This window comes from Bradyrhizobium neotropicale, from assembly GCF_001641695.1.
GTDB classification, from domain to species: domain Bacteria; phylum Pseudomonadota; class Alphaproteobacteria; order Rhizobiales; family Xanthobacteraceae; genus Bradyrhizobium; species Bradyrhizobium neotropicale.
On record NZ_LSEF01000081.1, the window covers coordinates 1 to 56776 of the forward strand.

Here is a 56776-nt window from a genome sequence, read left to right on the forward strand (position 1 = left end):
CTAGTGGTTCATCACAGTGGTTTTGACTCTTTGGCGGCAACTGGATAGGCGCGACCGAGTTTGGCGCGGGCTTTGTCGGTTGTGAACATCCATTTGATGCGGTCTCGCGCCTTGTTTCGCTGCCGTTGCCATGCTGCGATTTCTTTTCGAAGCCTTTTGGGATCGTCGATGCGACGGCCGAGACACTGGCGCTGCAGCACGCTGATCTCGCACTCGACCATATTGAGCCAGCTGGCGTGTTTCGGGGTGTAGTGGAACTCGAGGCGGCGCAGGATGCGACGGGCCTCGGCAGGCGCAAATGCCTGATATAGCGCGCCGGCCGTATGAATCGACAGATTGTCCTGCACCACACGGATGCAGGCGGCATTGGGATAGTGGACGTCGACGAGTTCGCGCATGCAGTGCGCGTAGTCGACCGCGGCGCGGTGGTCTGTAACCTTGACATTGCGCCAGCCGCGATGCGGATCGAAGGTGACGAAGAGATTGACGGTACCGTTGCGGCGATATTCGTAATCGTAGCGCTCGCGCTGTCCCGGTTGGGCAGGGATCGGCTGGCGTACCTCGCCGATCAGCTGGACTGGGGTCTCGTCGAAGCAAACCAGGGGCCGCTCGGGATCCGGCGCCTCGGCGTAGAGATCGAGCACATCCTCCATCCGGGCGACGTATTCGCCGTCGACATGAGGAATGCACCACATATCCCGGCGCCACGGCTTGAGGTCGTTGTCGGCCAGCCGGCGGCGCACGGTCTCGCCCGACAGGCTGGCGTGATCGGTGAGCTTGACCATCGCGTCGGCCAGCAATGTCAGCGTCCAGCGTTTGCGGCCGGCGGGCGGCTTGGCGCATGCCGTCGCCACCAGCAGGGCCTCTTCCTTGCCTGTCAGCTTGCGTTCCGCGCCCGGACGCGGCTCCTCACTCAAGGCCCGCTCCAGATTGCCTTCTACGAAACGGCGTTTGGTCCGGCCGACGGTGGAAAGGCTGACCCGGACGGTTCGGGCAATCTCCGCGTCGCAGCTGCCTGAATCGGCCGCCAGCACAATCTGAGCCCGTTTGAGTTTGCGGGCGGAATGCGTGCCGCCGCCGAGCATTGCCGTCAGTTCGTCCCGCTCGGCTTGGCTCAATTCGACCCGATAACGTACATTCATGCTTCGCCTCCTTGTCGGAGGCCGGGACGAATCCAGCTATGAGTCAAAAATCAGGCGCGCACTTCACCGAGAAGCAGGGACACTATCTCGCTTTCATCCATACCTACTCGTACATGTTCGGACAGCCGCCCGCCGAGGCCGACATCCAGCGGCATTTCCGCGTCAGCCCGCCGTCAGTCCACCAGATGATCCTCACCCTCGAACGCAACGGGTTCATTCGTCGCCAGCCCGGCGTCGCTCGAAGCATCGAGATCCTCTTGCCACCCGAAAAGTTGCCTATCCTCGGATGGCTCGGTATCAAAACGTCAAAATCACTGTGATGAACCACTAGTGGCTCTGCACAGTGATTTTGACCGGTTGGATCTGGGGCGGTCAGACTAGCTCCGGCAGGTTTATGGGATCGACGAGAACCTCAATGCTGCGAGGCGTCCTTGGCTGTCTTCTGATGAGGCCGGCGCGTTCCAGCGTCAGCACCATTTGGTGAACCGAGGGCGGGCTGACGCGAAAATATTCCTGCATGTCGGTTTCCGCCGGGGGCCTGCGGTGCAGCCGCGTATAGAGGTGGATGAAGGCAAGGTACTGCCCCTGTTTGGGCGTGAAGGTTTTTGCCGAAGGATTCACGCCGGCCATCCGATTCAGTTGTTCGTGCTCGCCTCGATCAAGGAGGCCGGCATGAATGTACGCTATCGGGTCGAACTGAGCCAAGTCGAGCGCACCGAGCTCAAGACGCTGCTGGGCGGCGGCAAGCATGCGTCCCGCAAGCTCAAGCGGGCCCAGGTTTTGCTGGCTGCCGATGCCGGGGCCAGCGACGAGGAGTTCGCCAGGAGCGTTGGTGTGGGCGGCTCGACCGTGTACCGGACCAAGCGACGCTTCATGGAGGGCAATCTGGAGCGGGCGCTGAGCGAAGAGCCGCGTCCCGGCGCGGAGCGCAAACTCACGGGCAAGGAAGAAGCTCTACTGGTGGCGACCGCCTGTGCCGGTCCGCCCAAGGGCCGCGCCCGCTGGACGCTCAAGCTGCTGGCAGGTGCGATGGTCAAGCTCACCGAGCACAAGAGCCTGTCTCGCGAGACGGTTCGGCGGCGTCTGGCCGAAAATGGTCTCAAACCCTGGCGCAAAGACATGTGGTGTATTCCGCTGGTCGACGGCGAATACGTCGCCCGCATGGAAGACGTGCTCGACCTTTACGCCGAGGCGCCCGACCCCGAGCACCCGGTGGTGTGCTTCGATGAAAGCCCGGTGCAGCTCATCGGCGAGGCGCGTCAGCCAATCCCCGCCGAGCCCGGCCGGCTCGAACGCTACGATTACGAGTATCGTCGCAATGGCACCGTCAACCTCTTCGTCCTGCTCGATGTGCATCGCCCCTGGCGCAAGGTCAAAGTCACCGAGCGGCGTGCGGCAGAAGACTACGCCCAATGCATGCGCGAACTCGTCGACGTCCATTATCCCGACGCCGAGACCATCCGGGTCGTCCAGGACAATCTATCGACCCATTCTGCCGGCGCCCTCTATCAGGCGTTCCCGCCTGCCGAAGCCAGACGGATTTTGCGCCGGCTTGAGTTCCACTACACCCCCAAGCACGCAAGCTGGCTCAACATGGTCGAGATCGAGATCGGCGTCTTACAGGGACAGTGCCTCGATCGCAGGATCGACGACCCCAAGCGACTGCGCCGCGAAATCGCCGCCTGGGAGACCGTTTCCAAAGAGTTCAACTCGCCCAGCCGGTCAACCATTCCCTTGCTCTTGCTCGTGAAGCATGGGCAGGAAACCCTTCGCGACATCTTGGAGGAGTGCCATGTCGCGAGCCCGACGAATTGGCATTTTGAATTTACCGTCAGACCTCCGATCGGTAGAGGCAAGCCTTCTCACACCGACATCATGGTCTTCTCTGCCTCACATTGCCTTGCGGTCGAAGCAAAATGGACCGAGCCATCCTACGAGACCGTTGCTGCCTGGCTCAAGAGGTCCACTCCTAAAAAACAATCAGCTGAGGAAAGCAATCGAGGGAAGGTACTGTCTGGCTGGATCGGACTACTGACGCCAATGGCACAATCGCTCCCGAGAATGTTGTCGATTGCGAGTATCAAATGCTGCATCGGGCTGCGTCGGCCTACGAGGCCGCGCGCACCTGCGGAAAGCGTCCTCAACTCGCCCATTTCAAGTTCACACCGTCAATCGGTTCCACCTCGGCAACGCTCGACTACTATCGGCGAGGCTTAGAGCTACTTTGCGCGCGTCTAGGCAATCTGGTCGAATTTCCGTTCTTCTTGGTAGAAATTCAAATCACTCCGACTGAAAAGTTCTGCGAAATCCAAGCAGTTGCGTAAGGGCGACACCGCAACGGGCCCCTTGGCTCGGCATGCTTTGCAGGATTCTAGGCTGTTTGAATTTGACAGCTATCACGTAGCTCAGATTGGTAGGACGATCTAACCAGCCTCCCAGTCGCATAGTGAGCAGCAGACGAGAAATGATGGAGACTCCAACCTTCGATACGATCTGCTGCGTTAGGAGAGTCGCCTTGGCAACGAAAGAGCAGTTTCAGTTTCGCAAGGAACTCCAGAGGCTCTTGCGCGAGGCCGAACTGCGGGGAGCGCCCTCAATCGAATTGAATTCAGGCACACTCCATCGACAGCTAGGTGGTTATCCAGGGCTCAACCATCAGATGCCCTCCTGCTGCCAAGCTATGTACGACGAGCAAGTTGAGGCTGAAAATCGATCGTTGATCGGCTGAAGAGAACATTAGGCCATATCGATGCCAACGAAACGCAACCTGAGCGTTCTTGCGCCACCAGCTGGAAACGTCGAACTCATCTGCGCTCGGTGCATCGAAATCATGCTCCGTCGAGCCATCGAGAATCTACCGCAAGAGAATTGATGCCCTTGACCTGCCACTGAGTTTTCATCCAGCGGCGGTTAGAGTCTCGGGGGGCGATGCAGCGAGATGGATATTGCGTTGGTGAGATGAGAGAGATTGGTCAGTTAGTGATCGAACGCTGAGAGCCGAATATTTGTGGGCGCGTCGTAGTGAGGATTTCAGAATTCGATTCCGGTACGACTTTGCCGCTTTAGCCGCCTCGGGCGGAGCCTCGCAGTCCGACTCCCAGGAGAAATGATTGAAGTCTGGTATTTTGGAGAACATGCTTGCCTCTTGCTTGATAATAGTGTCGTGGCGAGGACGCATCCTCGCCTTCGCAAAAGGCGCTAATCACGGCGACTGCAGTGCCGACTCACTGCATCTTTTGAGTGGTGATTCTCGACAAATGCTGCCCGTTGGGGTTCCTATAACGATTGGAGAGGCTTTCAAACAAGCCGGACATCTGCTCTGATCGAACAGTAAATTCTCCATAGTTGGGCTCGAAGAGCGTGGTCCTTCCATCCAACGCCGACGTTGCAATTGTGTGTGAGGTACGTTCGGCGAAATACAAACTGAGCAAATACTTCGATCCGTCGTCGGTTATTTTCTTCAGCATGCGCGACATGCTCGAAGGCTCACCGAAGCTGTATGCCTTCTCTTTTCCGGTTGGCGCCAAACCTGCTTCGCGCAATACGGTGTTTTGTGCCTCGAAATCGGCCTGAGATGCTTCTACTCCCTCGCTTAGCAACTGACGTTTGAGGCTCTGATACCGCTGCTGCCGCACAGCCGCTGAGTCGTGCATGTCCGATCCAGGTGTTAGCGCATTCATTCGGGTTGAGGGACTGCTCGTGAGATTTCCGAGCCACTCGGCAGTTAGCCCAACGCAGATTCCGCCTACGTTCGCCTCAGTCAATTCGGCCGTCCTGTATTCGAAAAGGGAGGTACTCGGCCGCGCTGGAGAGGATGTACTGGGGTTGTTTGGATCGTAGGCCTGTGGCGTGCTGACGCAGCACCCCATTTTGTCGGGCAGTTCACCTGGTGGTGGGCTCGTCTGTAGCGCGAGAGCCGCAAGTGTTTCCGTAAAGCTGCCGCTGTCCACGGACTGACTCGGTTCGTGAGCCTGGCTAACGCGTGCGGATGAGTCACTGATTCGATTATACATGGCGATTCGCATCTTCCTTCGGCGCATCTCTTCGCCGAGAGTTCGAGCTGCTTAGGTCCGGTTGCGAATCATAGTCAGACAAGCTGACGAAGAGCTGACGGGCAGCTGTTACCTAGCTTAAGAAAAGGAAGGTCATCGTCATGCTCGGGCCATCCGACAAGCTGGGCGGAGGAAGAGCATCGCTTTTCAGGCTCCGAGGCCAAAGAGAAGCGTGATGAGCGGTGCGGATGAAGCAAGATGGCCGTCGATCGGAGACCACTGAGCCAGTCTCGACGAATTCGTCTGCGAATCCGGGAGAATCATGGCCGCTATACTCAAAATGCTGCACGAGCTGTTCCTCAGTCGGTGCGATACGACTCTTCAGCGAGTGAATAATAATGTGAAGCAAGTGCTCTACCACGACGTTGTCAGCCCGACCCAACATCTACTTCCTTCTTCAGGCGGCAGCTCAGTCGCAATCCGAACAAGCGTAGACCTGGGCAAAACAAGTGGGTCCCGACATGGTCCGGTCCACTTGACGAGCGCGAATACGTGTCAGCGCTTGCAGCCACGAACCATTCTGTGCGTCAGCTGGTTGTCAGCTCTCTCACCTAATTACCGGCAAGCGTTGAGTCTACCGAAATGAACCAGACGCAAACTTTGACGATAGGAGAGAAAAGCGCGTGTATAGCAGAATCACTGGATCGTTCAGCCCATCTACAAGCGGGGGCCAAGCCGAAGAATCAGGGCAGGCACCAGATACCCAGATGTTCAGGGAATCGCTTGCAGGCGCCGCGTCGGGTTCATCGTCGGCGAGGCGGCCGTATTCCCTCACCTCCGAGCCTCCTATCTACGAGATTGACAGCGATACGTTCAGGCAAGAGCTGAGGAACTTCTATGGTGTCGATGTCAAGCACATAGCCGATAATCCACAAGAGTACTCGGATTTCGTGTCCTCAAAAGCCGACAGCACCGCAATGGTCGCTAGAGTCGGCGCGACGGAAAATGACAAGTCGGGTTCGCAGTATTTCAGCTACCAGTTGGGCGATAGGAGTGTCGGGCTTCTGAGGACGGATCCAGGATTCCGCATCAAAGGCGAAGAGTGGCAGCAGGAACACTTTCCGGACCGAAAAAACATCTCATCTGTCGTGGCTCTCCGAGTTACTCATCCGCTGGTTGAGAACGCGGGCGATATTCTGCTCGAACATCAGCTTCGGCTCGACGGCGAGCGGCCTTTGCTGATGTCGCGTCCTTCTAACGATGAAGCGAAGCCCCGTCTGCAGCAGATGGGCTTTGTTGACGTAGGTGAAAACCAGTTCGTGCTTGACCCTAGACGGCATCCGGATAAGTGGACGAAAAACGACCAGGATGAATGGCAGCGGGCAGACAAGCCTCGACTGTATCTCCAAGCGGAGAGCGAGGATCCGATTGAAGGTACCGACGAAGGTTCGTGCGAAGAATATATCGGGTCAGATTCGTCCGGGGACGATCCTTCTTGGTATTTCAATCGGCTCAATTTAGGCCCTCGGATCAACTAGTGCCTCGATACAGAGGTTTTGTCTCGTTGAACCTGGCGTGACTTGGCTGCGGGCGTTGGATAGACGCTCGCCATTTTTGGCGGCCTTCCGGGCCCGTCGCCACCGGCCGGAGTGTCCAATCCAAAGCGGCCGGTGGTCTGCTTCGACGAGAGCCCGATCCAACTCATCGGCGAAGTGCCCCAGCCGATCCCCCGGCCGCGGCTGTGGACAGATTGAGCGCTACAGATCGAGCGCTACAGAGTTCAGCTGTTTACGACCCGCTTCTAAACGACGGCCGGACTAACGCGATCGCACCAACGCACGTGGCTTGCGCGACAACCATATTGGTGTTCGCTGTGTCGACAATTCCCATTGGGCGCGGCAACACATAGGCACGAAAGGCCGAATGCGTTACGGAGTTGGCATGCTTACGCGAGGCGCGTCATCACGGCGGATCAGATACAGTGTTAGAGGGGGGCCGCGCCAGGGTTCTCGACCGGAACGCAACGAGCTTTCCTGCCGACTTAGTCGACGATAACCTTTAAAAGGCTGCTCGGAGCCTGAGCTGTGGACGCTCTGCGCGGCAACATCGTCGATGCGCCGCTTTCGTTGTCTGGTACCCAGGTCGGACACTGATTGCCCGTGCGGTGGAATCGCTTGCCAGCCTCTGGCAGCCTGATCGTCGGGCCCGGCTTCGCCAGCAGAACGCGCCGAGCTTTCTTCTCGGCTTGATGTTCCACGCTCCGGCTGAGCGGGAAAACCACCCCGCCCCCCACTACTTCCGCGCAGGCAGCGTAAGCGGCAAAGAGACCCCGTCTGGCGGAGTGGGTGAGCGATCGGCTATCGGCTGCTGAGTTTGTGAGCCGATGTGAGCTTCTATGTCTGCGCCTAGTTCTGGAACTAGAACCTTCCATATGATCGAAGCGGTCGCCGACCGTCTTGAGGGAGCGCCGCGGCAGCTTCGTCGACGCTGGTCTGAGGAGTTCAAGGCGCAAGTTGTGACGGAGGTGCTGGAGCCTGGCGCGAGCGTATCGGCGATCGCCCGCCGTATCGGCATTCACCCGTCGCAGCTGTTCGCCTGGCGCCGTGACGCTCGGGCCGAGCGGCGTTATCGCTCGCGGCACTCGAGTTGCGAGGGTGTGGTGGCGTCTGCGGCAGGCGCAGTGATCGAGATTGCCATTGGCGAGGTCGTCGTGCGCGCCGGCATAGATGTCGACGAGGCGCACTTGCAGCGAGTGATCCGGGCGGTCCGTTCGGCATGATCCCCTCTGGTGTGAAGGTGTTCTTGGCCAGCCATCCAGTCGACTTCCGCAATTATGCGGAGCGCACGGTTATGCCGAGTCCGCGGCGACAAGAGGGTGCCGGCCGCGGACATTTTGTTGGTCTCACTCCGCATAATCTGTCTTGCGCCCCGCCGTGCTCAGCATGGCCAAGAGCTTGTCGGGTGCGCGGAAGCGGCCGGGCGTCAGCATCGGCGGCGCCATCGCGGCGAGCGCTTCCAGCTTCTCGGTCGGATCGGCGCGCAGGTAGACCTCGGTGCTTTGCAGGCTGGCATGTCCGAGCCAGAGCGATACCTTCCGCACGTCGCGGGTTGCCTGCAGGGTATGCATGGCACAGGTATGCCGCAGCACATGCGGACTGACGCCCTTGTTGGCGAGCGACGTCGCGGCAACTGAGGCCGTGGCGACATGCTTGGCCAGGATGTATTCGAAGCCTGAGCGGGTCATCGCCTGGGCCCGGGCATTGAGGAACAGCTCAGGAGCGGTGCTGGGAGGGCGCACGTTCAGCCACGCCTTTACAGCCGCGGCCGTCTCCTTCCAGAGGGGCAAGACACGCTCGCGACGGCCTTTGCCCATGATGTGCACGCTGGCCATGGTCTGGCGGTCGATTTGATTGAGCCGGAGACCGACCAGCTCCGACACACGCATGCCTGCAGCGAAGGCCAGATGCAGCATCGCTCGGTCGCGGATGCCGGACACGGTGCTTGCGTTGGGCGCGTCCAGCAGCGCTTGCAGCTCGTCACGGGTGAGATAGCCAACGAGCGCCTGATCGGTCTTCTTCATAGGGATCGCATGGATCCGACGCGACTGGTCGAGGCAAGACGGTACCCTGTATTCAAGGTATCGGAAGAACGAGTTGATTGCGGCGAGCCGGGCGTTGCGGGTTCGTGCCGAGTTGCCGCGCTTCTTCTCAAGATGTTCCAGAAATGCCAGGATGAGTGGAGCGTCGAGCAGTTCGATCTCGATCTTCGACGGCTTGATCTTGAGGCGACTGGCGGCGAAGCCGAGCAGGAGCTGGAAGCCCTGCGCATAGGCCTCACAGGTATGCTGGCTCGCCCTGCGCTCCTTGGGTAGATGCTCGCGCAGGTAGCTGCTCAGATAGGGAGCGAGTGCGGTCATGCGGCGCCTCCCATGAGCAATGCCTCACCGGCCTCAGCGATCTGGCTCATCAGGACTGGCGTCGCCTGCAAATACCAATAGGTATCGGTCACGTGCGCGTGGCCGAGGTAGGTACTGAGCGCCACGATATGGCGAGCAACCACAGTATGATCGTGGCGGCACTGCTCGAGCGAGCGGACCGCGAAGGTGTGGCGCAGATCGTGGATGCGCGGGTCACGCCCGGCGTTTGCGCCCCTGAGATTGGCACGATCGAGGAGCTGCAGGAAAATCATTCGCACAGTGTTGTAGGGCAAGGCTCTTCCGGCAACCGATACGAACAGCGCACGATCCGCGGTGATGAGCGACTGGCGGGCGACCAGATATTCATCGAGGGCCTGCCGTGTCGTCGTGTGCAGCGGCAAGAGCCGGCTCTTCTGGAACTTGGTCTCTCGGATGACGAGCCCGTCTGTGGTCACGTCGTCGAGCTGCAGTGCCAATGCTTCCGCGATCCGCATGCCGGTCGCGGCGAGCAGGCCGAACAGCGTTCCGTACATGGTTGGTCTGATCGAGCCCGCCGGCTCGAGTGCCGCGGCAGCGCGAAGCAAGCGTGCGATCTCGTCCACACTGTAGATATACGGCGACCGCCGCTTGGCGACGGCGTGACCAAGCGCATCCGCCGCCGAGACCTGATGGCGCGGATTCTCGGCGTGCATCGCCAGCGCGAAGCGTCGCACGGTGAGCAACCGGTTGCGGCGCTGCTCCGGGGATGGCGCAAGTGCGGCCCATGTGAGGACACGAGCGCTCTTGATAAACCGGTCGCCGCTCTCCTCGGCGAAGGCGACGAAGCCCCTCAACAAGATGTGCTGGACGCGGAACTTGAACCCGAGCGAACGCTGCTGGTCCACGTATCGTGCAAGATCTTGGCTCAGCATCACGCGTCTCCCGGCCAGGGCTGCGCAACCTGCTGCAGCATCAAAACATCGATCTTGGCGTAATGCGCGGTCATATCCAGCGAGCGGTGGCGCAGCACGGTGCTAACCATGTCGAGCGTCGCTCCGCCCCGCAGCATGGCAGTCGCGGCCGAATGCCGGAGCAGGTTGGCGCCCTTCGTCGGGGCGGCAATGCCGCCTCTGTCGAGCGCTCGGCACACGATGTTCGAAACGGTCGATCCACGTAGCGGTCGGAACGGAGCATTCGCCATGAGGAACACCTCATCGCGGGCGGCGCACGGCCGGCCCTCCTTCAGGTAGGCGAGCACAGCATCGCCCGCATCCTGAGGCAGCGGAAGCCTCGTCTCTCTGCGGCCCTTGCCGCGAACGGTGATCGTCGCCTGCTGCCAATCGATGGTATCGAGACGAAGTGCAACCACGTCGCCAGCCCGCAAGCCCAGACGCGCCAGCAGAAGCAGGACGGCTCGATCGCGAGCGCCGGCCGGTGTCGTCAGGTCACACGTCGCGATCAACCGCTCAACCTCGGCCACGCTGATGTAGCTGGGTAACGCCGACAGCCGCCATTGCGGAATCGTCGGCACGGCGTGCTCGAGCCCAGCCCGGCATAGGCCCCGCGCGCCCAGGAACCGCAGATATCCTCTGAGCGCCATCGTCATGGTCTTCACGTAGGCCAGCGACGCCCGCTTTGTCTCCGCAAGGATCACGTCGCGAATGAGTTGAGCGGTCCAGCTTCGCCGGCTACCGCCGAGCGCCGGGAGGAGCCGCATGACCATGCGGCCGTGCCGACCTATCGTCAGCTCTGTGATGCCGCGATGCTGCCGCAGCCAGTCCTGGAACTCGACCACCCGCCGGTCGAACGCTGGTGCGGCGACCTTTGCCGTGCGTCGGACAATCCCGCGCTCACCGAGGAACTCGACGAACCGACGCACCCGCCTCACGTACTTCTCGGACACGCCCTTCTCGCGGCGAATGCCGGGGCATCGACAGCGATGTCGAGCGAACCGATCGATCACAGCATCATCGATGTCGGCGACCGCGACCCTGGCCAGCCGCAGCCACTGCCCGAGGTGACGGGCTGCGGCGTCATAGCCGCTCACCGTCAGGCCCGTGTGCCCCAACTGCGATAACTGGCGCGTGAACTCCGCCACGTGCGGAGCGAGATTACCCGCATCCATGCAGCGCTGCTTGTTGCAGCGACCCTCGTTCAACTTGGCCATTCCCCGACTTCCTTCTCGTTGCCATGAAGACAGCGAGGAAGGCTCCGAATTATGCGGAGCCAGGAAGCGGGCACTGAGCACTAAACTGTTGATAACAGGGCGGGCCTCGAATCGGTCATCCGCGGACCTGGCATAATCGTGCGCTCCGCATAATAGAGAGCGTTTTTAGATTGGCGGCGCGTGGTTCGGTACCCAACACGATCACTCGCGAGGGGCGCCGGTAATCTAAAAACGTGTTGGACGAAGCCGCGGGCACGCCGCTGCAGCTATGGGTGTTGAATCACTGCGCCGTCATTTGTGAAACGTCGTGATCTGGACTGGAGACAAGTCCAAAGCGGACATTATCACGAAAGTACTGGGTGGAAGCGACATCTGGAAGCGAAGTAGCCGAAAAATGCGAAGCGCCGGAGGTTTGACGTCGGAAGAAGACAACAGGGCATCGATCGGCTGCCACGGCGGCCGGAAGAATTGCGAAATGGAAGGTGGCGGTTTTGGGTTGATCGAGATCTCGCATCAAGAAGTGTCCGGTGAGCGAGCGGCACTGAACGAACCTGGCTGCAAGACCTCGACGCACACCATGTGGCCTTGATGACAGGATGGACATTGACGCAAGGAAGCGGCATTGCAGTGCTCAGCCTTCTCGGGGCAATCGGATGGCTCTTCCGGCTCCGAACGAGCATCGGCGGATATCATTCCGAGCAGTTCACGGCAGCGAGCGAGCTTTTGCTTGCGGTAGCGGTTACCCAGAAGACCATAGTGGCGAATACGTTTGAAGCCTTCGGGCAGGACATGGATGAGGAAACGCCGAATGAACTCCCCAGCGTCCAGCGTCATTACTTTCTGCTGGCTTCGGTGGCGGTAATCCTTCCATCTAAAGCGTACTTTGCCGTCTTCGATATCGATGACACGGCTGTTGCTGATCGCTACCCGATGCGTATAGCGGCCGACATAGTGCACAACCTGTTCGGCGCTGCCAAATGGCGGCTTGGCGTAGATGACCCAATTGATTCTGCGGACATCGTTCAGATAACGCTGAAACGCAGCCGGATCACGCAACGGTTCCAGCGACGAGAAGAATTGTAGCTCGCCGGTATCGAACGACTTTTGCAAGGCGCTGAGAAATAGGCGCCGGAACAGACGGGAAAGCACGGCCACGGGAAGAAAGAAGCCGGGCCGGCACGCGATCCAGCGGCTGCCATCCGGGGACAGTCCTCCTCCAGGAACGACGCAATGGAGGTGGGGATGGTGAAGGAGGTTCTGGCCCCAAGTATGAAGGACAGAAAAGAACCCGATCTCCGCACCGAGGTGCTTGGGGTCGGCAGCGATAGTCCGCAAAGTCTCTGCAGCTGTGCGGAACATAATATCGTACACGGTGCCGGCATTCTGGAATGCGATCGCTGCGATTTGATCGGGTATGGTGAAAACAACGTGAAAGTACTGCGTATCGAGAAGCTCCGCTTGTCGGGCCTCGATCCATTCTGCCCGCACGAGCGATTGGCACTTGGGGCAGTTGCGCGAGCGGCAGCTATTGTAAGAGATCCGCCGCTCTCCGCAGTGATCGCACTGCTCGACATGGCCACCGAGCGCGGCCGTTCGGCAGCGCTCGATCGCCGTCATTGCTGCACGTCGTTCGGTCGATAGAGACCTCCAGTGCTGCTCGCGCCAGGCAGCACCATAGCGGCGGAAGATATCCGCCACTTCCGGACCTGAGCGTCCCATGGGGCCGCCGTCAGAAATGTTCAGGCGGCGGCGGTGGTGGTGCCTTAGGGATTGGGCGCGGCAGCAGCTCCAGCGGGCTGGTCGCCGCGCAGACTTTGTTCGTGGCTATCCGGAGGTATTGCGCGGTTGTGGACAGGCTGCGATGGCCAAGCAAGAGCTGGATGGTGCGAAGATCGGTGCCGGCTTCGAGTAGATGAACGGCGAAGGCATGCCGCAGCGAATGCGGCGTCACGGGCTTGGCAAGGCCGGCTAACCGATGCGCCTTGCTGCAGGCGTCCTGCACCGCGTTGGTCGATATCGGCTCGTTGGGGATACCGCCGGGAAACATCCACGTCCTCGGCCGGACGGCGCGCCAATAGTCGGTCAGTGTCTCCAGCAACCGTGCCGAGAGCATGACGTAACGGTCCTTCTTCCCCTTGCCTTGATCGACGCGTAGCACCATCCGCCGTCGGTCGATGGCCCCCGGCTTTAGGCGTACCGCTTCGGAAATGCGCAGACCGGCGGCGTAGCATGTTGTCAGGATCACTTGATGCTTGAGGCTCTCCACGCAGCCGAGGAAGTGCAGCACCTCTTCGGGGCTGAGGATGACGGCGAGTGTCTTGGGCGCCTTTGGACACGGAATGATGAGGTCGAAATCCCATTCGAAGCCGAGCGTGACACGGTACAAGAAACGGAGCGCTGAGACGGTCACGTGGATCGACTTCGGCGCCAGCTTCTTCTCGTTCGTCAGATAGACTTGGTAGGCGCGGACATCTTCCGGCCCAAGCAAAGCCGGTGACTTCGCAAAATGGCGGGCGAACTGCGAAACCTGCAGCAGATAGCAATCCTGCGTATGCGGTGACAAGTTGCGGATCTGCATGTCGTTTATCATGCGTAACCGAAGCGGGGTCATTGAAGGCTCCTTGGCAAAAAGACGAAAACTGCCGAGGGCAGCAACGCCATCTTGCTCGAAGCCAAGCCTATGATCGCTGCAAATTACGTCTCACCATGGCACGCCAAAGCAGTTACAGTTGCTTCAGCCGCATTCCGTCATCCGACGATGGGCCGCTCTTGCCGAGTGTTCTGCCGCGGAGCGGCTTCGTCCAATTCCGGTTATGCGGTGCACCGCATAACCGCAAGGGTATCGATGGCCTTGTTGCGCTTGTGCGCGATGCCGGCTCAGATCCGTTCGACGGTGCGCTCTACGTGTTCCGGGCCAAAAGAGCCGACAGAATAAAGATCGTATGGTGGGATGGCTCCGGGGTGTGCCTCTATTTAAAACGTCTTGAGAAGGCGAAGTTCTGCTGGCCGCGGATCGGGCATCATCGGGTGCAGATGAATCCTACGCAGTTGATGGCGCTGGTGGATGGGATGGACTGGAAGCGGGTCCGGACCGTGGCGGTCAAGCCGCCGGAGATTGTTGGGTAAAAGCACTGCGGCGAAGTGAATCAGCGGCCTGAAAGGGCAAGAGACGCGGAGCAAAATGTGCTCTAGTCGGGTCAATGACGCCGCCCGATCTCAGCCTCCCGAATGACGTAGAGACGCTGAAGGCCATGGTGCTTGCCATGGCCGAGAAGGCGGCCCGCGCCGATGCTCTGGAGAGCGAGGTCGCCGATCTCAAGGCGCGCAACGCCGATGCCGATGCGCGCATCGAGCGGCTGACGCAGATCCTGAAGGCCTTCGACCGCGCCCGGTTCGGCCGACGATCGGAAAAGCTCGGCTCTGCGAACGGCGACGATGAACAGCAGGCCTTGGTCTTCGAGGAAATCGAGACCGGCATCGCTGCGATCAAAGCCCAGGTCAGCAAGGGCCGTGAGCAAGCGGACGGCAAGCGTGCACCGCGTCGGCGCAAGGGCTTTGCGCCCCATCTGGAACGGATCGAAACTGTCATTGAGCCGGAAGAGCTGGCTGAGCATGCCGGTAAGCAGAAGGTGCTGATCGGCGAGGACGTGTCGGAGCGTCTGGATGTGGTGCCGGCGAAGTTCCGGGTGATCGTCACGCGCCGTCCCAAGTATGCCTTCAAGAACGCGGACGGCGTCATCCAGGCGCCGGCACCGGCCCATATCATTGAAGGAGGCATTCCGAGGGAAGCGCTTCTGGCCCAGATCGCCGTCGCCAAATATGCCGATGGCCAGCCGCTCTACCGGCAGGAGGCGATCTACGCCCGCGACAAGGTTGAACTCGACCGCCAGTTGATGGCGCAATGGATGGGCAAGCTCGGCTTCGAGCTCGAGATCGTGGCCGACTACGTCTTCAGCGAGGTCAAAAAGGCCGAACGGGTCTTTGCCGACGAAACCACCCTGCCGACGCTTGCTCCCGGCTCCGGATCAACGAAGACGGCCTACTTATGGGCCTATGCCAGGGATGACCGAACATTTGGCCGCAGCGGTCCCCCGATGGTGGCTTATCGCTTCGAAGACAGCCGCTCCGGCGAATGCGCGGTCCGGCATCTCAATGGTTATCGCGCATCCTGCAAGTGGATGGCTATGCCGCCTATAACAAGCTCGCGCGATCCGACCGCGGCAATGATGGCATCACATTGGCTGGCTGCTGGTCACACAGCAGACGCAAGTTCCACGAGCTGCATGTTGCAGGCAGCTCGAGAGTGGCAACGACGACGGTCGAGCAGATGGCAAGGCTCTGGCAGGTCGAAAAAACCGTGCGGGGTCAAAGCCCCGACGCGCGCGTTGCTGCGCGCCAGAAAGCCTCCGCGGCGATCGTCGCAGATCTCTTCGACCTCTGGCAGCAGACCTTGCGACGGATCTCCGGAAAATCAAAACTGGCCGAGGCGATCCGCTATGCCGTCTCGCGCCGTGCCATCTTCGATCGCTTCCTGACCGATGGTCGCATCGAGCTCGACTCCAACATCGTCGAACGCGCCATCAGGCCACAAACAATTACGAGAAAGAATAGCCTCTTCGCGGGCAGCGACGGCGGCGGACAAACCTGGGCGACCGTCGCAACACTGCTGCAGACAGCGAAAATGAACAACCTCGATCCGTTCGCCTGGCTCGCCCTAACACTTCAGCGTATCGCCAACGGTTGGCCGAGCAATGAAATCGACGCGCTTATGCCATGGAACCGCGCGGTGTGACAGCCTCAGCTTGCCCTTACAGGGCAGCCGCGAGGCGGCGATGTATACCGACGGAGGGATAGGCTCGCGTGTCGCGCGAGCCATCACCCGGGTGGGGCGCTATGCGAGCAGAGGACGACTCTAAATCTTGAGGCTCAGAGCGCATTCGCTCCAGGACAGAACTGAACGATCGACGGCCTTCTCCGGGGCCAAGACCTGATTCAGCGGCAGAGCCCTCCGCGCCCTCAGTGCCGTCGGCTCTAACGTCCGAAATGTGCGACTTCCCAGGTCGACTAATGCCGGTCATCATCCAGCCCCGGTGCAGAGGAATGCGTAGCCTTTAATCTTTGGAACTCTTGGTGCACTAGGCACGCTGTGTCAGCCTCGAAGCATCCGTTCCAGTGGCGACATCGAAAGTATCAGAGCGCCTTCCTTTTGCGCGCGGACGCTAGACCGTGACGTCGTAACATCCAACCAACTGCGAAGGGCTCGATAGTCTGGAGATTTCAGACGTCTCCACTGATATGTGTCGATAGTGAGAGATTTGCGAGCTCCGGTAAGAGGCAGTACGCAGCTCGTGAAAGGATAGCGCAACGGCGCGATCGCGCCTCTCCATCCAGAGCCACTTCGTTGGAGAACAAGCAATTTGATCCCTTCTGCTTCTGATACAAAATTGCTCTTGTGGCTCGCCCGTGCAAGATGATCCACAATTGAGCCGACACGCGCCCACCTACGCACTTGCCGTCTACGCGAAGAGCGGAGGTGACGAAATACGACGAGTAGCACATCGAGCATAGGCGACAGCATCCTTCCAGCCAACGGGCAAATGAGATCTCGCTTCAAGGGCGGTTTTTGATGAAGAACTCGCGCCCCGCAATTCAAAGGATACCCTGGAACGAAGGGCTGTGATGGTACTGTCGCGTTTCATCACCTTATATAGATGAAACGGAACCGTGTAACTCAGCGCCCGTTAATGCACTCTCTGTTTCGCGCAAGCAGCGTTGAGAAATGGCGATGATTGTTCTCAACCTTTGTACATTCAATACGACGGGCCATCGAGGGGGCTTGAATCGCACGTAACGCTAGATTGTAGGATACTAAACGAAGTGGTGCCTTCCAGACAGGGAACCAGAATTGCGAACATCTGAAGCTCTTAATCTCGCACCGCTGGATTCCATTGAACTGAAGTTCGTCCAGTGCTTCCAGGAGCCCCGTCATCGACCTGTTCTCTGGGCCGGAGAAAGCGCGACCGCCGTTCCTTGGAAGCGGAAACGGATGAGCAGTTCGAGATCAGGGCCCGCTGTGTTCGCGTCACCCTTGCCGGACGAGAAGGGAATCTTAGTCGAAGTTCGACATCCGATCGTTTCGCCGTGCCGGCGACGAAGGAGCCCAACCCACATGCGCCAGGACACCGCTGCCGAACCGGACCGCCAATGGTCCGATATCCGCGATGGGCCGTAGCATCGGGGCGTACTCGACATGACTTTATGTCGGGCTTGCCGGCGTGCGACTTGTAGCTCACCGTCCATCGAGGTTCCCTTCGTGTAGCCGCAGCGCAGTGTTTGTTTCGGCTTGAGTTAGCGACCGATCATCGGCCACCTAAGGGTACGATCACCTTCCTCCGCGCCGGCAAACTCGCATCTTTTCATGACTGAGCGATGCACCAGATCGTCGATGCCACACCAGGGTTAGCCGCGGCTTCAAGGCCAACATCGAGAGCTCCTAATGTCGATGTCTCTTGTCGGTCAGCTGCGAGTGCAGCCATCTGTCTTGTACTTTGGTTTCCACTGCGCCTGCTGCAGACATTGATATCGCCATGGCCGGTCCGACGATCGGAAGCGTCGCCGCGACTGGCGCACAGATGCGCGATGAGCTGCCATGGCCAGGACTTCCTTGCCCTGATCGCGATCTACGTACCGCTACAAAGGTCGCAACGGCCGTCGGAAAGGACGTATTTGATCGACAGCAGGCCATTGAAAGCGCCAATCGGCGAACACCGGATCGGATCAAGTTGGTCGTTATCCCGCCCTTGTGTGCTGATCTGATCCCGGCTTCCGACATCTATGTGGAAACGGGACTGTTCAATTGGCGCGGCTCATATTCGGCGGTGATGACCGTTGTGGCTTAGCGTGACTTGATAAGAGGCGGAGAAATGCGAATCCTACTGGTCGATCATCATGCGGACTTTGCGCACGCCGTCCAAGGACAGCTCTTGGATTGTGGTTTCGCAGTTGATGTGACAGCTACTTTGGATGAAGCGGCGGCCGCGTTTGGCTGCGCTTGCTATGATATTCTCCTTCTCGAGTTGGCGCTTCCGGATGGAAGCGGCTTAGATTGGCTGAAGCAATTGAGGCGCGACGGACATTCGATGCCGGCTATCATGATGAGTAGCCTCAACGATCTTGGCAGGCGGATCGCAATTTTCAACGGTGGTGCGGACGACTTCCTGCCCAAACCCGTGTCTACCGATGAACTCATCGCCCGGATGCGCGCCGTTCTCCGGCGATCAACGCAAATGACCACCCCCGTCGTTACATTTGGCAACCTCAATTTCGATCCGATCGGCCGCCAAGTTTCCGTTGGTGGTCGGCCGCTAAAGATCGCGCGCCGCGAGGTGTGCATTCTTGAGCATCTGCTCAGCCGCGCAGGCCGCACCGTGCCACGTGCCTCACTGGAGGATAGCCTCTATGCGTTCGACGACGAGGTCTCGACCAATGCGCTTGAAGTTGGAATCTATCGTTTGCGCGGACATTTGAGTCAATCCGGCGCAACGTTAAAGATCAAGACTGCGCGGGGCATCGGATATATCCTTGAATTGAATGGCGCTGCATCGGCAGCCTAGTCAATCGCACTTGAAAGCAAAGCCTGCCTTGAAGGTCGTTCCTAATAGTCGTTCTGGCGACGATCCAGAGTCGAACGCCGTTACCTCCCCCTGGTCAATCGTTCTTCGTTGTTTTTCCTATCTCCTATGCGCGGTGATTCTTCTATCGCCAACTGCTGCTGCAGCCCAGACGGAGCCGGACAATAGACAGGGATCGCCGCATGCGGCTACTGGCAAAGTCAGCGGCACGCTGAACCTCTCCTCCTCGCTAGGCAAGACAATTCATCTGCCCGGGCCGGCGGCGAGCATCTTTGTTGCCGACCCGACGATCGCGGACTATCAGGCGCCCAAGAACACAACGATCTTCGTCTTTGGCAAGAAATCCGGGCGGACAAGTCTGTTCGCCTTGAATGACAACGGAGAGGCTCTCGTCGAATTGCGTGTTGTCGTCGCGCAACCAATCGAGGATCTGCGTGCCATGTTGAAGGCCCAGGTCGGCGACTATCCGATCAAGGTCAGCTACACGCCGGCCGGCGCGATCCTTGGCGGTACAGCGCCCAACGCCGAGGTCGTGGATACCGCGATGAGAGTAACTCAGCAATTTCTCGGTGCCGGCGCGACGGTCATCAATAAGATCCTGGTGGCCGGGTCGCTGCAGGTCAATCTTAGCGTGCGCGTCGCGGAGCTCTCCCGAAGCGCGATGAAGAAGCTCGACATCAACCTTTGCGCTTTCGGTCAAAACGGCGCCTTCAGCGTCGGCTTGCTCAGCGGCAGTGGCTGTAGTTCCAACACGCCTAACGGCGGCGGTAAGGTAGGAATCGGATTTGGCGCTGGTAATATCGGCGTCGGCGCGGTTCTCGATGCGCTCGCCAACGAGCACCTTGCTTCCGTACTCGCTGAACCGAATCTCACCGCGATGTCAGGTGAATCCGCCAGCTTTTTGGCCGGCGGCGAATTTCCCATTCCGGTCTTGCAGGAGAACCGGCAAGTGTCGGTAGAATTCCGCCAATTCGGCATCAGCCTGGAGTTCATCCCGACCGTTCTAAGCAACAATCAAATCAACATCCGCGTAAAGCCTGAGGTGAGCGAATTATCGACACAGGGCGCGGTCAGCATCAATGGCATGTCCGTGCCTGCTCTCTCCACGCGCCGTGCCAACACCGTGGTCGAGCTCGCCAGCGGTCAAAGCTTTGCAATCGGTGGACTGATAAGACGGAACTTCAACACTGATATTGCTAGGTTCCCTTGGCTCGGCGATGTACCGATCCTCGGCGCGCTGTTTCGCTCGTCCTCATTTCAAAAGGAGGAGACGGAGCTCGTTATCATCGTCACGCCTTATGTCGTGCGGCCGGCATCGAACCTGAGCAAGATGAGTGCCCCCACTGACCGCGTCGGGCCGCCCTCAGACGTAGAGCGCACTCTGACGAACACGCTAGCAAGTCCGCCGCGAGGTCGTGGTGCTCCCCGCACCGACGTGCCAGGCGCGACGGGTGCCGGATTTATCATCAAATGAGGAACGCCGAATGACTTTGCGACCCTTGTGCTTGATCGCTCTGACGGCGAGTGTGGGCGGCTGCACAAGCACTGCACCAAACTATGTCGAGCCGACTGCACAGGCGATCCTGATCCAGCAGGAGAAGAACATCTTGCTGTTAGAGAGCCTTCGCGGTGCCGAGCGGTATCGTCTGCGGGATTTCATTGCGAGTACCAGTCACGGTCGGCGTGATGCCCTTCATCTCAACATCATCGGCTCTCCCCAGCTCGGAGCGCAGGTTGCTAGTCAAGCGCGCGCAATGGGCGTCGACGCGCCCAATATCCGCCTCTACGGCCCCAGCATCGATCAGAACGACGCGTTCACCGTGAGAATCGAGGCGATTGTCTATCAGGCACACCCTCCGGTCTGTCCATCGCTTTCGATCGTTGGCCCTTCAGTTAACGACAATTCTTTCGACCAGACGCTTGGCTGTTCGATCCGCAACAATCTGGGGGTCATGATCAACGATCCGCGCGACTTGCTTGACAATGAGGCTGTCGGGCCGAGCAACTCCGACCGCGCGGCCCATCCCGTTGCAACATACAGGACCTTCGGGACCGGTGACAACAGCAACTTGGAACGAGGAACTAACAGCAGGGCATCGTCACAAGCCACCCCAATGGGCACCACCGATGCACAGCCGTCCCGATAATAACAACGCCTCTTTCGATGATGCGAATGCGGCTTCATTCGAACTGTGATCTAGGCAAGGCCGGTGGTATAGAGCGCTCTCGCGACCGCCTCGAAATGCTGAGCAGGAACAGCATTCCCCAGCTTGGCGTTGTGGATGAGCTGACGCGTCAGGACGTGGTCCTGGACAATGCAGAGGCGCAGCGTACGTGCCTTGGCAAGCAGCACTGATGCAGCTTCTCCCTCGCCGCGGCAAACCAAGACTGGCACGCCGGTCTCGCCGCGAACGTAGCGGAGTCCGACCAACATCGCCTGCCCCACCAAGATCAATGTGGCGCGATGAATGCCGAGCGGAGGCTCATTCGCCGCTTGCTCACGGAGCCGACGGTGTTCACGTTTCACCTCCGGATTACCTTGCATTTCCTTGGACTCGCGCTTTGCCTCCGTCTTTGTCATACGCATGTCGCGTAAAAACAACCAGCGTTGGATCAGGAGATCGGTCAATCCCCCGATCAGAAAAGCACCCACAGCAATCCCGATCAGCAGTTTGACCTCCGTAAAGACAACGCCGAAACAGTCCATACCGCAGGCCGGTAAGTGCACCAGCGCCTTCCAACTGCCGATGATGGTGAGAAGGAGGCTCGCACCAAGAACGAATATCTTAACTAGCGTCTTCCCGAGTTCGATTAGCGAACGCATAGTCGCGATCCGCTTCAGCCCTTTGATGGGATCCATTTTCTCCAAGTTTGGTTTGAGCGGCTCGAAAGAGAAGGTTAGTCCACCATTGGCCAGGAACCCGGCTAAAATGGCAGCGCCGACCGTAGTGCCGAGGAATGGGCCAACGGTCGCCACAGCAAGTTCGATCAAACCGCCCAGCGCCCGTTCGACCGCGATGTGAAACGGCTGACGCTGCAGCTTATCGACCAGTCGTATCGCTTGATGCCACTCGTCCTTAATGAGGCCAGCTCTTAGCCAGAGGCAGCCGAGACCGACGCAAGCGCTGACCGCACTCACGAAATCCGCGGTACGCGGGCTCTGCCCCTTCTTGCGTGCATCGCGAAGCTTCTTGGGAGTGGGAGGGAGCTCCTTCTCTTCGGTCGTCTCGTTCATTTCAGAAGCTTCTCAAACCACTCGACCACGCCGTCCGACAGAATGATCTCCGATTTCATGTATTCAATGAGATAGACGGTGTAGGAGACCATGATGATCCCGAAGGCGATATTCTTGATGTTCGGGCCGAGATCGTTCAGCTTGATTTGCGGCGCAAAGCGCCCAAGCATCATGACTGATATGTCAATGAGAAGTAAGAAGGCCAGTACGGGTCCAGAGACCAGTAGCGTCGTGTGCATGATATGGTCGAGGACTTCTAAAAATTCTATTGCCCCTTGCACGGTCAGGCCAGGCAGCATCCGATATATGGGCCAGATCAGATAGCTTCCATAAAGAGCACTGATCATAGTCTGCAGACCTCCGGATAGAACGAAGATCGTGTCCGCAGTGATGCCGAGCAAAAGTCCCGTCGCGGAAGCTTGGCTATGCGTCGCGGGGTCGTTCGATGCGACCTGACTGGTGATGCCGCGTTGCATGTCGATGGTGTCGCCGACCGCTTGGATGCTCCATAGTGGGATACTGAGCAAAATACCGAGCAATAGGCCGACGAGCACCTCTTTGAAACCCAGGAGCGCGACCCTGATGAGACGTGTATCCGAATCTAGCGCCTGCAGGCCGGCGCTGATTTGCGCCACGTACGGTAGTACGATCGCAATTGCGAAGCAGCCGCGGATCAGCCCGCTGATGTGCGGCCGCGAAAATACGGGAAGAACCAACATAATGCCGACAGCGCGCGCCGCACCAAGGCCCGCCGCAATAAGGAGCTCGATGGCGCCATGGGTCAGACCTTGGGTCTCAGCAGGTGACACGCCTTAGATCTGCGGTATGCGACTATCTCGCTGTGAGTGCGGGAAACTCGGTGAAAATCTGCTCGGCTTGTTCGATGAGCGGGGCGCTCAGCACTGGAGCAAATAGAGCGATCACCGCGACAACGACCAGAAGCTTCACAGTCAGTGGCAAGGTTTGATCCTGCAGCTGTGTCGCAGCCTGGATGATGCCGATGCCCAATCCGACAATGACCGCAGCGGTGAGCGGTGGAAGAACCCAGATCATGAAAATTACGAGTGATTGGCCCATGTTTGCGACAATGCTGGCTTCGTTCATGCTCAACCTCCCGGTGTTGTGTAACTCAGTACTAGGCCGTGCATGAGTCGCGACCAACCGTCGATGGCGACGAATAGAAAGAGCTTGAAGGGAACAGATATCACGGTTGGGGACACCATCGACATGCCCATCGCCATCAAAATTGTCGTTACGATAAGATCGATGGTGATAAAGGGAAGATAAAGTAGAAACCCGATTTCGAAGGCACGCTTGAGTTCCGAGATTAGAAAAGATGGTACAAGAATGACAAAATCATCAGCTGTGGCGTTGCCCCGCATTTCTTCGGACCAGACGTGTTCGGTCGAGGATAGGAAAAGCTGCCGCTGCTCTTCACTGGTGAACTTCTTGAGGTGTTCGCGCAGCGGCTCGCGCCCCTCCTTAGCGGCGGCCATCCAATCATCCAACGTTTTGTAGTGGAGTTGCGGGCCGGTCATGCGCGTATAGATCTGCTCAATGACTGGCGCGCTGACAAAGACGGTAAGGATCAATGCCGCGCCGTATAGAACGATGTTCGGCGGTACCGACTGGGTCCCAAGGGCATTGCGAACGAGGAAGAGAACGACGGATATCTTTACAAATGCGGTGGTTGTAACGACGGCGAACGCCAGCAAGCCGAGGCCGGCTGTAACCGCAAGAAGCGGCAGGATTGCCGGCTGGATGTCAGTCATTGCCCGCCAACCTGCCACGGAGTCTGACGCCCAGTTCATCGCCGATACGGATGATGTCGCCACGACCGATTCGCCGGCCGTTAGCAACGATATCAACTGGGCCGTCGACCGGTCGATTAAGTTCGAACACATGGCCTTCGCCGATATTCCGCAATGCTCCCAGCGCGATCGACCAGCGGCCGCATTCGAAGACAAGCGTGATCTCGAGATCGTCGAGATCTGCCTCCGATGGAGGTTGCTGCGATTCGGATTGTGTCGTCATGTATGCACACTCCAGAGGGTACGGCTGCAGCCGGAATGGCCCGCGCAGGATCAGGCGATCGCTCACAAAATCAGCCGCGGCCGATAAGCGGCCCGCAGTGAGGAACATCTGACCGCGCGCAAAGGGTATAACGTCCGGCAACAAAGCATCGCCTGCTCGTGCTTCGCGAAGAAGAGCGGCCGTAGCGCGGAGCGAGCCGATCTCTGCCGCAACTATAATTGGCAGTTCGGTGAAGAGCTTGCTCCTTTGTCGCGGTACCTGTCCGAGCACCTCGCCTAACGCGCGGAACGCGGGCGGTACCGGACCGTCAAGGGGCGAGAATAGGAACAGGCGAGCTTTGCCCTTCGACGCGCCGTAGGTGATCTCGAATTCCAGATAAGGACCAGGCCTGGTCGCTTGCCCCACACGGATAAGCTGCACATTTTGCTGTGTCCGGATCTCCAGTCCAGTTAGCAACGGTTCAAGTGCAGATTCGAGAACGAGCGAGCAACTTGGCTCGGAAGGGAGGGTAAGGCCACTCTGGAGTGTCGAAATCAGCCCCTCCACCAGCGGACGGGGCAGCGACAAGACCATGGTCTCCTCTCCGACGCCCCAAAAGCAGTCAAGCATCGGTATGGCAGAAGGCTCCTGCTGCCAGACGACCCGCTTCATTTGCACGGATAGCGGCCTATCGCCAAGCCGGGTCGGCAAAGGCATGCGGACGGCGGCAATCTCGTTGAGCCACGAAACGACGTCGCGGGACAGAGTTAGTGCCGGCTTGAATGGGGCGTGCCCACCCCCAAGACGTACCGGAGGCGTTTCTACAAGACGGCACGTTCGCGCGACCTCAAGAGAACCAACCATCAGATTGAGGCGCCTGCTAGCTGGGGACGGAAGCCCCGAGACCGAAGCACGACCTCATCATCGGCCTCCATCTCGGCTGCGACCTCCGAATCGGTATCGGCCGCGCGCATAACATCGCGCTCGATCTGTTCCCATTTGTGTGTTGCCGTCGAACATTTCGTCCAGTGGGCCCGCTTCTCGGAGACCGCTGCCTCGGCCTGCGCTTGAGCTCGTTGCCCATCATCGATCGTCTGGCGTGTCGAATCGATCTTGGCTGCGAGCCGGTCAAGGACGAGGTGACGCCGACAGTCAAGTTCGGCGACGGACAAGGCATCGAACGATACCAGTTGCTCGTAAAGCGCCGCCTCGACCCTTGCGCGATATTCCTTGGCGCTTGCAAGCTCCTGGAGCGCCTGCTCCACGGCCAGGACTGCGGCGCGGCGCTTGGCTTGCATGTTGGACAACTCACGAAGCGCGCTACGCTCTCGCATATCCTTCACAACCCGCAATTTCGAAGCGTGATCGCGATTCATGCGGTCAGACGCGACATCCATGTGATGGTTTCCTCAAAACTGGACGCCTCATTTTGGCCTTGGCGCAAGAACTTTCGCAGATCCTCGATCGAAGCGATGGCACGGTCAGTCATCGGATCGCTACCTTGCTTATATTCGCCGACCTTAATCAAGAAATCGGCTTCGGCGTGGTGCGAGAGTAGATCACGGAAGATGGCTGCCGACTTGCGGTGCGACACAGATACGACCGTATCCATTATGCGACTGCGGCTCGACAGCACATCGATAGCAGGAAAGTGCTCTCGCGCCGCGAGAAGGCGTGAGAGAACGACATGACCATCCAGAATGCCGCGGGTTTCTTCGGCGATTGGATCGCCCGTGCCGTCACCTTCGACGAGCACGGTATAGAAGGCCGTGATTGAGCCGCGCTCACCCATGCCGGCACGCTCGAGTAGACCAGGCAGCATGGCGAAAACAGAGGGAGGAAAGCCCCGCCGTGTCGGCGGCTCTCCTGCAGCAAGGCCGATCTCGCGCATGGCGCGGCTAAAGCGCGTCAACGAATCCATCATCAAAACGACGCGCAATCCTTGCTCCCGAAAATATTCTGCGAGCGCGGTTGCCATGTAAGCGCATTGCGCCCGCTCCATGGCCGAGCGATCCGAGGTCTCTACGATAACGACCGTGCGGCGAAGAGCTGCCTCGCCAAGATGCTGCTCGATGAATTCACGTACTTCACGCCCACGTTCGCCTATCAGCGCGACGACGGTGACATCGGCGGCCGCGCCTTTTACGATCTGCGACAATAACGTCGACTTGCCACAGCCGGGGTCTCCATAGATGCCGATCCGCTGGCCCTCGCCACATGTGAGAAGGCCATCCAAGACACGGATGCCGAGTGGGAAGGGCTGATCGATATTGCGCCTGGTCATTGGGTTTGGGGCCCTACCGCGCAGCGGACGTGTTTCGACAGTTTTGACTGCGCCTTTACCGTCGATTGGACGGCCGAAACTGTCGATCACCCGACCAAGCAAATCGGAGCCGACTGGCACTTCATGCATTCGTCCGGTCGCGATCACTTCTACGCGGCTAGACAGGCCCGCCACGTCGCCGATCGGCGTGAGCAACACACCATCGGGCAACAGGCCGATCACCTCCGCCTCGAGCGACCACCGGGTGCGGGGATCCCGCAACAGACAAAGCTCCCCAACACGAGCGTCCGGCAAGACGGCATGGAGCAACGTGCCGACGGCCCGCGTGATCCGTCCGTGGACGGCACGCGTATCGATATTTTTTGCTGTAGATTTCAGAGTTGAAAGCGCGGCGTGCAGAGCACTGCCTCCATTGCCAGGCCTTGGTAACGGCGGGGTCATGGTCTGCCCTCCTCAGAAGATAAACCAAGGCCGAGGCGAAGCGCACGGAGCTGCGAGGCTAATCCTAGATCGACATTGCCAAATTCACTCCACAGCACACATTGCCCAGATGGCAGCGCCGGATCCGGTTCAATCCGTACCTGCGGCCGGCCCTCCCGCCCGTCATAGGCAGTGAATTCGCGCGCAGTCGCGTCGGCTTGTACGGGAGATACGCGAAGGGAAATTTTCGCGCCAGCATATTTGCGGTCGATCGCATGACGAATGGTCCTTACCAACATCTCGCCGGGATCAAAGGCGCCTACCAAGTCGCTCACGATCTCCATCACAAGCTCTGGCAATTCCTGCTCCAGAACGGCTTTTTGCCGTGCCACTTCGCAGGCAGCCTGCGCAATCAACCGTGCCATTTCCTCGCCGCCCGTCTTCAAGCCCTCGGCACGGCCGCGTGCCCGCTCCTGTCGATAAGCCGTGTGTGCCCAGCTGCGAGCCCGCTGCAAATGCCTCACTGCCACGGCGCGCGCTTGTGCGGCATCGCACCAGATCTCGAGCTCAGCGGCGGGTATTAGTGATCCGAGCGGGCGAATCTGGGGAGCGACGGCAGATGCTGGGTCATTCGCTGTCATATGGTGGACGTCTCCGTCGCCAAATGGGTCACAACCAAGGAAAGCAATGGGCCAGCGGCATTGCGGTGTTCGGCCGCATAATTCTCGGCGGCTGTTCCAATAGGCAAGCGTAGAAGCACGCGGGTACGCTCCAGCGCTGAAGCTTCGTTGAGCCAAGCGCCGAGACAGGCATGTCCATCGTGCTCTATCCGCTGCGAGAGCTGCTCAGGATCGGCAATAGACGTGGCTGCGATCGCATTGGCCAAATGTCGAATACCGAAAGCATGCGCTTCTGCGCCAATAACTCCGATCAGAGTTGAGAGGTCATCCTTTGAAACAAGCTTTAGCAACGAACGTGCATGCCAAATACTGCCCGCGAGGAGAGCTGCCCGATGCGGATTGTGTCCGAGCAGAAGGTCGTCCCCCCAGACGCATGCGTTGAAGCTCATTTCATTGCCAAGCAGCAATTCGGCCAATCTTACCTGCAGTCTGGGGTTCATCTGCAGCCGAACCAACGTCGCCGTGGACAGCGCTGGGTCAAGTCGAGCGGAAAGACGGGTCAGATGAATCGAGGCAGTTAGCTCGCTCAGACCCTCAGAAAGCGATTTGAGCGAACGATGAGATTCAGTGGATCGCATCTGTATCGACATTCGCACTCCGCCTATGCCGCGTTCGACATGAGCTTTTTGCCAAGGGCCTTGATAGCGGACAGCCCCGAGAGCCCGCTGCCCTTAGTCAGTTCGCGCGATGATTGCGCCCGCTGATGCAGACGAGTGTTCAGTAACAGGCAGCATAGCACCCCGACCACGACGCCGGCGCCCCCCACGCCGACGGTAAGCAATGGTGCCGAAATGGATTTGGTTGATTGAGCCAGACCAGTAACTGCCGCGGGCCCCTGCCCCTGCTCAGGCGAAGCCCGTTCAACAGGCACGAAAACCACCGCCACCTTGTCGTAGGACAACCCTTCGATGCTGTTGGCGACGAGCATCTTGATCTGCGGGAGCAGGACTGAGAGATTTGCATTGGAGTCATGCCGGATGAAAACCGATGCCGAGGATGGCGTAGCGTCCAGTCGCAGCAAATCGTTCTTCGGCAAAACGACATGGACACGCGCAGAGAGGACGCCGTCAATATCGCTGATCGTGCGGGACAGCTCTTCGCTCAAGGCATAAACGTAACGGGCGCGCTCTTCGGTCGGCGAGGCAATGAGGCCCGATCCTTTGAAAACTTCGCCGAGATTTTTGAAAGTCTGGCGCGGTAGCCCCTCTGCATTCAGCAGGTTGATTGACAGTGCTAGCTGCTTCTCTTCGACCTGAATGGTGCTTGTCCCGTCCTTGGCAACGAGGCGAATCGCATCGACCCCCTTGTCAAGGAGGAGCGCGAGCATCTCATTCGCCTCGCGCTCCTGAACTTTACTGTAGAGATCAGCCTTGCAGCCGGTCAGGAGCAGCAGCGGGAGCACAGCAAAAACAAAAAACCACCGACTGGATGGGTGGTCGTGGCCGATTTCGCCACGCATCGAACCACGCATCAACGTCATTCAACCCGCTGAGAGCAGTTTATTCAGAGAGGAGCTGACGCTGCTGGTACTCTTCGAGACAAGCGAAACCTGAATGACACTGTTGTAGACATCCCGCAGATCGGCCATCATCGGCTCGAAAGTGTCCACCACGACCGGCTTGTCCGCGATACTGGCCCTAACGCCGCCAGACTGCGAAAGGGGCCACTCCGCCGGCCCAGGTGCGACTTCCTTCGGAAGGACCTCTGCACTGCGGACGACGGGAGAAACAACTGTGTTGCTCCGATAGGTCATGGAAAGGGTCTGGAGGATGCGCTCGCCCAGTGGCGTAGCATCCGCCGTTGCACGCTGAATCTCCGACGCCGGAGGAGGAGTAAAGACACCTCGATCTGCCGCTGGGGATGCAACGTCTTGAGTGGGAGCCGCCTGCATAAGAGCCTGCTGAAACTGGTGCTCGCCGACCACGGTCGGCGCACGAGCCCAGGACGGACCGTCATTTAGATTGGGAAAGATCGGCGCAGCACCTAACATCAGGGAAAGACTCGTTACTCTCTTGCGTGATGAGGCTAGCAGCTCATTGTCCGTTAACGAGCCGATATCGTAAGGAAGAGAGCTGACGAAAAGCTGACGAGCTCGCCACGAACAGCGTCATCTTAAGATCACGTTTGACTTCCAAGTTGATGCGAATCTCAATCTTTGTATGTCAGGCCAAAGAGAGCGAAATGCTCATGCGATCCATGATCTCGGACATGTTCAAGAGAGTTCTGTGCGCCGGAGTTTTCGTCTCCACCGGACTACAGGCGGCTCTCGGCGCTCCGCTGTCGCTGCCAGCAACACCTTTTAGCTACACCGTTTTGGATCAGGAGCTCTCTGCAGCTCTCCAGGAATTCGGCAACAACCTCAATATCAGAGTCAACATCAGCGCCGAGGTGAAGGGCCGGATTCGCGGACGATTGCCGGATCTGGCGCCGCGCGAGTTCCTTGACCGTTTGACCAATCTCTATAACCTTCAGTGGTACTACGATGGGCTCGTGCTTTACGTCTCCGCCGCACACGAAGCGCAAAGTCGGCTGCTCGTGTTGACGCCGATCGGCTTCGATGAGTTCAAAGCAGCCCTTGATGCGCTCAACATCTCCGACGAGCGTTATGTCGTGAGACCGGCACCGGGAAATGGCCTCGTTCTGGCTTCTGGCCCGCCGCGCTTCATTGCACTCGTGGACCAGACGCTTCACGGCCTTGTGGCGGAGGCGCAAGCTCGGCCACGCGCCGCCATCGCCGAGAAGCCGCCGCCCGAATCGGTGCTGATGTTGTTTCGTGGCTCCTCGACCATGGTCACTCGTGATGGGCGACCGGAAGGCTCCTATTCTTCCGACGTGCCGCGTCATGACAGCATCGTGCAGGAACCTGGTCCAGCCCAGAGATGACGATTGAGCGTAGCGGAATGTTTGCAAATCCTTTTGATGCTCGTCAGCTTCTCGAAAGCTAACCCTCCTAGCATGAGAGCGTTGATGTCTGCACGGCGATCGGAAACGGGATTGGCGCCATTTTGGCGGTAGCTTGCAGGCTACAGCTCGACGAGAAGCGTTCGTAACGGGCTCTCTGCTCGATGCAAGAGGTCGACGCACATCTGCCGCATCAAGGAGGAACAGGATGGATTTCAACCGAATCAACTCACTAAACACGACCCCACGGGACGGCTCACCATCTCACGCGCCGGTTGATGCCACGGGCTTTGAGCAGCAGCTGAGCGACTTGCAACCTGCTCCTCCTTTGCCACAAGCCGGGGGGGCGCCCGTGCCGCAAAGCCATCCCTATTCGCCATATCTGGACACCGGGCATCCCTTTTCACCTTATTTGACCGAGGGGCACGCCTATTCGCCACACTTTGGTTGGGAGGCTGATCGTACGCCGGCTGCGGCCGCCCCCGGGCCATCGTCGAGGGCTGGTGAGACGTCCGCCGCGGTCGGCGGTTCAGAGGTGTATGATGTCTCACACGCCGTTCCCAGTAACTTTTCCCACCGCACCCAACCCGCCCCGGACGGAATGGTCAGCAGACTGCGTCACTTGGGCCTCGCACCGGACTCGGACGAGCCGAGGATGAGCTACATGATCCGCGGTGAGCGCTACACGGCCGAGTTGGGGCCAGGGGGGGACGATGACGTTCAGCTCATCCATCATGATCGAAATGCCCCGATGAATGAAGCCGGGCCATCGCAAGCCAGGCCATCGTCGCCCGCCGCAGCTGCTCCACCGGAACTCGGACATCTGATCGACCAAAACGGACGACGCGTCTTCGACACCTGGGTCTTCATCCCCCAGACAGCCTCGGGCGCCCAGATTAACATGCTAAGGAACGCCGGGTGCCTGCCGACCGAGGGCTCACCGACAATGTTCTCCATCTACGGGGTGCCCCACAGGGCTGAATGGCGAGATGTAAACCATATTCATATCCAACCGGAGCTGGCCTCAAGCTCTTGGCCTGGATACACGAGTGAGGGTCCGCCCGCCGAGTAGGCGTTCCGCAGCTGAGCTCATGGCAGGAGCTTGCCCGACCCACGAATTGACTTCAGGACGCGCCGACGGCAGGAGCACTTGGCGACGCACCGTTCTGGCCAGAGTCAACTATCTGGTCGGCCGCCAGGATCATTGTACGCGGTCAATCAATGACCGCGTACTCTCAAAGATCTGATCAAGTAAAGACCACGGATGTAACGGCCCAATGATATGGTACCGGAATCGTTGGCGCCGGCGCGGCGACGACCACAATGGTTCAGAACGGGCCGACATCGTCACTCACATCGTCTCTGAACAGCCCGATTGCATTGGCAAAGAGCCCAGTGGCGAGGCAACTCCCGGCTCTGGCACGCTTCGACAAGACGTAGCGGGCTCCCCTCTCGCCTGCCGCAGCAAACGCGCGCGACCTCCCAAGTCTCAATTCTCCCAAGTTTCCATTCTCCGAAGGTCTCGATGGTGAGGGTTTGGATCGCTCCTCGAGCGTCGGCCTCTCCGCATGTTTGAGTGTAGACAGAAACGTCAGCAGAAATCATACGCCCGATTTTTGTTTCGTCCCGTTCCAGCCAGGCTGCCCGTCACCAGGACGTCGGCCGATTTCCCACTAGCCGCGGGGGAGAAGATCAAGTCGCTTGAGCAAACCCAACAAAGACGTCAACGGATGCTGCTCCGGGCGGATAGGCTCGCGATCATTCCTGACTGCAGCGCCGAATCGCTATCCAGCTTTGTTGAACAAGCCGTCGCGACTGGAGCGAAGATCATCACGGACATTGGCGGGGTACGTAGATCTCACCGAGCTCAGGAATGACTATCTGCGGTTGCGGAACGGGGTAACCTGCGAGTCGCCGAGGAGCACCTGCCGATCGCTCATCTGGTGTTCGCCAACTTGACGGCCTGGCTGATCGGCCCCACCGTCAGCCGATAGCATGTGCAAGCCGACCTCCACGAGTTCACCTTCCGCTTCAATCGGTGATTCTATCCGTTGAACGCCTTCCGCTCTCTACTCGGGATCGCTGGCGAAGCCACGCCGACTTACGAAGCGATTTATTCCGGCGACGGCGTCATCCCACATGTCGCAACGATCGGTGAATAGGCACAGTTCATTGTAGCCCTCTTCTGAAACTCGTCAGCTTCTCGAAAGCTAACTCTCCTAGCATAGGAGCGTGGATCTTCAGACGGCGCTGCCATTGACCGTGATCGAAATAAACGTGGGAGCGCCTGATTGACGGAGCAAGCAGACGCATGGAGGGCGCCATATCTTTGCGCCCGACCGGCGGCGCTCCGGCTCGTTCAACACATCCATCAGGTATCGCTTCTTGTTCGTCGTGGACCAGAGGACGCTCTTGTGGTGGTCTTTAATCTCATATCCGAGGATGCAAATGTCGCTTAGCAATCTTTCGCTACCCACCACCTCGAATGCGTCTGAGTCCACGCTATCTCCCGCGGCCTGGTCGGCGCTCGGACCTTCCGCGCAGACAGCGCATCAGTCTGAGCAAAGCGCATTTTCGACCTTCGAGGCGATGCTGTCCGATTATTCGCTGGAAGACAAGACCAGCACTCTCTTCGTGCCGCAGGATGTGTTGCCGACGACGGCGAAGTCAGCGGCGAAAGAATTGGAAGGACTTGAGCAGCACGCGCTGGACCTTCTGCCGGCGGATGTGAAGGCGGCGATCGACGCATTGGAGCAGGATCCGCAACCATCATCTGCAATTGAATCCCCGGTTGTCGCACCCGCCCCTGTGCCAAGCTCGAGGATCACATGGAACGGGGGCACACTGAGCGACACCGAGTTACAGATCGTAGCAGTGCTGAACCGTCACAAGGACCAGTGCCCGCTCAGTTGGGACTCATTGGCGGACAAGGCCAACGATCCCTCCACGCCGCCAGATCTGAAGGCGGCGATCGAAGGATTGCAGCAGGACCCGGAGCTCTTCTATGCGATCGGCTCTCAGGGCGATGGCTGCTGCGGCGGCAAGATCAAGGCGAAGGATCTATCCGGGTTCTCCGACCATCACTCGCAGGTTGCCGCATTTCAGGAGCGGCAGGCGCAAAACTACGAGCAGAACTACGTTCCGTCCGACGGTACTAGCAACGGGCAACTGTCGGTCATGACGTTGAACGATGCATTGCGCGAGCTTTACCGCTATTCCGACAACCTGCCAAAGAACCTGAGCCTAGTTGATTTCAAGCAGATCGTCGACGGCAACGCCAAAACCGGCAAATGCCCGCCTCAGGTCATCGCGGCGGCTCAATACTTCCTCGATCATCCGCAGGACTGGAAGCAGTTGTACGGCGGTGCGATAGATAAAGTCCACAAGGAGGATTTCCTTCAAGTCGCTTCATCGTCGATGGGCCTGACGCAAACTGAGCTCGATACGCTCGACACGATCAACAAGAACCAGAGCGCCTTTTTTGGAAGCGGCGATCTGACCCGGGACAAGCTGGCGAGCATGGCCGACGACAAGAGTCTCGCCCCGAAGGTAAAGCAAGCAGCGTCGCAGCTGCTCTCGGATCCCCTGTTGTTTGGTTTGCTAAACAATTCGATTACGGGCTACACGACTCATCACAAGTTCTTCGATTTCGGCGGCGGCCATACGGTCGATTCCGGCAACATCAGCAACAACGACTTTACGCACTTCTACGGCAACATGTCGGGTGCGAACCATACCGTTCAGCAGACGAAGGCCCACGCCCCCCAAACCGCGGCCGAACAGGACGCCGCTGCCGAAATGATGATGGGCGTGGCGGACCAGCCCGCAATCAAGTCTCCGAAGACGAACGGCGGCGCCCTCATGCACGCGGTCGACGACGTGCTCAAGCTGGGCTCAAAGGTGCTCGACTGGGCCGCGACGGCCGTGGGGGTGCTCAGCTTCATTCCGGGCCTCGGAGAACTGGCGGATCTCGCATCAATGGGGCTCGAGTTCGAGTCGCAAGCAGCGAATCTTCTCCACACCGCCATTAGCGGAGGCAATATGAAGAAGGCGCTGGAAGAAGCTGGGCTCAATGTCGCGGCGCAAGCGGTAGGCTGTATCACTGGCCCCGAGGTCAAACTCGCGATGCGCAACGGGCTGGCAAAGAAGGCGATGGAGGAGGCCGTAAACGCCGGGGTCAACCTGCCCATTTCGGCGGCGCAATCCTATGCGGAGAACTATTTGAACAATGTGAAGACGCGGCTTGAGGCCGCCCCTGTGCAGGCCGCAGGCGTTCCCGGTCAGGTCGGCACAACGCAGTTGTCTTAGAACGTGGCCTGACAGGCACACTTGCGCCAGCGATTCGTGCCCATCCTGCCGATCCGCCCGCAGCGCAAGCTTTGGTGCGACGCTCGAGCGCGCGACGCCAAGAGTGTCGCAAGCCTGGTCGGCAGTGACGTCGAGCAGTCCAGTTTGATTGGCCGCGACTAGAGGCCTTCACAGGATTTCGATCTCCATCCGCTTCGCGCTCAACAACTGTTGCAGCTTGCGAAGCTGATCGAAGCCTCCGTCAATCGCGCGCCGGCATCATTTTCCTCACCGCCGAAGGTCTACGGACCTGATAGAGTTTTCAGTGAAACCGCCCATTCGGATTCACACTGTGCCGGCGCGCCTATCGAGACCGTCTTGCCCCGGCTCGAAGCCTACCAGCTTGTCTTTAGCGGACCACCTGGGCCGAGTCTCGTGGATATCTCACTGCGGCTTCCATCGGCTTAGTATGACTTTTTCCAAAGCTCGTCAGCTTCTCGAAAGCTACCGCTCCTAGCATGAGAGTGTGGATCTCTAGACGGCATTGCCGCCTGATTGACCATAGTGGACATGAACGAAGGGCAGCCATGGTCGGAGCAATTGGAAACGGGATTGGCGGCATTGGATCGTCCCTGGCGCGCGGGCCTCATGGAAATACTGACGGACACCGGCCGCACGCGCCCGCTCCGCATCCCGACCACTCGCGGCCGGGTGGCGCAGACAATCGTGAGCATGGTGCGGTTGATTCTAGCAGCACCTCGCAGGCCGACGCTCAACGCCAAGCCTTTGAAGCGGCTCTCAGCTCGATCGCAATGCAATTTACGAACGATGCCATGGCGGAATTCGACGATGCCATGGCCGAAACAGACGAGAATGCCTGACGTCGGATGGTCCGACGTCAGGAGACATGGCCCGTTAATGACGGGACAATTCGAACAGAAGGGTGAAACGATATGCCTGGTAGAATTGGTGCTTCTGGTACTGGGGCTGTGGGTGGTGCGCTTGGCGGAGCCGTGAATGCGGGTATAACGGCGGGTTCCGAAGCCGCAGGGCAAGCCGAGTTCCAGAAGCAACTCGCTGCTCTGACGGCTGTTAGCGAAGAGGCTGCGGAGCGGAGCGTGACGGAGCGCGTCGTTACGACCCAGCTCCAGTCCATCAAGAAGGTGGCCGACGAGCGCGTGCAGTAATGCTGCAAGCAGGACGCTTCGACCGCCACGCGTATACCGTACCGGCGGCGCCGTGAATAAAACTCGGAACGAGCCGCACGGCAACTGCCGTGCGGCTCCTGACTTTGTTCAGGAGGTTATCCGTGGATGAAGCCCCTTCCCTCCATTTCGAAGTGCTATCGGGACTTTATTGCGGATTGAGCAGGAAAGCGGCTATGGGAACGAGCCTCATCGGTTCTGGTCTCGATGCCGATATTGTCTTCGTCGAACAAGGCCTTGAACCGCATCATCTTCGCGTCACCCTGCTTTGCAATTCGATCGAGATCGAGGTCCTTTCAACCGGAATTAGTATAGAGGACAAGGGCAATATTGCAGCAGGCGAGCGCGTTGTTTTTCCTCTTCCTATCGTCATTCGAGCGGGCACAATGTCGATTCGCTGGACTGTTCAGGATTCAGCCCCAGCCGGTTCGATTGGCCCGTCGCGTGTCTCGCTCTTAACAGTCGCCATCGTGTTACTCGGCCTTCTCGGCATCGGAACATTCTCAGCCGTGTTCTTCGACAACGCCAGCGCCGGTGCACCGAGCATCGCTTCGTCGCATGGCGTCGAACTTGGACCCAAGCTGACCGTCAACCGTCCTGATGATCGTATCATCCACTCAGCGGCCGAACTCCTGCAAGAGGAAGTCGATAGAGCCGGCCTGCTCAATATCAAGGTCAATTCCGGATTGGGTATTGTGACCGCTGAAGGCGCGGTTCCGCCCGCCTTGGCCGCCAGATGGCAGGAGGTCCAGCAATGGTTCGATCATCGCACTCATGGCACGCTAACGTTGGTCAACGGAGTGGCCGTCAAGGAGGAGAAGGCGCCATCTTCAATTGCAATTGAAGCTGTTTGGCGCGGAACCCCGCCCTATCTTCTTGTCGGTGGGCAAAAGTATTTTGTCGGCGCCTTGTTGAGTGATGGATGGACGCTCGATCGAATTGAAGAGAGACGTGTGCTGCTGAGCCGGAACGGCCGCCTTGCTGCCATCTCCTTTTAGAGTTTCCAGACCCGGAAGATAGGCGAGAAGAACGTCATGACCAAAATGCCCCAACATGCTGTCGGGCCAGGCACCTCTTTACATAGGTTCGATATCGACGACAGCGTGCCAGCAATCGAGCCATCCGTCCGTCGTGTCAATAACATGGAGGTCGATGGTGCTCATGCGAATGGCGGCAAGACAAAGGCATCCACCTGGTGGGACACGCACACGCAGGATCTGCGCGACGGCGCCGCGATCGAGGCCGTGCCGGAGGTTCCGCGAATCGAAGCAGTCACGCGCGTCGGTCTCAACGAGACGCGCGCCGGCACCAATGAGATCGACCGCGCGCAACTGGCTTCACCACTTTACGGAGACAATCTCGCACGTGGCCTGCTCTCGTTCGTCACGCCACACCTGCGTCACCCGGAGGTGCTGTGTGCAGAGAAGCATGGTGTTCTTCTGGAACGCTTGGCAGACGTGCTATCGGCTGCGACTGAGGGGACGGTGGCGCGTGAAGGTATCGTCGTTCTGCAGCAGGAGCTTGGGTGGCTGATCCAGCTGCGGCAGAATCGGAACAGCTTGATCAAAGGCTAGCAATGGTCGTCTGCGACGGAGCGCTGCTTTCTAACCCTATCCAGCCTACCGCTATTGCCAAATCCGGCGATATCTCGCTGATCTCCGAGCAGGAGCGCGATTTGCTCTGCGCACTTTCCTATGTTCATCTTGCGTGTGGGCAGAGCGCACAAAGTCTTTCTCTGTTGCGGCTTGTCACCGACGACAATTCGCAAGACGTCGGCATACTGCGCATTCTCGCCTATGCTCTCATCTCAGAGGGCCTCGGCGATGAAGCAATCGCGGTTTTGGATAGACTGGACACACTTGATACGCAGCCAGCTTCGCGCCTGCCCTTGACTCTGTTGCGCAGCCACGCCCTGCGGCGGGTCGACCGTATGGACGAGGCGCGCGAGGTTTTCCAAAGTTATGTTTCGTTGCGTGACAGCACAGTCCCCGTCCCACAAGAAGGGGCACCATGACCAACGCCTTGCGTAATTTCATCGCGCGCACGCCGGCCCACCCGGATTTGATGGTGGCGTTGATGCTGCTTCTGGCGATCGGAATGATGATCGTGCCGATCCCAATCCTGGCGATTGACACGCTGATCGGATTCAATCTGGGCTTTGCTGTTTTGCTGTTGATGGTTGCCCTGTATCTCAGCACCCCGCTTGATTTTTCGTCCCTACCAGGCGTCATCCTAATCTCGACGGTATTTCGTCTGGCGCTGACCATCGCAACGACCCGGCTGATTTTGGCTGAGGCGGATGCTGGCAGCATCATTCACACATTCGGCGATTTCGTGATATCAGGAAATATTGCCGTCGGCATCGTCATATTTCTGATCGTGACCATGGTGCAGTTCATGGTTCTCGCCAAGGGCGCCGAACGGGTCGCAGAGGTGGCGGCGCGCTTCACGCTCGACGCTCTGCCGGGCAAGCAGATGGCGATCGACGCGGAGCTGCGCAACGGCCATATCACTCAGAACGAAGCCCGGAGCCGGCGCTCTGCACTGGAGAGAGAAAGCCAACTCTATGGCGCGATGGACGGCGCCATGAAATTCGTGAAGGGCGATGCCATCGCCGGGCTAGTGGTCATCTGCATCAACATGCTAGGCGGGATCACCATTGGCCTGCTCTCCAAGGGCATGTCCCTGGATGAGGCCCTGCATCAATATACGCTGCTGACCATAGGTGATGCGCTAATCTCGCAGATTCCGGCGCTGCTGCTATCTATAACGGCCGCAACCATTGTTACTCGTGTAAATGGGCCTTTTGGACTCAACCTAGGTACCGACATCGTTAACCAGCTCACGGCCAGTACGCGCGCGTTACGGCTGGCCGCCTGCGTGTTAGTTTTAATGGGCCTCATCCCAGGCTTCCCTCTGCCCGTCTTTCTCGTCCTGGCTGCAGTGTTTACCGCGGCGAGTTTTGTCAAAGATGCTGTGCAAGGCGCCAAGGCAGGCGCCAATGTGGCTGCTATGGCTCCAGCACAGCCTCACAAGCAAACCCTGCCTGCGGAGGCACTTCCGATCGCATTGTTCCTTGCACCGAGCCTGACACGGGCGATCGACAAGGAGGATTTGCAACAGCAGATCGCACGCGTATCGGACCTGGTATCCGCCGATCTTGGCATCACCATTCCTCGTATCCCTGTCCAAGTCGATCAGCAGTTGCCTCAGTCGCAATTCAGGGTAGATGTTGAGGGGGTGCCGGTCGAACAAGGTTCGGTTGACCCGACGCAACTCTCGCTCACCGACGACCTGGCGAACCTTGAATTGAGCGGTATCCCATTTCGGCATGACCGAGACACGAATCGGATCTGGATCGAACAAAGCCATGCATCGGCCCTCAGGGCCGCCGGCATTGGACATCACCGTGCGAGCGAACTCCTCGCCTTGTGCGTCCATTCGGCATTGACTCGCCATGCACAGCGCTTGATAGGCATTCAGGAGACGCGCCAATTGCTGGGCCGGATGGAGCAGGAATATGCCGATCTGGTGAAGGAGGTGCTGCGCACGACGTCAATTCCCCGGATCGCCGATGTGCTCCGCCGCCTACTTGATGAGGGCATCCCGATCCGCAACACCCGCCTGGTCCTGGAGGCCTTGGCCGAATGGAGCGAGCGTGAGAAAAACGTTGTTCTGCTGACCGAATATGTTCGCTCCGGTCTCAGGCGACAGATCTGTCATCGCTACGCTAACGCGCACCGTGTTGTGCCCGCTTTTATCATCGAACGTGAAACTGAAGATATCGTGCGCAGCGCAGTGCGCGATACCGCCGTCGGACCCTATCTGGCTCTGGAGGACCGGCACAGCGAGATGCTCCTGTCACAAATGCGTCAGATACATTCGCGCATAGCTGCCGGTCGGACTCAGCCTGTCATCCTCGGTTCAATGGATGTCCGGCGCTTCGTACGCGGCTTTCTCACTCGGAACAGGATCGATCTCGCTGTTCTGTCCTATCAGGATCTCGCCTCCGATTTTGCAATCCAGCCGGTCGGATCCGTCAAACTCACAGCCGTGAAGGATAACGCTCAGCCCAAGCAACATCATAGCATCATTCCTGCAACCGCCTAACGGCGCTTAGCAGCCGATCGAGAGATGGACGGAATGAATTCGCTTAAGAAAACGGCGGCACCACGGTTGTATCCACCTCGTCCGGCTTCGCGCTCTGCTCTCCTGCCTATACTGGCCATTCTTCTGCTGGTCGGAGGTTGCGCTGGCTGGGATAAGTCAGTTCCTTCAGTACAGCAGTCGCCGTCCCCAGAGTTGCTCGGCGCCAGGGATGTCGATCCAGCTATGCGCGAACGCATTGCGCGCGCCGTCGGTCGAGACGTCGACGAGGAGACTCTGCGCGACGCGCTGAAGCAAGAACCTGGCAATGTCGATGCTGCGATCAGTCTTGCGCAGGCGCTGCTGGCTCAGAAGCGCCTGGATGAGGCGCTTGAGGTACTCGACAAAGTCCTGCTTGCAGTCCCCGGTGATTTGCGCGCGTTGAACGCCAAGGGCGTTATCCTCGATAACGAGGGGCGTCATGACGAAGCACAAGCACTATATCGGCAAGCGCTCGCCATAGAGCCAGAAAATCAGATGTTGCGTAACAACCTCAATCTGTCGCTCGCGCTCGACGGCAAGACCGACACCGCTAGCGCCAGGTCGCAACCAGCGTCACATGAGGCGCCTCAGTTGGCCCGATCGCGATAGCGCTGGCCCTTTCGCGTAAAGGCGGTGCGCTTAACGCCGCCGCGTCAGCTCGCCGTCAGCGAGGGTCCAGACTCAATTGAGCCAGTATGCAGCCCTCTTCGCTGTTCTTGCCATTCTGCCGCTCGATGGATGCGCTGACCGGGAAAAGTCGGCACCTTCAGTGCGGAAGACGCCAACATCAGAGTTATTGGGCGCCGAGGATATCGATCCTGCTATGAGCGAGCGCATTGTGCATGCCCTCGGTCGCGATGTTGACGAGGAGACTTTGCGTGCCGCGTTGAAGCAACAACCGGGCAACCTTGACGCGGTGATCGCTCTTGCTCAGGCCTTGCTGGCCCGCAAGCGCTCGGATGAGGCACTTGAGTTGCTCGACGACGTCTCGCTTGCAGTACCTGGTGACCTGAGCGCGCTGAACGCGAAGGGCTCTCTTCGACAACGAGGGGCGTCATCATGAGGCGCAAGTGCTATATCGGCCAGCTCTCGCCATGAACCCCAGGAATTCCACGTTGCGTCATAATGTCAGCCTGTCGGTCGCCCTTGACGGAAATGCCGAACCCGGGAGCACCAGCCCAGAGCCGGTGTCGGACGAATCGCATGCGTCGGTGCGATCGCGATAGCGCAGGCCTTAAAACCTGCTTGCGACGTCCGTCAGCTTGTCGTCAGGCAGGCCGAATAACAATCTCCGAAGGGCCTGACAGGCCTACTCACAGTGCGAAAACACCATGCCGACAGGATCGCATCGCCATGTACAGCCGAATCAGTGGCCCATCCAACATCCAACCTACGAGTATTTCCGACGTTGATGATGATGCGGACAGCCAGAGGTTTGCGGACGCGTTTGCTGGGATGCACATGGCGGAGCCGAGTTCCTACGCTAGTTCATCTTCGGCGGCAACACGACCGTATTCTCTCGCTCGCAATCCGCCCGTGGTGGAAATCTCAAGTTCTTCATTCGAGGAAAAAGTGAAGGACTTTTATAGCGACGAAATAGAGCATATCGCCGCGAACCCGCAGCAGTACTCGCGTGCTGTATCGTTGAAAGCCGAACGCGCAGCATACGTTGCCTATCGCCACGGCAGCACGGACTCCGATTCGAAAGACGCGCGATATTTCAGCTATCAGCTAGGCAACAAGAGCGTTGGACTGCTTCGCACGGAAGGCGGATCCAGCATGAATGATGTGTTCGAAGGAGATCAGTGGAGGAACCAATTTCCCGGGCGGACCGAAACCACATCCACTATAGATTTTCGGGTTACTCATCCGCTTGTAGATAACGCAGGCGATATTCTCCTGGAACATCAGCTTCGGCTCGACGGCGAACGACCGTTGATCCTCTCTAATCCCGTGAACCCAGAAGCAAAAGCCCGCGCAGCAGCGTTGGGTTTTGTTGATGTAACTAACTCGACGATGGCGCTTGACCCAACCCAGCACCCCGACAAGTGGACGAAGAACGGTGACGGTGAATGGCAACGAGCAAACAAACCTCCACTGTATCTGTCCAAAGCCGACGACACTGAAGGCAGCGATATCGATGATGTCGAGCGTACACCAACTACTCCGCCCGATTCGGACGACGATGACTTCATGTAGCGTGTTGGGTGGGCCATCAAGGAAATAATTCATGCTGTCGACGCGACCGGACTTGGCAGAGGCTCCGCATACCCGAGGCTCTATCCACGGACCGGCAGCAGCCGCGTTCAGATGTTGTCAGCATAGGGGAACACTACTACCCACTGACAACCCGGTCCTCAGGAACTCTAGTTCGCGCGGCCCTGGGACCGGCAGCACAGAAAAGGAATCGTTGCACCGTTGCAGGTTTCGGCGGGGAGCCAATCAAGTTGATCGGTGTTTCCCACCCCTTCGTCGGTCGTCGTGATATTGAGGGTACGCTAGCTGACATCTCCGCGAACGGGAGGAGAATAGTGGGTCCTACCGTGTGCGCTATCGCCTCGGGTGCGGAAATGACTAAAGCATGATCCGGAAAAGTGTGAAGCGGTTTTCCGGAAAGATCATGCGCAAACAACAACCTAAAGCGCGATGACGATTCATCCTAATCTCATCGCGCTTTAGAGAGGCCGATCGTAGCAAGGACTTTCAACTATGAACGACAATTGTTCGTACGGGCGATTCTACGCCTACGCGATGGGCCGAACGCAAACAAGTGCTGGAATTCGCTGAGTGGCTAGCGGAAAGGGCTCAAGGTGAGTCCGTCTCAGAGCCGTGAAGTGAATTAGCTTCATCATTGTCGCCGACCTCACACCTCGTCCGGCATCGGCATAGGTGTGCAAGACACTGCCAACATGTCTCAACAGCCCTCGATTCCAATCTGCCCCCGCTGCAAGCAAGCGATGACCTTGGCCTCGCCGCAGAGAAACAGAGGGCTCACCCATCTAGCGATGCTTCAAGTGCGAGGCTGGCTGACATAGCTGATGATCTCGGCTTTGGCGTCCCCCTCGCAGGTGCCGCGAATTGCCTCAGGTTTATGGATCATCTCCACAAACGCACCAGCATCGTCATCCGTCCGCGCGCCAGCACGCGCCCGGTCGACAAGCATCATCGGCGCGCGCTGCGCCGATGAGCAGGAGCTTCAGTAAGGGGCAGACGCCCTCACCGCTACGATCCGCCTGCCCCACCGCTACGATCCGCCTGCCCCGACCGGCCCGTCCACTTTTGCGGTCTGCGCAGACGCTGCCGGCCGGAGCGTGAGGCCGTAGTCTCCGAGCACTTGACGTGTCAGCGCGCCCTTGATCTCGCGGGCGATCTCGTCGCGGATCTCGGCTCCGAGCAGCCGTTCGGCGTCGGCGTCGCCGACGAGGTGATGATCGGCGAGCCGTTCCGTCAGTCGACTCTTGAACTCATCATCCATCGCATCGACGAGCCGATCCTGCATCTCTGCATGAGCTTCGGGTGCGATGCGGCGCAGCACCGTCTCCCAGGGCTGCCAGCTCGTTGCCAGATAGTCGGCGAACCCCACCGCCTCCTTGTTTCGCACGGAGGTCTCGGCGGTGGCAAGGTCGTGTTCGGTGACGTAGGACGCGCCGTAGAAGCGCATGTGCGGGGCGATGTGCCTGAGGTCCAGCCGGTCGCGCAGTTTGACTTGATATGCGAGATAGACTTCTATCTCGTCGACCAACCGGAGTGAGTTGACCTTGTCGCGGGCGATCCTCTCCAGCTCGCCCAAACGGAACATGACGCGACCTTGTTCGAGGAGCTTGTCGAGCCGCGCGTCGTAGGCTCCCTCCACGACATCAGCGTTCAGCCGTGCGTTCTGCATTCCGTTCCAAGCCAAAGTGATGCGATCCTGGCAGGTCGCGCTCGCTCCGACGGCCGACTGGAAGTACTGGGCGCGCAATCCCGGCCTGGTCGCCGCCTGCCGCAGATCGTCTACCACCGCTTGGCGGAACTTGCGATTGCCATAGTTCACCGTGTCCAACAGCCTGTCGAGGAAGCGGGCGTATTCTTGCGCACCCGGCTCTTGGGCGAAGGCCTGCCAGGCAGCTATTGCCTCCGGCTCGTCAGGTAGCCAAGCCGCGACTGCCTCGCACAGAGGCCGCGCTTGACCTTGCGTCGTCCCGTCGCTCATCGAGAAGAAGACCTGCGGGCCGGCATAGCCCTGGCTATTCAAGATTGTCGCCAGGTTCGCCCGCACTCGCTCCGACAGTGGATTATTTACCAGATGAACGCAGCAGTCAGAGCCGAGCTGCGTCAGCAAAGTTTCGGGCAGGCTCGTCAGCAGGTTGCCGACAAGGTCGAGGTCCTCCACTCCTACGGGGAGAGTCTCGGGTAGACCAGCCAGACGGTTCCTGCCAACGTTGAGCCGCTCGAGCTCGGCCGGGAGGATCTCCGGCAGGCTGGCCAGCTGGTTGTCGCTGGCGTCGAGCTGCTGAAGCGTTGCTGGGAGGGTATCGGGCAGACTGGGGAGCTGGTTCCTACCAACGTTGAGCCGATCGAGCCCGGCCGGGAGGATCTCGGGCAGGCTGCTCAGCTGGTTGTCGCTTGCGTCGAGCTGCTGAAGCGTTGCTGGAAGGGTATCGGGCAGACTGGGGAGCTGGTTCCTACCAACGTTGAGCCGCTCGAGCCCGGCCGGGAGGATCTCGGGCAGGCTGCTCAGCTGGTTGTTGCTGGCGTTGAGCTGCTGAAGAGTTGCTGGGAGCGTATCGGGCAGACTGGTCAGCTGATTGTTACTGAGGTCAAGCCACCGGAGCCTTGCCGGGAAGACGGGCAGACGGGTTAGCCGATTGCCGCTGGCATTGAAATTCTGAAGGCCGGCCGGAAGAGTGTCGGGCAGGCTGGTCAGCCCGTTGTTGCTGGCGTCGAGCCAGCGGAGATCGGTCGGGAGATCGATAGGCAAGCTGCTCAGCCGATTGTGGCTGGTGCCGAGCCCCTGCAGCTCTGGCGGCAGCCCGACCGGCAAGGTGGTTAGGGACAAGGATACCAGATTCAGCGGCACGTCGACATCACCCGCCTCCTGCCAAGCTCTCATTCGGCTTACTGCCTCTCGCCGATCCTCCTGTTCGCCCTGTCCCCCTTCGGCGGCCCAGCCCTCCAGGAGCCGGCGTTGCGCCGAGGCAGGGCCGGCGGCCGCTTGGGTCAAGGCTTCGACCCACTGTGCTGCGGCCCGGGTGAGACCGCACAGGCAACCTTGCCGGTGCCCTCGTTCGGAAGCTTCGGAAGTGATGCCAGCGCTTCGCTGAGTCTGTCCTGTGTTCATAATACCCCTTCGCCGACACGAATGAAGGAAGTGGCACCGGAACGGCGATTCTCCAGGTTGATGGCCATGCTGCCCCATTCGCTCTCGGTCAGATGCAGCCGATCTCAGTACATCCGCACGAAGTATGATTCGTCCAATTGGTTGATATTTTTGAACGGAACCAACGCACTCTCCTTCGCAGATCAAGCCGGATCTGGCAGTCTGGACAAGTACGTCCCACGCTAGGAGGCTTAGCTGTCGATAAGCTGACGAGCCGCAGAACGATTCGCAGTGTGCCGACGGCCCCCATCGATGGGGCCGCATTCATCCACTTGCGCAACGTCCCCATGCTGACGGGCATTCGATGCCATTCGATCAGCTATGTAGCGACAAACAGGGCTTCTTCCGCATATTTGGTGCAGGTCCCTTTTGCTTTTCATCGAGCGCGTTGTGCATTGTCAGGCGGCTGCCAGCAGCCTGTTTTTGAGTAGTGCATATCCTGAACGCCCATACATCTGGCGCTTGATCGTCTTGAGACGTGTGATCTGTCCCTCGACGGGACTGGTGCTCCAGGGTTGGGTGGTGGCTGCGCGGACAGCTGCAATGTCGCGGCCGATGCCTTGCGCAAGCGAGGCCAGTTCGCTCCTCGAAGCATCCTCGATCCGCAGCGCGACTCCGCGCGGCGACAGACCGGCGGCACGCAAATCGAGAATTTCGGCATAGAGTGAATGGCGGTGGCTGCGCCGCGAGCGGCGCAGGGCCTCAAGGTTCCGCGAAAGGTCCCAACGAGAACGGGTGTTGCCACAGAGAGCCATGCCGTGGCAAATTGCGGGCTACCCTGGGCTACACCCAGGGGCCACACCAGAAGCTCCTGGGGTGCAGAAAGGCCTCATTTTACGGGGCTTTCCCGAAGCCGTTCCATTATGGCGGAGAGAGGGATTCTCGCTAAAGTTGATTAAGTCCGTTCAATATCAACATCTTGCAACTCTAGCCTCCAACCCCGTCCGAGGATTTGAAAAGCAGCGGGCCGCAACCAAACAACTGACGAATTTCGGTGTTGCCACTCCTCTTCATGTTCATGGATTGAACGTGTTACCTTGCGGGAGGGCGTCTTCGGACAACACCGCGGCTTGAGTTCGCAGGCGTCGCAGTCATACTTGCTGGCCCGATACGCCAGTGTCGCTCCGTCGTTCACCAAGGCCCCGGTGGAAGCCAGCACCTTGCCAGCCGGGCAGATGTAGACGTCGCTTTGCTGGTCATAGGCAAAGTCTCCGCGCGAGAAGGCGCCGTCGGTCCGGGCCGATTTGTCGAACACCCGGATGTGCGGCTCGATCGCCCGCTCCTCGACCAGCCAGCCCAGCATCTCCGCCGACCCATAGGCACTATCAGCGACAATGCGCTTGGGACAGAGCTCTAACAGGCTGTTGAAGAAGTCTCTGGCGAGATGGCGTTGGACGTGATTCTCTCGATGGTTGAATCGGGAGGCCGGGATGCGGGGATCGGACGAGCGGTCAGGATCGCTGTTCAGTTACGTGGACCTTGAAGCGCGGGTTCGCCCTGATCACCCCTTGCGGAAGATCCGGGAGATCGTAAACGCTGCGCTGAGCGATCTATCGAAGGCATTTTCAGGACTTTACACGGACTTTGGCCGGCCCTCGATTGCACCGGAGAGGCTGCTTCGGGCCATGTTGCTGCAAGCCTTTTACGGCATCCGCTCGGAACGACAATTGATGGAGCGGCTGGAGTTCGACCTGCTATTCCGCTGGTTTGTCGGTTTGGGCGTGGACGATCCGGTGTGGGACCACTCGACTTTCTCCAAGAACCGCGACCGGCTGTTAGAGGGTGAGATAGCCGTTAAGTTCCTCTCGGCGGTGCTGGCTCAGCCGCAAGTGAAGCGGCTTTTGTCGAGTGATCACTTCTCGGTGGACGGCACGCTGATCGAGGCGTGGGCTTCGATCAAGAGCTTCCGCAAGAAGGACGGAGGCGACAACGATAGTGAGGGTTCGGGGCGCAACGCTGAGCGCAGCTTCCACAAGGAGAAGCGTTCAAACGAGACGCACCAAAGCACGACCGCCCCGGAAGCCCGGCTGTACAAGAAAGGAGACGGGCGGCCTGCCAAGCTCTGCTACATGGGACATGCTCTGATGGAGAACCGCCATGGCCTGGCGGTCGGCGGCATCGTCAGCCAGGCCACCGGCACTGCCGAACGAGAGGCGGCGCTGGCGTTGATTGATAGTCGCCATCCCACAGGCCGGCGGATCACGCTCGGCGCGGACAAAGCCTATGACGTTACGCAGTTCGTGCACGACTTGAGGGAACGATCGGTGACGCCGCACATCGCGATCGACGGACACCTCAGCAAGACCGGCATCCCGCGCAAGACAGCAGTCGATGCCCGCACCACCCGCCATGCCGGCTACGAGGTCAGCCAGCGCTGCCGCAAGCGGATTGAGGAGGTGTTCGGGTGGATCAAGAGTTCCGCCGGTCTGGCCAAGGTAAAGCTGCGGGGGCGCGAGCGTGTGGACGCCGCCTTTACGTTGGCGCTCGCGGCCTACAATCTGATCCGTCTGCCTAAGCTGCTGGCGGTGCAGCTATGAGCGTACGGGGCAAATGGCGTGTCGTGGAAACGCCCGATCACGACATGGCTGGGCCGGGCTCTTACATCCTGTTCGCAGCCGAAGGCGGCGAGTTCGCCCTCGATTGCCTCACGGGGGCAATATATGGCCGTTGCGAAGGTAACGCCGTCGAGTTCATATGGGACGGCAGAGACGAGATGGAGCCCGCAAGAGGCCGTGGTTGGGCAGAAGAGCTCGCCGATGGCTCGCTTGAAGGTGAGATATGCCTCGAAGGCGGTGACGACATTCCCTTTATCGCCCGCCGATTGGCTACTTCTTCAACAGCCTGCTAAGCGCTCTTCCGTGCGCTCGATCATCGTACGGGTTGCGCCGACCTCGGTCTGCCGGATGGCCCGCGTCGCCTCGACATCGACGATAATCGCTGCCTTCAGCTCAATCAGGTAGTTGTTGGCGTAGGCAAAGAAGGCATGTCCCTTGTGCGCGCCTGTCCATTGCGCGGCCGGGTCCGCCTTCGAGATGAACTTCGGCACCGTCTCGCTCGCTGCGCCCCAAGCCGCCTGATCCAGCGTGTCCGGATACTCCCGGACGAACGGCGCGTCTTGGCGATGGCCTCCCAGTCGACGTCGTCAGATCCAGCGACGGCGCGCGGCTTGTTGGCATCGGCGGCAATCAGGCTGGCATCGACCGCAAAGGCGGATCCCTCGACCAGCCGTTCTGCCATGCACCGCTGGACCACAGTCTCGAAGAGCTTGCGTAGCAGATCGCAATCGCGGAAGCGGCCATGCCTGTTCTTGGAGAAGGTCGAGTGGTCCGGCACCTCGCCGTCTAGCCCGAGCCGACAGAACCAGCGGTAGGCGAGGTTCAGGTGCACCTCCTCGCACAACCGCCGCTCGGAGCGAATGCCGTAGCAGTAGCCGACCAGCAGCATTCGGACGAGCAGTTCCGGATCAATCGAAGGCCGGCCGGTGGAGCTGTAAAATGGCGCCACATGGGGCTCCGAACGTCCGACAGATTGACAAACCGATCGATTGCCCTCAGCAGGTGGCTGACTGGAACGTGCCGCTCAAGCGAGAACTCGTAGAACAGCGCCGCCTGGTCGACCTGCCGCGGACCCATCATCGATTCACATCTCCCGCCCCACTCGGACGAAGTGAATCAGCGACCTCCCGCAGCTTCAAGAGGCGAGTTTTTTTTCAACACAATCCGCCAAAGCGGCCGTCAGATTGTTGAGTATCAACCGGTGCAGGTGACACGCTCAATGCCCAAAGTCATTGACCGCGTAGTGCTCGGTTGCGCGGTTGTCAGCACAAATCGATCCTGCTCTGATTAAGCTTGTTGAAGCACTTGCAATTGCTGACGCAAGACACGATCATCTTTTTGATAGCGAGCGCCTGATGAAGCATCATCTTGAAGCCGCTGGCGGCAAGCGCATCAGCACCGGTAATCGAGATGAAACCCGCAGCGATCTATGCTCGGTTCTCGACCGAGCTTCAAAACCGAAAAATCGACTGAAGATCAGATTGCTCTATGCCGCGCTTATGCGGCTCGTCATCAACTCGATGTCGTTGCTATCTTTGAAGATAAGGCGCGTTCTGGAGCCTCGGTATTCGGCCGCGATGGTTTGATGCAGCTGATGGACGCTGCGCGTCAGCATCGTTTCACAGTCCGAGCTGAAGCAGGAGCGGTTGCGCGTCGAGGCGGAACTGGCTGCCCTCGAGGAGACCCCTACCCCCATCTCACTGCATCCGGCAACGCTGGACCGGTACATCGAGACCGTCAATGCGCTTGCCGACACGATAGCAAGCCACGCAAGCGCGGAGGACGACCACGGCCCGTTGGTCGCCGACTTGTGCACTGCGTCATCGTCCACCCGAAAGGCCCTTGGGAAGGCTTTGAGGTCGAGGTCAAGGGAAAGCCGGCCGCACTGGTGGGCGGAGGGCTCTTTCCGGAGGGCCACCATAATGGTGGGTCATGGCTCCCGAGTGGGTTCAATCCTTGCGGCGCAAAACACCCGATCAAACGCCGTCACACCCCCTTTACGCTACGCCTTCAAGGATCGCCCAATCGAGCGCGGCAGGCCCGCGATCGCCGGGCGGACCGGGATGGACGATCAGGCAGCGCACTGCGCGCCAGACATCGTCCGGAATCGCCCGTTTCAGGAACGGCGCGACGATGAGGTCGGACTGGTACAACGCCACGCTCTCGCGGATGACATCGGCATGCATGTCGAGCTCGACCGTGACCTCTTGCCGCGCTCCCTGAGCTCGAGATGCAGCCGCTGCGTCAGGCGTTGAAGGAATGCGACAAAAGTAGCATTCGCATCATGAGCCTCAACAGATCCGTGGCAACTGCTCGCCCGACAGCCAGTCGACAATTCGTCCGCCGCCAAAGCTCGTTGTCATCTGCACGAAGTGATGATCGTCGGCCACTGCCTCGCCCACGTCCGCGGAATCACGGCCAAGCGGATGCGCTTTCATGGCGGCAAGCACGCCCTCGGCGACATCGGGTGACACGATCGCGACAAGCTTGCCTTCATTGGCCACATAAAGGGGATCGAGCCCGAGCAGTTCGCACGCCGCAGCAACGGCCGGCTTCACCGGGATCGTCTCTTCCTGGAGGCGAAATCCGACGCCCGACTGGTGGGCGATCTCGTTGAGCGTCGCGGCGAACCCGCCTCGAGTGGGATCGCGCATCAGGCGGATGCCCTTGCGGCCAGCCGCCACCATCTCAGCTACGAGGTCATGCAACGATGCGGAATCCGAGACAACATCGGTTTCGAAGGCGAGATTCTGCCGTTTGGACATGATGGCGACGCCGTGATCGCCTAGCGTGCCGGAGATCAGGACACGATCACCGACGCGGGCTTTCTCGGCGGAGAGATCCAGCCCGTCGGTCAGGACGCCGACGCCGGCTGTGGAGATATAGAGGCCGTCAGCCTTGCCGCGCTCGACCACCTTGGTATCGCCGGTGATGATGTAAACGCCCGCCACCCGCGCCGCCTCGCCAATGGACTCGGCGATCCTCTTAAGGTCGGAGAAGCGAAAGCCCTCTTCGATGATGAAGCTCGCAGACAGGTAGAGCGGCCGCGCGCCGGCCATGGCGATGTCGTTGACCGTGCCGTGCACCGCGAGCGAGCCGATATTGCCGCCGGGAAAGAAGAGCGGCGAGACCACATAACCGTCGGTCGTCATCACCATGCGCCCGCCGCCGACGTCGAAGGCCGACTGATCGTTGCCGCGCGCCAACCATTCGTTGCCGAAGGCCTCGTGGAACAGGCCGGAGATGAGCTGCGACATCGCCCGGCCGCCGGAGCCGTGCGACAGGTCGATGCAGCCGTTCTTAATGTCGAGCTTGCGCTGATGCGCCTTCATGATGCCCGTCTCTGCTGATGGTCGCGGAACCGGCCGTAAGTCCAGTGGGCGGCACATGCGCCTTCGCAGGAGACCATGCAGGATCCCATCGGGGTCTCCGGCATGCACACCGTGCCGAACAGCTTGCAGTCGACCGGCTTCTTCACCCCGCGCAGAATCATACCGCACTCGCAGGCCGGATTGTCGGCGACGCGAAGTTCATTCATGCCGAAACGAATTTCAGCATCAAACCTGGCGTAGGTGCGCTTCAGCTTGAGCCCGCTATATGGCACGAGCCCGAGCCCGCGCCATTCGAACTGGTCGCGCGGCTCCAAGATATCCGAAACCTCCTCCTTGGCGCGCAGGTTGCCCTCGCGCGTGACCGCGCGGCTATACTGGTTCTCCACCTGGTGCCGGTGTTCGTTGACCTGCCGAACCAGCATCAGGATCGCCTGCATCATGTCGAGGGGCTCGAAGCCGGAGATCACCACCGGCCTGCCAAATTCTTCGGCGCAAAACTCGTAGGGCTCGGTGCCGATGACGATCGAGACGTGGGCCGGACCGACGAAGCCGTCGATCTCGACCCGGCCGATGTTACGAATGTCGGGGCTCTCCAGAATGTTCTGCATGGCCGGCGGTGTCAGCACGTGATTGCAGAACACGGTGAAGTTTCCGAGCCGCTTCTTCTCGGCGAGCCGGATCACGACGGCGGTCGGCGGTGTCGTGGTTTCGAAGCCGATGGCAAAGAAAACGACCTCCCGCTCCAAATTCTGCTCCGCGATCCGGATTGCATCGACCGTGGAGTAGACCATGCGAATGTCGCCGCCACGCGCCTTTGCCTTCAACAGCGAGGCGCCTTGGGAGCCGGGCACCCTCATCAGATCGCCGTAGATGCAAAGGATCACCTCAGGTCGCTCGGCGAGCCGGATCGCCATATCGATCCGCCCCGCCGGCAGCACGCAGACGGGGCAGCCGGGCCCGTGGATCATCCGCACGTTCTTCGGCAGCATGTCTTCCAGGCCGTAGCGCGAGATCGCATGGGTGTGACCGCCGCAGAACTCCATGAAACGATATGGCCGTTGCGAATCGGCCTCTGAGCGGATCGCTTTCGCCAACCCCAGTGCGATTTCCTTGTCGCGAAACTCGTCGGCATATTTCATTGCACGACCCCCTGCCCTTCGGTGCTGAGCTCGCGCAGCAGCTCGAGCGTGCGTCGGGCTTCCTCGGGATCAATCTTGGTCAGAGCATAGCCGACATGGATGATCACATAATCGCCGACGGCGAGATTCTCGATCAGCGCCACGGAAATCTCCTTGCTAACCCCGTCGATGGAAACCACAGCCGTGTCATCGGGGAGAAGTCTTGTGACCTCAGCAGGTATGGCGAGACACATCAGGCGTTTCCTTCAAATCCTTGTTCAGTAACTTTCTGGGCGGCAATCCAGGCTTGGCCAAGGCTCAGGCCGCCATCATTCGGCGGTACCTGGCGCGTCAGCAGGGCATCAAGCCCGACAGAACGACAACCGCGCAGCACCTCTTCGCCGAGAACCGCATTGAGGAAGCAGCCACCGCTCAAGACGACTGTGGTGTGACCCGTCTGTCGCGCCGCACGCTCGATCCAGTCGACGCAGGCCGCGGCCAGCGTTCCATGGAACAGCTCCGCGCCTTCGTACGCGTCGGTCGCATCCGCCAGAAGCCGCTCAAAGAGCGGAAGCAGGGACAGGACGCCTTGCGCGAGGGTCCAGCCGCCATCGGCCACGCGCGTGCGCCGGACGCGCGCCTCCAGCTTCATCGCAGCCTCGCCTTCATAGCTCTGGCGCATCGAGACCCCCAGCAATCCGGCGGCCGCATCGAACAGCCGGCCGGCGCTGGTGGTCGTGGGCAGGTCGGACCGCTCAAGCAATGCCCCCACCCTCGCAGCCTGCGGCTGCTCTGCAAAGCGACGCTGAATCTCTTCGCTGCAGCCCAAGGCCTGCAAGACGCTCGCCGCCATCCGCCACGGCTCGCGCGCGGCACGGTCGCCGCCCGGCATCTTCAAGGGCGTGAGGTGCCCGATCCGGCGAAATCGCGCCCCCTCGCATAGCAGGAGCTCGCCACCCCAATTGCCGCCATCGTCGCCGTAGCCGAAGCCATCGAGTACCAACGCGATCGCGGGCCGGTCGATGCCGTGCTCCGCCATCACCGACGCCGCATGCGCATGATGATGTTGAACCGAGAGGCTGCGGCCGCTGGCTTCGGCGAAGCGGGTCGAAGCCATGTTGGGGTGGAGATCATGCGCCACGACGATCGGTGCCACATCAAGCGTCGCGATCAGGTGATCGATCGTCTCCTCGAAGAAGCGGATGCCTTCGGCGGTATCGAGATCCCCGATATGCTGCGAGACGAAGGCTTCGTTATCTCGCGTGAGCGTAACGGTCGTCTTCAGCGCGCCGCCGACCGCGAGCACGGACGGCACCGGCCGTGGCAGCCGAATCGGGTCGGGAACGTAGCCGCGGGCCCGCCGGATGAACTGCGCATGCCCGGCGACGACCGAAACCACGGAATCATCGGCGCGCGTGATGATGTCGCGATCATGGGTCACGATCAGGTCGGCAATGCCGGCCAGTCGCCGCTCCGCCTCGTCATTGTCGATCACCAGCGGCTCGCCGCCTGGATTGGCACTTGTCGCGACAATGACCCAGCGACTGCCGTCGGGGCGCGGATACGCCAAGGCCAGTGCGTGGAACAGCAGATGATGGAGCGGCGCGACCGGTAGCATCACGCCGATCCGCGAAAGATCCGGCGCAATCGTGGACGCGAGACTCTGACGGGACTTCATCAGCACGATCGGCCGCGGCGTCGATTCCAGCAAAGCCAACTCGGTCGCTTCGCCTTCGGCGATCTCATCGACGGCATCCCTGGAGCCGACCATGACCGCGAACGGCTTCTGATCCCGCTGCTTGCTCTGCCGCAGCCGCCGCACGACGTCATCGTCACGGGCATCGCACAGGAGTTGGTAGCCGCCGAGCCCCTTGATCGCGACGATCCTGCCCGCGGCAAGGGCGGCCGCGATCTCGCTCATCCCATGACTGAGTCGTGGGCCACATTGCGAGCAGGCAATCGCCTCGGCATGAAAGCGGCGGCTTGCGGGATCGGCATATTCGGCGGCGCAGGCTGCACACTTCGCGAACCGCTTCATCGCCGTGGTGCTGCGATCATAGGGCAGCCGCTCGGCAATGGTATAGCGCGGACCGCAATGGGTGCAGTTGACGAAGGGATAGAGGTGAAACCGGCTGTTCGGGTCGAACAGTTCGTCCAGACATTGCGGACAGATCGCAGCATCCGCGACAATCCGCGTCGACACCCTGCCCTGTTCGCTGGGGCGGATGCAGAACTCCGCGCTCGCGACGGCGCCGATTGGGTGCACCGAGATCTCGTCAATCCTTGCCAGCGGCGGCTTTTCCAGCGGCAGCGCGGTAACGAAATCGGCCGCATGGTCGCCCTCGATCTCGATCACCACACCATGGGGATCGTTTGCAACGAAACCGCCGAGTCGGTAGCGCGTGGCGAGGCTATAAACGTAGGGACGAAAACCCACGCCCTGCACGGCGCCGCGCACGTGCAGGCGCAACCTTCGTCTCTCGCATGCGGTGGCTTCGCCGTCCATGATCATGCCGATGCGGCTATCGCGGCCGGTTTCTGCGCGGCACGCTTGCGGATCCAGGCGTAGAATGCCGCAAATCCCTCCCCCGTGCGCGCCGATACCATCAGGACCTCGATGTTCGGATTGACTCGCCGGGCATATTCGACCGTCCTGGCAAGATCGAAATCGAGCACGGGAGCAAGATCAATCTTGTTGATCAGCATCAGCGAGGACGCTGCGAACATGTCCGGATATTTCAGCGGCTTGTCCTCACCCTCCGTGGTCGAGAACACCACGACCTTGCAGGCCTCGCCGAGGTCGAAAGCTGCCGGACAAACCAGATTGCCGACATTCTCGATGAACAGAATGCCACCATTGAGCCAAGGCAGCCGCTCGTAGGCTTCGCCGACCATGGCAGCATCGAGATGGCACCCTTTGCCGGTGTTGACCTGGATCGCCGGCACGCCGGTCGCGCGAATCTGCTCGGCATCGTTCGAAGTCTGCTGATCGCCCTCGATCACGCCGATCGCATAAGCGTCCTTCAGCTCGGACACGGCGCGAACGAGTAGCGAGGTCTTTCCGGCGCCGGGGCTCGAGACTAGATTGAGCGCGAGCACGTTGTCGGCGCGAAAACGTGCGCGGTTCTCGGCGGCAAGCCGGTTGTTCTTGCCGAGAATATCGCGCTCGACCTGGATGATGCGATCGCTGCTCATGCCTGCGATCACCTGCCCGGCCGGGTTGGCGCTGCAATCGACCAGCCCGAGATCGCCGGGCTCGCGGTCGTGGCGGTGGTCATGCGCATCGTGATGGTGGTGATGGTGCCCGCGATGGCCGTGGCGGTGATCGTGATGCGCATGATCATGCGCGTGATCGATCGTGGGCTTGCCGTCGCTGCAACCGCATACCGTGCACATCAGTCGACCTCCAATTCCCTCACGCGCATCTCTTCCCCGCCGGCGACCTGCAATTGATAGCTGCCGCAGGCAGGGCATGGCTCGTAGCGCTGCTTGATCTCGACGCTGGTCGAACAGCCCATGCACCAGGCGGTTCCCGGCGTCTCGATGATCTCCAGCCTCGCGCCTTGCGCAACGGTCCTCGCCGCGACGGCCTCGAAGCAGAACTTCATCGCCTCGGGCGTAACGTGGCTCAGCGCACCAATCTCGAGGCACACCGCGCGCACCCTGGAGAATGCGCGCTTTCGCGCCTCCTCCTCGACGATCTCGATGATGCCCTCGCAAAGCGCCATCTCATGCATGCCCAACCTCGCGGAAGCCGAGGCTGACGCCGACGCAGGGATCAAAGCAATCGACCAGCGCGCGAACAGCATCCCGGCCCTGTCGGCCGGGGCCAAGTGCGGAGCCGCGCAGGCTGCGCACGATCGGCCCACGCGCATGGAAGTTCCACTCCGTCGGCGCGAGGAATTCGAACCGTGCGATGCGATCGCCGTCGATCTCGACGACGTGATAGAGCCGGCCGCGTGCGCATTCTACGGCGGCCGCGCCTCTGCCAGGTCCAAGCCAGTAGCTCGCGACGACGCCGACGTCGGCTGCCGTTTCGTCCGTCTCGAGCCGCGTGCAGAGCAGTGCCACCTCTGCGCTCCGCGCCTTCAGGCGGTCCGCGGGCCCGGCGACCAACGGCGATGCCGGCGCATGCCAGGCCTGGCGTGCCCAGACGCCCGTCTCGGGTATCTGACCATCGAGATCAGGCGCGTCGGAGAATGCCGGACCGTCGGCCAGAAGACGCAGGACGACATCGAGGTCGTCGGCGGCAGTCAGGAAGGATTGTTCGACCGCGGGCAACAACAATGCATCGCCATCGAGCCCCGAAAGATGCGCCGCCAGTACGCTTCCAGGCCAGGTTTGCTGCGCTCCACCCGCGCCCCCAAGTGCCGTGAGCGCTTCCCTGATCTGCAACACCGCCTCACGGCGCTCGGCAATCCCGCCGCCAAGG

Annotated in this window: 53 protein-coding genes and 6 pseudogenes (1 of these 59 cut by a window edge); 27 read left to right on the plus strand and 32 right to left on the minus strand. The window is 59.8% G+C overall.

The genetic code is table 11. The features are described 5' to 3' along the window. Positions 1-11: 11 nt before the first annotated feature. Positions 12-1142 (minus strand): IS630 family transposase, encoded by a 1131-nt coding sequence (locus AXW67_RS26065; RefSeq protein ID WP_063675747.1) that lies wholly within the window; start codon positions 1140-1142, stop codon positions 12-14. A 38-nt stretch (positions 1143-1180) separates the two neighbouring features. On the opposite strand from AXW67_RS26065, the gene AXW67_RS26070 reads away from it, so the two are divergent. Further along, the gene (locus tag AXW67_RS26070; protein ID WP_063675745.1) at positions 1181-1462 is read left to right on the plus strand and encodes a LexA family protein; all 282 of its coding nucleotides are present in this window, start codon (positions 1181-1183) and stop codon (positions 1460-1462) included. A 52-nt stretch (positions 1463-1514) separates the two neighbouring features. Here the strand turns inward: AXW67_RS26070 and AXW67_RS26075 are convergent, their stop codons facing one another. After that, on the minus strand, positions 1515-1847 hold the full coding sequence (locus AXW67_RS26075) for a LexA family protein (protein WP_347336760.1): 333 nt from the start codon (positions 1845-1847) through the stop codon (positions 1515-1517). On the opposite strand from AXW67_RS26075, the pseudogene AXW67_RS26080 reads away from it, so the two are divergent. The 3 genes and pseudogenes from AXW67_RS26080 to AXW67_RS42185 form a co-directional block, all read left to right on the plus strand. Then, positions 1815-2831 (plus strand): annotated as a pseudogene (locus tag AXW67_RS26080) (IS630 family transposase); the annotation flags it as partial. The gene AXW67_RS26075 and the pseudogene AXW67_RS26080 sit on opposite strands and share 33 nt — an antisense overlap. Before the next feature lie 21 nt (positions 2832-2852). Then, positions 2853-3359, plus strand: a pseudogene (locus AXW67_RS45180) (DUF6946 family protein); the annotation flags it as partial. 298 nt (positions 3360-3657) lie between these two features. After that, a complete protein-coding gene (locus tag AXW67_RS42185; protein ID WP_136624282.1) occupies positions 3658-3870 on the plus strand; it encodes a hypothetical protein in 213 nt (70 codons plus the stop codon). Positions 3871-4366: 496 nt separating this feature from the next. On the opposite strand, the gene AXW67_RS26085 is transcribed toward AXW67_RS42185, so the two are convergent. Then, complete coding sequence (locus AXW67_RS26085; RefSeq protein WP_347336761.1) at positions 4367-5182, minus strand: YopT-type cysteine protease domain-containing protein; 816 nt, start codon at positions 5180-5182, stop codon at positions 4367-4369. A gap of 719 nt (positions 5183-5901) precedes the next feature. Between AXW67_RS26085 and AXW67_RS26090 the strand changes: the two genes are divergently transcribed. Both AXW67_RS26090 and AXW67_RS26095 read left to right on the plus strand, forming a co-directional pair. Beyond that, positions 5902-6672, plus strand: coding sequence for a hypothetical protein (locus tag AXW67_RS26090; RefSeq protein WP_063680214.1), 771 nt, complete (start codon positions 5902-5904; stop codon positions 6670-6672). An 893-nt stretch (positions 6673-7565) separates the two neighbouring features. Continuing rightward, positions 7566-7913 carry a transposase gene (locus tag AXW67_RS26095; RefSeq protein WP_063680215.1) on the plus strand — a complete coding sequence of 116 codons (348 nt, stop codon included), beginning with the start codon at positions 7566-7568 and terminating at the stop codon, positions 7911-7913. Between the two features lie 123 nt (positions 7914-8036). On the opposite strand, the gene AXW67_RS26100 is transcribed toward AXW67_RS26095, so the two are convergent. The 6 genes from AXW67_RS26100 to AXW67_RS26125 form a co-directional block, all read right to left on the minus strand. Beyond that, a complete protein-coding gene (locus AXW67_RS26100) occupies positions 8037-9050 on the minus strand; it encodes a tyrosine-type recombinase/integrase (RefSeq protein ID WP_063680216.1) in 1014 nt (337 codons plus the stop codon). Continuing rightward, the gene (locus tag AXW67_RS26105; RefSeq protein ID WP_063680217.1) at positions 9047-9961 is read right to left on the minus strand and encodes a tyrosine-type recombinase/integrase; all 915 of its coding nucleotides are present in this window, start codon (positions 9959-9961) and stop codon (positions 9047-9049) included. Before AXW67_RS26105 ends, AXW67_RS26100 begins: the two co-directional genes overlap by 4 nt. After that, positions 9961-11196 (minus strand): tyrosine-type recombinase/integrase, encoded by a 1236-nt coding sequence (locus AXW67_RS26110; protein ID WP_063680218.1) that lies wholly within the window; start codon positions 11194-11196, stop codon positions 9961-9963. The genes AXW67_RS26105 and AXW67_RS26110 overlap by 1 nt, the downstream gene beginning before the upstream one ends. Before the next feature lie 280 nt (positions 11197-11476). Beyond that, positions 11477-11710 carry a hypothetical protein gene (locus AXW67_RS42190; protein WP_145927876.1) on the minus strand — a complete coding sequence of 78 codons (234 nt, stop codon included), beginning with the start codon at positions 11708-11710 and terminating at the stop codon, positions 11477-11479. Beyond that, entirely contained in the window at positions 11710-12915 is a 1206-nt protein-coding gene (locus tag AXW67_RS40885; RefSeq protein ID WP_082908053.1) for an IS91 family transposase, read from the minus strand. The genes AXW67_RS42190 and AXW67_RS40885 overlap by 1 nt, the downstream gene beginning before the upstream one ends. A gap of 10 nt (positions 12916-12925) precedes the next feature. Further along, entirely contained in the window at positions 12926-13807 is an 882-nt protein-coding gene (locus AXW67_RS26125) for a site-specific integrase (RefSeq protein ID WP_063680221.1), read from the minus strand. Between AXW67_RS26125 and tnpB the strand changes: the two genes are divergently transcribed. The 6 genes and pseudogenes from tnpB (at position 13807) to AXW67_RS26155 (ending at position 20974) form a co-directional block, all read left to right on the plus strand. Further along, positions 13807-14322 carry an IS66 family insertion sequence element accessory protein TnpB gene (gene tnpB, locus AXW67_RS26130; protein WP_145927877.1) on the plus strand — a complete coding sequence of 172 codons (516 nt, stop codon included), beginning with the start codon at positions 13807-13809 and terminating at the stop codon, positions 14320-14322. The genes AXW67_RS26125 and tnpB overlap by 1 nt on opposite strands. A 74-nt stretch (positions 14323-14396) precedes the next feature. Continuing rightward, positions 14397-15988 (plus strand): annotated as a pseudogene (gene tnpC / locus AXW67_RS26135) (IS66 family transposase). Between the two features lie 1795 nt (positions 15989-17783). After that, positions 17784-18095 (plus strand): type 1 periplasmic-binding domain-containing protein, encoded by a 312-nt coding sequence (locus AXW67_RS26140; RefSeq protein WP_063680222.1) that lies wholly within the window; start codon positions 17784-17786, stop codon positions 18093-18095. Between the two features lie 24 nt (positions 18096-18119). After that, on the plus strand, positions 18120-18809 hold the full coding sequence (locus tag AXW67_RS26145) for a response regulator transcription factor (RefSeq protein ID WP_063680223.1): 690 nt from the start codon (positions 18120-18122) through the stop codon (positions 18807-18809). Between the two features lie 28 nt (positions 18810-18837). Continuing rightward, a complete protein-coding gene (locus AXW67_RS26150) occupies positions 18838-20301 on the plus strand; it encodes a type II and III secretion system protein family protein (protein ID WP_063680224.1) in 1464 nt (487 codons plus the stop codon). A 10-nt stretch (positions 20302-20311) separates the two neighbouring features. Beyond that, positions 20312-20974 carry a CpaD family pilus assembly lipoprotein gene (locus tag AXW67_RS26155; RefSeq protein WP_063680225.1) on the plus strand — a complete coding sequence of 221 codons (663 nt, stop codon included), beginning with the start codon at positions 20312-20314 and terminating at the stop codon, positions 20972-20974. A 50-nt stretch (positions 20975-21024) separates the two neighbouring features. Here the strand turns inward: AXW67_RS26155 and AXW67_RS26160 are convergent, their stop codons facing one another. The 11 genes from AXW67_RS26160 to AXW67_RS42830 all read right to left on the minus strand — a co-directional run bounded on the left by AXW67_RS26160 (position 21025) and on the right by AXW67_RS42830 (position 29449). After that, positions 21025-22062: an EscU/YscU/HrcU family type III secretion system export apparatus switch protein gene (locus AXW67_RS26160; RefSeq protein ID WP_063680226.1), complete on the minus strand. Its 1038-nt coding sequence runs from the start codon at positions 22060-22062 to the stop codon at positions 21025-21027. Next, positions 22059-22871 (minus strand): type III secretion system export apparatus subunit SctT, encoded by an 813-nt coding sequence (sctT, locus tag AXW67_RS26165; protein ID WP_063680227.1) that lies wholly within the window; start codon positions 22869-22871, stop codon positions 22059-22061. Before sctT ends, AXW67_RS26160 begins: the two co-directional genes overlap by 4 nt. 22 nt (positions 22872-22893) lie before the next feature. Beyond that, positions 22894-23166: an EscS/YscS/HrcS family type III secretion system export apparatus protein gene (locus tag AXW67_RS26170; protein WP_063680228.1), complete on the minus strand. Its 273-nt coding sequence runs from the start codon at positions 23164-23166 to the stop codon at positions 22894-22896. A 2-nt stretch (positions 23167-23168) separates the two neighbouring features. Then, positions 23169-23834: a type III secretion system export apparatus subunit SctR gene (sctR, locus tag AXW67_RS26175; RefSeq protein WP_063680229.1), complete on the minus strand. Its 666-nt coding sequence runs from the start codon at positions 23832-23834 to the stop codon at positions 23169-23171. Beyond that, complete coding sequence (gene sctQ, locus AXW67_RS26180; RefSeq protein WP_347336762.1) at positions 23827-24669, minus strand: type III secretion system cytoplasmic ring protein SctQ; 843 nt, start codon at positions 24667-24669, stop codon at positions 23827-23829. The genes sctR and sctQ overlap by 8 nt, the downstream gene beginning before the upstream one ends. Before the next feature lie 269 nt (positions 24670-24938). Next, positions 24939-25472, minus strand: coding sequence for a hypothetical protein (locus AXW67_RS26185; protein WP_063680230.1), 534 nt, complete (start codon positions 25470-25472; stop codon positions 24939-24941). After that, complete coding sequence (sctN, locus tag AXW67_RS26190) at positions 25448-26800, minus strand: type III secretion system ATPase SctN (protein ID WP_063680231.1); 1353 nt, start codon at positions 26798-26800, stop codon at positions 25448-25450. Before sctN ends, AXW67_RS26185 begins: the two co-directional genes overlap by 25 nt. Continuing rightward, entirely contained in the window at positions 26797-27420 is a 624-nt protein-coding gene (sctL, locus tag AXW67_RS26195; RefSeq protein WP_063680232.1) for a type III secretion system stator protein SctL, read from the minus strand. The genes sctN and sctL overlap by 4 nt, the downstream gene beginning before the upstream one ends. Further along, positions 27417-28049 carry a nodulation protein NolU gene (locus tag AXW67_RS40890; RefSeq protein WP_082908055.1) on the minus strand — a complete coding sequence of 211 codons (633 nt, stop codon included), beginning with the start codon at positions 28047-28049 and terminating at the stop codon, positions 27417-27419. Before AXW67_RS40890 ends, sctL begins: the two co-directional genes overlap by 4 nt. 11 nt (positions 28050-28060) lie before the next feature. After that, positions 28061-28939, minus strand: a complete 879-nt coding sequence (gene sctJ, locus AXW67_RS26200) for a type III secretion system inner membrane ring lipoprotein SctJ (protein ID WP_082905947.1) — start codon at positions 28937-28939, stop codon at positions 28061-28063. Then, positions 28940-29449 (minus strand): nodulation protein NolB, encoded by a 510-nt coding sequence (locus AXW67_RS42830; protein ID WP_161491290.1) that lies wholly within the window; start codon positions 29447-29449, stop codon positions 28940-28942. A gap of 191 nt (positions 29450-29640) precedes the next feature. Between AXW67_RS42830 and AXW67_RS26210 the strand changes: the two genes are divergently transcribed. From AXW67_RS26210 to AXW67_RS40910, 11 genes are all read left to right on the plus strand, one after another. Beyond that, a complete protein-coding gene (locus AXW67_RS26210; protein WP_201723718.1) occupies positions 29641-30342 on the plus strand; it encodes a secretin N-terminal domain-containing protein in 702 nt (233 codons plus the stop codon). A gap of 2466 nt (positions 30343-32808) precedes the next feature. Continuing rightward, entirely contained in the window at positions 32809-34668 is a 1860-nt protein-coding gene (locus AXW67_RS26225) for an HrpF/NolX family T3SS translocon protein (protein WP_063680235.1), read from the plus strand. Positions 34669-35234: 566 nt separating this feature from the next. Beyond that, on the plus strand, positions 35235-35528 hold the full coding sequence (locus tag AXW67_RS42195; protein WP_063705405.1) for a hypothetical protein: 294 nt from the start codon (positions 35235-35237) through the stop codon (positions 35526-35528). Between the two features lie 132 nt (positions 35529-35660). After that, complete coding sequence (locus tag AXW67_RS26230) at positions 35661-35834, plus strand: nodulation protein NopA (RefSeq protein WP_245315728.1); 174 nt, start codon at positions 35661-35663, stop codon at positions 35832-35834. Between the two features lie 122 nt (positions 35835-35956). After that, positions 35957-36850, plus strand: coding sequence for a SctD/MshK family protein (locus AXW67_RS26235; protein ID WP_063680272.1), 894 nt, complete (start codon positions 35957-35959; stop codon positions 36848-36850). Positions 36851-36886: 36 nt separating this feature from the next. Next, complete coding sequence (locus AXW67_RS26240; protein WP_063680237.1) at positions 36887-37426, plus strand: hypothetical protein; 540 nt, start codon at positions 36887-36889, stop codon at positions 37424-37426. Beyond that, complete coding sequence (gene sctY, locus AXW67_RS26245) at positions 37378-37866, plus strand: type III secretion apparatus assembly chaperone SctY (RefSeq protein ID WP_245315730.1); 489 nt, start codon at positions 37378-37380, stop codon at positions 37864-37866. Before AXW67_RS26240 ends, sctY begins: the two co-directional genes overlap by 49 nt. After that, positions 37863-39962, plus strand: a complete 2100-nt coding sequence (gene sctV, locus AXW67_RS26250; protein WP_063680239.1) for a type III secretion system export apparatus subunit SctV — start codon at positions 37863-37865, stop codon at positions 39960-39962. Before sctY ends, sctV begins: the two co-directional genes overlap by 4 nt. Before the next feature lie 222 nt (positions 39963-40184). Beyond that, positions 40185-40589: a tetratricopeptide repeat protein gene (locus AXW67_RS40900; protein ID WP_245315732.1), complete on the plus strand. Its 405-nt coding sequence runs from the start codon at positions 40185-40187 to the stop codon at positions 40587-40589. A gap of 76 nt (positions 40590-40665) precedes the next feature. Then, on the plus strand, positions 40666-41043 hold the full coding sequence (locus AXW67_RS44335) for a tetratricopeptide repeat protein (RefSeq protein ID WP_136624066.1): 378 nt from the start codon (positions 40666-40668) through the stop codon (positions 41041-41043). Between the two features lie 290 nt (positions 41044-41333). Beyond that, positions 41334-42179, plus strand: a complete 846-nt coding sequence (locus AXW67_RS40910) for a hypothetical protein (protein ID WP_063705258.1) — start codon at positions 41334-41336, stop codon at positions 42177-42179. Positions 42180-42990: 811 nt separating this feature from the next. Here AXW67_RS40910 and AXW67_RS42835 read toward each other — a convergent pair. From AXW67_RS42835 to AXW67_RS26280, 4 genes and pseudogenes are all read right to left on the minus strand, one after another. Continuing rightward, positions 42991-43146: a hypothetical protein gene (locus tag AXW67_RS42835; protein WP_161491291.1), complete on the minus strand. Its 156-nt coding sequence runs from the start codon at positions 43144-43146 to the stop codon at positions 42991-42993. 78 nt (positions 43147-43224) lie between these two features. Next, a complete protein-coding gene (locus AXW67_RS26270) occupies positions 43225-45072 on the minus strand; it encodes an NEL-type E3 ubiquitin ligase domain-containing protein (RefSeq protein ID WP_245315734.1) in 1848 nt (615 codons plus the stop codon). A 665-nt stretch (positions 45073-45737) separates the two neighbouring features. Further along, positions 45738-45932 (minus strand): annotated as a pseudogene (locus AXW67_RS44340) (ISL3-like element ISAzs13 family transposase); the annotation flags it as partial. Between the two features lie 422 nt (positions 45933-46354). Continuing rightward, positions 46355-46690, minus strand: a pseudogene (locus AXW67_RS26280) (IS5/IS1182 family transposase); the annotation flags it as partial. Positions 46691-46769: 79 nt separating this feature from the next. On the opposite strand from AXW67_RS26280, the gene AXW67_RS26285 reads away from it, so the two are divergent. Further along, positions 46770-47876, plus strand: coding sequence for an IS5 family transposase (locus AXW67_RS26285; protein WP_063680244.1), 1107 nt, complete (start codon positions 46770-46772; stop codon positions 47874-47876). Beyond that, entirely contained in the window at positions 47873-48187 is a 315-nt protein-coding gene (locus AXW67_RS26290) for a hypothetical protein (RefSeq protein WP_063680245.1), read from the plus strand. The genes AXW67_RS26285 and AXW67_RS26290 overlap by 4 nt, the downstream gene beginning before the upstream one ends. On the opposite strand, the pseudogene AXW67_RS26295 reads toward AXW67_RS26290, so the two are convergent. After that, positions 48188-48974: pseudogene (locus tag AXW67_RS26295) on the minus strand (transposase); the annotation flags it as partial. 179 nt (positions 48975-49153) lie between these two features. Between AXW67_RS26295 and AXW67_RS44345 the strand changes: the two are divergent. Both AXW67_RS44345 and AXW67_RS44350 read left to right on the plus strand, forming a co-directional pair. Then, a complete protein-coding gene (locus tag AXW67_RS44345; RefSeq protein WP_245315739.1) occupies positions 49154-49480 on the plus strand; it encodes a hypothetical protein in 327 nt (108 codons plus the stop codon). Continuing rightward, a complete protein-coding gene (locus AXW67_RS44350) occupies positions 49375-50031 on the plus strand; it encodes a recombinase family protein (RefSeq protein ID WP_245315738.1) in 657 nt (218 codons plus the stop codon). The genes AXW67_RS44345 and AXW67_RS44350 overlap by 106 nt, the downstream gene beginning before the upstream one ends. Positions 50032-50185: 154 nt before the next feature. Here the strand turns inward: AXW67_RS44350 and hypE are convergent, their stop codons facing one another. The 7 genes in view from hypE to AXW67_RS26340 are tightly spaced (each overlapping or abutting the next) and all read right to left on the minus strand, a layout consistent with a single transcriptional unit that may run on beyond the window. Then, on the minus strand, positions 50186-51226 hold the full coding sequence (gene hypE, locus AXW67_RS26310) for a hydrogenase expression/formation protein HypE (RefSeq protein WP_063680248.1): 1041 nt from the start codon (positions 51224-51226) through the stop codon (positions 50186-50188). After that, positions 51223-52365, minus strand: coding sequence for a hydrogenase formation protein HypD (gene hypD / locus AXW67_RS26315; protein WP_063680249.1), 1143 nt, complete (start codon positions 52363-52365; stop codon positions 51223-51225). Before hypD ends, hypE begins: the two co-directional genes overlap by 4 nt. Next, positions 52362-52598, minus strand: a complete 237-nt coding sequence (locus AXW67_RS26320; protein ID WP_063680250.1) for a HypC/HybG/HupF family hydrogenase formation chaperone — start codon at positions 52596-52598, stop codon at positions 52362-52364. Before AXW67_RS26320 ends, hypD begins: the two co-directional genes overlap by 4 nt. Then, a complete protein-coding gene (gene hypF / locus AXW67_RS26325; RefSeq protein ID WP_063680251.1) occupies positions 52598-54856 on the minus strand; it encodes a carbamoyltransferase HypF in 2259 nt (752 codons plus the stop codon). The genes AXW67_RS26320 and hypF overlap by 1 nt, the downstream gene beginning before the upstream one ends. Beyond that, on the minus strand, positions 54853-55740 hold the full coding sequence (hypB, locus tag AXW67_RS26330) for a hydrogenase nickel incorporation protein HypB (protein WP_063680252.1): 888 nt from the start codon (positions 55738-55740) through the stop codon (positions 54853-54855). Before hypB ends, hypF begins: the two co-directional genes overlap by 4 nt. Further along, entirely contained in the window at positions 55740-56081 is a 342-nt protein-coding gene (hypA, locus tag AXW67_RS26335; RefSeq protein WP_063680253.1) for a hydrogenase maturation nickel metallochaperone HypA, read from the minus strand. Before hypA ends, hypB begins: the two co-directional genes overlap by 1 nt. Then, on the minus strand, positions 56074-56776 hold the 3' portion of the coding sequence (locus AXW67_RS26340; RefSeq protein WP_063680254.1) for a nickel-dependent hydrogenase large subunit. The gene runs 362 nt beyond the window's last position; only the last 703 of its 1065 coding nucleotides appear in the window; the start codon falls outside the window, past its right edge; it ends in the stop codon at positions 56074-56076. The genes hypA and AXW67_RS26340 overlap by 8 nt, the downstream gene beginning before the upstream one ends.

Excerpts from the sequence above, each read along its gene's own strand:
- sctQ (WP_347336762.1), bottom strand. The coding sequence starts at position 24,669 with ATGGTCTTGTCGCTGCCCCGTCCGCTGGTGGAGGGGCTGATTTCGACA.
- AXW67_RS26285 (WP_063680244.1), top strand. The coding sequence starts at position 46,770 with ATGCGGGGATCGGACGAGCGGTCAGGATCGCTGTTCAGTTACGTGGAC.
- AXW67_RS26105 (WP_063680217.1), bottom strand. The coding sequence starts at position 9,961 with ATGCTGAGCCAAGATCTTGCACGATACGTGGACCAGCAGCGTTCGCTC.
- sctR (WP_063680229.1), bottom strand. The coding sequence starts at position 23,834 with ATGACTGACATCCAGCCGGCAATCCTGCCGCTTCTTGCGGTTACAGCC.
- AXW67_RS26225 (WP_063680235.1), top strand. The coding sequence starts at position 32,809 with ATGTCGCTTAGCAATCTTTCGCTACCCACCACCTCGAATGCGTCTGAG.
- hypF (WP_063680251.1), bottom strand. The coding sequence starts at position 54,856 with ATGATCATGGACGGCGAAGCCACCGCATGCGAGAGACGAAGGTTGCGC.
- AXW67_RS26155 (WP_063680225.1), top strand. The coding sequence starts at position 20,312 with ATGACTTTGCGACCCTTGTGCTTGATCGCTCTGACGGCGAGTGTGGGC.
- sctL (WP_063680232.1), bottom strand. The coding sequence starts at position 27,420 with ATGACAGCGAATGACCCAGCATCTGCCGTCGCTCCCCAGATTCGCCCG.
- AXW67_RS26100 (WP_063680216.1), bottom strand. The coding sequence starts at position 9,050 with ATGACCGCACTCGCTCCCTATCTGAGCAGCTACCTGCGCGAGCATCTA.
- AXW67_RS26145 (WP_063680223.1), top strand. The coding sequence starts at position 18,120 with ATGCGAATCCTACTGGTCGATCATCATGCGGACTTTGCGCACGCCGTC.
- AXW67_RS26270 (WP_245315734.1), bottom strand. The coding sequence starts at position 45,072 with ATGAGAGCTTGGCAGGAGGCGGGTGATGTCGACGTGCCGCTGAATCTG.
- AXW67_RS26140 (WP_063680222.1), top strand. The coding sequence starts at position 17,784 with ATGGCCGGTCCGACGATCGGAAGCGTCGCCGCGACTGGCGCACAGATG.
- sctN (WP_063680231.1), bottom strand. The coding sequence starts at position 26,800 with ATGACCCCGCCGTTACCAAGGCCTGGCAATGGAGGCAGTGCTCTGCAC.
- AXW67_RS26125 (WP_063680221.1), bottom strand. The coding sequence starts at position 13,807 with ATGACCCCGCTTCGGTTACGCATGATAAACGACATGCAGATCCGCAAC.
- AXW67_RS40910 (WP_063705258.1), top strand. The coding sequence starts at position 41,334 with ATGTACAGCCGAATCAGTGGCCCATCCAACATCCAACCTACGAGTATT.
- AXW67_RS26110 (WP_063680218.1), bottom strand. The coding sequence starts at position 11,196 with ATGGCCAAGTTGAACGAGGGTCGCTGCAACAAGCAGCGCTGCATGGAT.
- AXW67_RS26070 (WP_063675745.1), top strand. The coding sequence starts at position 1,181 with ATGAGTCAAAAATCAGGCGCGCACTTCACCGAGAAGCAGGGACACTAT.
- hypD (WP_063680249.1), bottom strand. The coding sequence starts at position 52,365 with ATGAAATATGCCGACGAGTTTCGCGACAAGGAAATCGCACTGGGGTTG.
- AXW67_RS26090 (WP_063680214.1), top strand. The coding sequence starts at position 5,902 with ATGTTCAGGGAATCGCTTGCAGGCGCCGCGTCGGGTTCATCGTCGGCG.
- AXW67_RS26185 (WP_063680230.1), bottom strand. The coding sequence starts at position 25,472 with ATGGATGTCGCGTCTGACCGCATGAATCGCGATCACGCTTCGAAATTG.
- AXW67_RS26320 (WP_063680250.1), bottom strand. The coding sequence starts at position 52,598 with ATGTGTCTCGCCATACCTGCTGAGGTCACAAGACTTCTCCCCGATGAC.
- AXW67_RS42835 (WP_161491291.1), bottom strand. The coding sequence starts at position 43,146 with ATGATGCTTGTCGACCGGGCGCGTGCTGGCGCGCGGACGGATGACGAT.
- sctJ (WP_082905947.1), bottom strand. The coding sequence starts at position 28,939 with ATGACGTTGATGCGTGGTTCGATGCGTGGCGAAATCGGCCACGACCAC.
- AXW67_RS40900 (WP_245315732.1), top strand. The coding sequence starts at position 40,185 with ATGCGCGAACGCATTGCGCGCGCCGTCGGTCGAGACGTCGACGAGGAG.
- hypA (WP_063680253.1), bottom strand. The coding sequence starts at position 56,081 with ATGCATGAGATGGCGCTTTGCGAGGGCATCATCGAGATCGTCGAGGAG.
- hypE (WP_063680248.1), bottom strand. The coding sequence starts at position 51,226 with ATGAAGGCGCATCAGCGCAAGCTCGACATTAAGAACGGCTGCATCGAC.
- AXW67_RS26095 (WP_063680215.1), top strand. The coding sequence starts at position 7,566 with ATGATCGAAGCGGTCGCCGACCGTCTTGAGGGAGCGCCGCGGCAGCTT.
- AXW67_RS26085 (WP_347336761.1), bottom strand. The coding sequence starts at position 5,182 with ATGCGCCGAAGGAAGATGCGAATCGCCATGTATAATCGAATCAGTGAC.
- AXW67_RS26065 (WP_063675747.1), bottom strand. The coding sequence starts at position 1,142 with ATGAATGTACGTTATCGGGTCGAATTGAGCCAAGCCGAGCGGGACGAA.
- AXW67_RS40890 (WP_082908055.1), bottom strand. The coding sequence starts at position 28,049 with ATGTCGATACAGATGCGATCCACTGAATCTCATCGTTCGCTCAAATCG.
- AXW67_RS42195 (WP_063705405.1), top strand. The coding sequence starts at position 35,235 with ATGGTCGGAGCAATTGGAAACGGGATTGGCGGCATTGGATCGTCCCTG.
- AXW67_RS40885 (WP_082908053.1), bottom strand. The coding sequence starts at position 12,915 with ATGGGACGCTCAGGTCCGGAAGTGGCGGATATCTTCCGCCGCTATGGT.
- AXW67_RS26240 (WP_063680237.1), top strand. The coding sequence starts at position 36,887 with ATGACCAAAATGCCCCAACATGCTGTCGGGCCAGGCACCTCTTTACAT.
- AXW67_RS26170 (WP_063680228.1), bottom strand. The coding sequence starts at position 23,166 with ATGAACGAAGCCAGCATTGTCGCAAACATGGGCCAATCACTCGTAATT.
- AXW67_RS42830 (WP_161491290.1), bottom strand. The coding sequence starts at position 29,449 with ATGTTAGGTGCTGCGCCGATCTTTCCCAATCTAAATGACGGTCCGTCC.
- AXW67_RS42190 (WP_145927876.1), bottom strand. The coding sequence starts at position 11,710 with ATGCGAGATCTCGATCAACCCAAAACCGCCACCTTCCATTTCGCAATT.
- sctV (WP_063680239.1), top strand. The coding sequence starts at position 37,863 with ATGACCAACGCCTTGCGTAATTTCATCGCGCGCACGCCGGCCCACCCG.
- AXW67_RS26210 (WP_201723718.1), top strand. The coding sequence starts at position 29,641 with ATGCTCATGCGATCCATGATCTCGGACATGTTCAAGAGAGTTCTGTGC.
- hypB (WP_063680252.1), bottom strand. The coding sequence starts at position 55,740 with ATGTGCACGGTATGCGGTTGCAGCGACGGCAAGCCCACGATCGATCAC.
- AXW67_RS26290 (WP_063680245.1), top strand. The coding sequence starts at position 47,873 with ATGAGCGTACGGGGCAAATGGCGTGTCGTGGAAACGCCCGATCACGAC.
- AXW67_RS26160 (WP_063680226.1), bottom strand. The coding sequence starts at position 22,062 with ATGAACGAGACGACCGAAGAGAAGGAGCTCCCTCCCACTCCCAAGAAG.